Genomic DNA, 57671 nt, shown 5'->3' on the forward strand with positions numbered 1-57671 from the left:
GAAGATGCGCTAAACCATATTTAAGTACAAGAAAGAAAAACGAACCGCATTCGCGCAGCATCTCGTAAGAGTTGGACGCAAAGGACACAAAGAAAGAAAGAAGAAGTTAAGAGGGTTTGGCGCAGCCTCACAAAGAAATGGTATTACCATTAAGACCGCAGAGGGGCAGAGTTTTTGGCCTTTCCGCATAGATTCGGTAATTATAACTAATTAGCGGGATACTATATTACATATAACGTCTCTACATTTATTCTCAGGCGTAAGAATGGCATTGTCAGCCGAAACAATGGCATTGTCAGGCGTAACAATCGTATTGTCAGCCGAAACAATCGTATTGTCAGTCAAAACACTCGTGTGTACACCGTAAGCAAACTCTGAAGGGGTGACAAAGCGTCTTTGGGGTTCTACGGGTTTAATACAGCAGTATTACTAGATAATCAGCGGCTCAAGTTCACGATTATGCCATTGCCGCTGATGCCATTCGGCAACTAAAGGACGGACAATAAACTTGGGCTGTCCATCGCCTTTAACGTCAATGCGTAAACCTGAATAAGGTCGTCGCTTCTGAAAACCTTGACCGTTGCGACCGATGAACAGATGCGATCGCGCCACTAATCTATTTTCATTCCCAAAAGTTTCCATCAAATTTGCTCCCTCAATCCGCTGGCGTCGCAAACTAAACCCGCTACCGCCACAAACAATCCAGTGGATATGAGAGTCAGCGTGTCCCGTATCCATTGTTTCTAGATGTTCCAAGCAGTGTGCGTGACCGTTTAATACCAAATCCACCAAAGGACGACCCTGAGTTAAAGAACCGATTTCTTTAGCTACCGCATCCAGCACGCCACGCAGGCGATCGCGAACGATTAGAGTTTGTGCTTGTTGCCACTTCGTCGCCTCAGTTACATAAGGTGGATGATGGAAATAAATTATCCTTCCCCGAACTTCAGGATTATTCCAAGATTCAATTAATCTTTGCTTGAGCCAATCGAGTTGTTCAGTGTCAGTCAGCGTTGTTTTATTAGTAGCTAGTTGCTTATCGATATCAACAATAATTTCTTCAATTTGTGACAGCTTGGCATGGAAGTCGTCTAATTGATCGGCTTCATTAGGGTTTTCGGGACGAAGTTTGGCTGAAGTTTCAATAATTTGCTGCTTTTCTTGCTCGAAATCTTCACGGCGTTTTTCTAAGAGTTTGCGATCGGCATCACCTTTTCTTGTTTTCGGTAGCGGTGGTGGATCGTTAAATGTATTAGAATCCAAAGCAAAGAAATCAATACCGCCATAACGAAAAGTGTAATAGCGATTGGGAAGGCGGGTAAAGTGCCCAGGTTGATATGAAAGACAACGACCTGTATCTGTCTTGGCTGTGTAGTACCGATCTAAGTGACTCGCTAACTCTCCTGGAAGCTGAAACGCCTGAAGATAGTCGAGAAATGCCTTTGCGTAAGCGTCACCGCATCCTGAGCCATGCAAGCCTACATCTAGGTCTAACCGCGATCGCAACAGGTGACGAATGGGTAATGTTGTTAGAGATGCCAAGCTTAATAAAATCGGCAAGTTATAGTAATCGTGATTTCCCGGCACAGGTAAAATGGGCAGCTTAAAAACCATCTGGTCATAGGCAATCCGTTTGCGATGCTCTGTGCCCAAGAGAAACTCTCGGTAAGGCTGAATGAAGTTTTGCTGGTAGTATTCACTCGATCCCACTAAATAGATCACATCCCCCGTATGCAGCATAAAACGGGATTCGTTGTGATGGGGCAGCATAAGTTCAGCCACCTGTCGCTGGGGATTGTGTCCCCGGTGACTGCCGGAACCACTATCACCGACAACTAAAAATGAGAACTCAGAATTGTCTATTTGACCATCTTCCAAAACCAGCCGAGTTTGGTCGATATTCCGTTCCATAATTAACGGATCTTGCCACCGTACCCGCTGATTCATTTTACGAATTTTGTTAGCGATCGTTGGATCAGATACAAGTTTCAATACAACCTACTCCTGAATCTTTAATTGAAGGAAGCAGGGGAGCATGAGAGCAGGGGAAATTGCAGTAAATTTTTCCGCTCTGCCCAATGCCCAATGCCCCATGCCCCATGCCCCATACCCTCATTCTCCTGCTGTATCTTTCATCTCAATAGTCAGATTAGGAAGTCCCTCTAGTTTTTCGGTAGGCTCAACTTCTTCTACTAATGGCACAAAAATTCTTAAGCCTGCTGGTACACACTTAATTTCTACAGGTGTTGTGCCTACTATTTCACCATCTAGAACAACTTTTTGTGGTGGGTTAGTCGTAATTTTAAATTGTTTAGCTCGCACAAAGCCAATATCATCCCGGTCTACGGCGTTACCTGTAGAAGCCGTTTGAAATAGATGAAACGTGGCAGCGATCGCTCCTGCCTTGTTCGCTGGAGCTACAATCGTTAAATCTAGTAACCCATCATCATAAATCAAACCTGCTGGTCCTTGAGCCAAAACTGAAGTGGGAGGCGCGGCATTTGCTACCGTTACTGCACAGGCACTAGTTCTAATTATCCTATCTTCCGTTTCAATTTCAACATCAAAGTTATGTAAGCTTCTTAATTGCTGGATTCCTGCCAAAACGTAGGCCATCATCCCAAAGCGATTCTTGGCGTCTCGGTCTGCCAATTCTACAGTTTCAGCTTCAAAGCCAATACCTGCCAAGAGTACCATTGGCCGATCGTTGCAATAGGCTACGTCTACATGGGTGGTTGCTCCCTGCAAAATTGCCTGACACGCACCTGCGATCGTGTCAGGAATTCCTAAAGCTGTGGCAAAAGCGTTTGCTGTTCCTCTGGAAATGATCCCAAATGGGATATCAGTTCCGACTACAGCCGCCGCCGCTATTGAGAGAGTACCATCCCCCCCGGAAGCAATGATTGCATCTACTCCTCGCTCTACAGCTTGATATGCCAGTTGGTCAGCATCGATTTCTTCAGTTGTAAAATAAATATCTAGATCGATATCTGGCTCTAATATTGCCCGAATTTCTGCTAGCTCTGTATCTGGGTCGCCCTGACCCGCAACAGGATTGAAGATCAGACAGGCGGAACGATTCATAAGGTAAATAACTAGGCTTGGATAACTAATGAAGATAGCAAATTATTCTTAGCATTCCTGTAAATTTTCAACTTCCCTTTTGGGGCTGAGTTTTTTAGAGATATTGACCAAGTTCACTGCGATGTGCGATCGCATCATACACCAAGAAAAGGCAAGAACCTTTATAGCAGTTCTCGTTTACGTGAGGTACACCCGTAGGGGCACGGCACTGCCCATTGGTGTAAACTTAAGCCAAAACCCTTTTAAAAATCTCGTTTTCAGGAGCTGGTATGTTTCGCGATCGCCTGTGGTCTGGGTTTCCCACTCTTGGATTTCCCATCGTTTTTTTCCTTGATGCACCTGTTGACAAGCTTACATGAATCTTAAGTTGTCACTAATGGTCAGAGCAGGGGAACGAGATACACCCTACACTCGTGAATGTTGTACCGCATCTGAATGGGAACCGCTATAAAGGTATCCATCATCAGAATTGTATATACACAGGTTTTAAGAAATTCCTATATTATGGAAAGTGAGCAAATTACTGTTCTTGAGTCGTAGTTTCAGCAAAGTGAAATCAGCGATCGCAAGTTTATCCGTTTAGTAGCGAAGTTTGAGTTGAGCAACCTAGAATTTATACAGCCGAATATCTGCAATCATTACTAGAAATGGATGCCTTGATTAAGGCAGCCTATCGCCAGATTTTCCACGAACAACAGATGCTAGATAGCAATCGCCAAACTTGTCTAGAATCCCAACTGAGAATCGGTCAAATTACAGTCAGGGATTTCATTCGAGGGTTAGCAATATCTGATGCATTTCGGCGACTCAATTACGAAAGCAACAACAATTACCGCTTTGTGCAGATATGCGTACAGCGCTTGTTGGGTTGCAAGGTTTACAATGAACGCGAAAAACTAGCCTGGTCGATTGTGCTAGCTACTAAAGGACTGCACAGGTTTATCGACGATTTGGTGGATAGTGAGGAGTACATGAGTAATACCAATTCAAAATTCAAAATTCAAAATTCAAAATTAAGAAAGCCTGACAGAACAAAGGTTTGGGAGTATGTATCTGTCGCATTTTTTTTTTAAATTGGTATAACTTTGGTTACAATACAGTTCCCTCTCAACGGCGACGGATTTTACAAGGACGCTCTTTACGGGAATTACCATTTGCCAGAATTGCTCGTTATGGCGAAGATTATCCTGATAAATTGCCGCTTTCCATGACGAGAAAGCAGGTTGAGCCTTTTAATTTACAGACCTTCTTACGCAGTTCTGACAGAGATGTGGTGTCATTGTTGTTAGCTTCGATGCTGACACTGATTGTCTTGTTTACTTTGCTGACTACATTTGGTTATTCCCAAAATTTGGTGGGTACTAGCTGAAACTTGAGATGTTGCGATCGCTCACAATGGCGATCGCAACATCTTCAGTGCATAAAAATTCTATTATTTGAGATTCCTCAAACAAGCTTTTGGTAAAGAATTGTAATCCCAAATCCCAAATCCAAAACCCAAAATTCGTATCAGTCCCTGATTACGGTAGTCTAGATGAGAGTGAATTTATCGCCTCCTTTGATATATTGTTTTATGACTTCAGTTGTTTCTAGTCCCCCACGCACTATTCGGATTGGTTCACGTAAAAGCCAACTTGCTCTGGTTCAGACCTACTGGGTACAAGAGCAACTTCAGAAAAGCTTTCCTGACATCACTTTTGAAGTCCACACCATGTCTACCCAAGGCGATAAAATCTTGGATGTAGCATTAGCTAAGATTGGCGATAAAGGACTTTTTACTAAAGAACTTGAACTCGGAATGCTCAATCAAGAGATTGACTTTGCGGTTCATTCTCTTAAGGATCTGCCGACTCACTTACCAGAAGGGTTAACGTTAGCAGCAATTACTGAACGAGAAAACCCAGCAGACGCATTAGTGGTGCATGAAAAGCACAAAGATAAACAAATCGATACATTGCCAGAAGGCGCGGTAATTGGTACATCTTCTCTACGGCGGTTAGCACAGTTACGCCATCATTTCCCTCACTTTACCTTTAAGGATGTGCGGGGAAACTTAATTACACGGTTGGCAAAACTGGATGCAGGCGAATACGATGCTTTGATTTTGGCAGCAGCAGGGTTAGAGAGATTGGGAATGGGCGATCGCGTTCATCAAGTTCTACCTAAAGAAATCTCCCTGCACGCCGTTGGACAAGGTGCTTTAGGGATAGAATGCCGTGCTGATGATAGTGAAGTGCTATCTCTACTCAAAGCGATCGAACATACCGAAACACGCGATCGCTGTCTCGCCGAACGATCTTTTCTCCGTTCTCTAGAGGGTGGATGTCAAGTACCCATCGGTGTAAATACAGAAATATCTGGTGAGAATTTGACCTTAACTGGGATAGTCGCCAGTGTAGATGGTCAAAAGTTCGTCAAAGATACCGTAACCGGACTTGCCAATAACGCCGAAGCACTAGGCACAGAACTAGCAGAACTGTTGCGACAACAGGGAGCGCAAGAAATTTTATCAGAAATTTTTGCGGTGATTCAGCGCGGTTCCTAAGCAATTGGGCAAGCCGATGTGATTAGATAATAATTGATCGCCGTTGCACTAAAGATGTGCCAGACGCGACAAGTCGCGTTGGTCGGGATTTCAGAAAGTTAATTTGACAATATAGACTCAGGGAAGCAAAAATTACCATGCGGATTCTATTTGTTGCAGCAGAAGCAGCACCCGTTGCGAAAGTAGGAGGAATGGGTGATGTTGTCGGGGCATTACCCAAAGTCCTGAGAGAAATGGGGCATGATGTGCGGATATTCTTGCCTTACTACGGCTTCCTGCCAGACAAAATGGAAATTCCCCAAGAACCGATCTGGTGGGGAGATGCCATGTTCCAGCACTTTGCAGTATACGAAAGTATTCTGCCTGGTACTGATGTTCCCTTGTACTTATTTGGACATCCGTCCTTTATGCCGCGCCGCATCTATTCTGGAGATGATGAAGATTGGCGGTTCACATTGTTTGCTAATGGTGCAGCCGAGTTTGCCTGGAATTACTGGAAGCCAGATGTTATCCATTGTCACGATTGGCATACAGGGATGATTCCCGTGTGGATGCACCAAGATCCTGATATCACCACAGTGTTTACCATCCATAACCTGGCTTATCAAGGACCGTGGCGTTGGTATTTAGAGAAAATTACTTGGTGTCCCTGGTACATGCAAGGACACAACGTTATGGCGGCGGCAGTACAATTTGCCAATAAGGTAAATACAGTTTCCCCTACCTATGCCGAGCAAATCAAGACACCTACTTACGGTGAAACATTAGAAGGTTTGCTGTCTTTTATTAGCGGTAAATTATCTGGAATTATCAACGGTATTGATACTGAGGTATATAACCCAGAAAATGACAAATACATTGAGCAAACCTTTACTGCTGATACTTTAGAAAAACGCAAAGCCAATAAAATTGCTTTGCAACAAGAATTAGGACTAGAAGTCAACTCCAAAACCTTTTTTATTGGGATTGTTACCCGATTAGTGGAACAAAAAGGCATTGATTTGATATTGCAAATCCTTGATCGCTTCCTATCTTATACAGATGCCCAGTTTGTACTGTTAGGGACAGGCGATCGCTACTATGAAACTCAGATGTGGCAATTAGCATCCCGCTTTCCGGGACGCATGGCAACTTACTTACTGTATAACGATGCCCTGTCTCGCCGGATCTACGCTGGTACTGATGCCTTCTTGATGCCCAGCCGTTTTGAACCATGCGGTATTAGCCAAATGATGGCTTTGCGCTACGGTTCTGTACCCATTGTCCGCCGCACAGGTGGGTTAGTTGACACTGTAACCCATCACGATCCTGAAAATGCTGCCGGTACTGGTTATTGCTTCGATCGCTATGAACCGCTAGACCTTTTCACTTGTATGATCCGAGCTTGGGAAGGCTTCCGTTTCAAACCGCAATGGCAAGAACTACAAAAACGCGGCATGAGTCAAGATTTTAGTTGGTATCAATCTGCCAAGCAGTACGTGAAGTTGTACAGGTCAATTTTCAGTTTGCCAGAAGAGGAAGAGGAGACACCAGAACCAAAGTTAGTTTTAAACGAAGCAGTCACAACTAGCAAGTAAAAGGGCGGTTATAAACCGCGTCTACACAGGCAAAACCCACCTTTGTGGGTTTCAAGCCTCAATTTTTCCTTGCCCAACGGGTTCGTTGAAAGCGTTCTCGTAAGAGTAGCCACGCCACGACTCCCAGTCACTAAGGCTAGAGTTGACTATTGATTACTCGTCGCTTTCGCCCTAATTAACCAATCACGATCGCCAGTGCAAATTTCCCGACCAGAGGAGTCTCCTAAGCGGTCTAGCGCTAATAAACAAGTGTATTTCAAATCCCAAATCGGCGTATTTAGGCAAATTTTGATTTCAGGAATTGCTCGTGAATCACCCAATTCACCAAGAGCGATCGCACAGGCTGCACGAGATTTCTGAAACTGGGGTTCGCGGTTTTGCAGGTTTTCTATTAATAAATCGTAGGCGGGTGCATATTTTAGCCAGCCGAAAAGTTTCATGACATGATAATGAGCGCCATAATCGTTATATGCCTTGTCCGAATAAGTTGCTAAAAGCGCTGCTGGTGCTTCTTGTGGATAAATATCTAGTAAGGTTTTTGTTGCTAAATAACACCGTCCAAAATCGGTTTCGTAGAGTTCGTTAATCACAAAATCTAGAACAGGAGGAGCATCATATTCATGTACTAGATCGAGGTCGTTGGGATGATCGTAGAGTACTTGCTCTAAGTAAGGTTGAATTTCTGTAAAGCTAATTTCACCACTGGGAACACCTATATCCAACAGCATCCGCAATCCTCGCAACCGAAACACCAGAGATACAGGACAACGGGCAATTTCTGGGATGGCTTTGTAGTAGCGGGAATCAATCAGGTCTTGAATGCAACCGCGCCGTGCATTGACACTAGAACTTTGTAGTAGCGCTATCACTTCACTAATTTGGGAATAGTTACCCGTGAAGCGACAAACTGTAGCGATCGCAGCACTACGGGTAGGTTCATCTTCAACTTGGGTAAACTTCCGTACACGTTCTAGGGACGGCTGATAGTCAGCGTTAGCTAAAGTGTGAATAATGACTCGATAGATTTGACCTGGTTTATCCAGCAGTTGCGCTACCTCTTCGAGAATTTCTGGATCTTTAGTCCCAATTTCTCCAATTGCCCACACGGTATTCTCAACAGTATAAATATCATCATCTTTAAGGCACTGCCGAATTACAGGTAAAGCTGATTCGGCTTGCAATCGCCCCAGACTTTCCACAGCTTTGCGTCGAACAATCCGGTGGTCTAACTCATCAGGGTTACTGGTTTCAATCGCCCGTACCAAAGCTGCGATCGATTGCTCAGTCTGGAAGTTAATTAAATGGGAAACAGCAATATACTTATCAGAAGCGTCTTCGAGTTGTTCTAATGGTGTATCAATAATTGCGATCGCTTCTTCTTCTGTTAGCCCAAACATTTTAAAAAAACGTTTATCCATTGATCTATAAATGGCTCTTGGATAATTGCTTAGAGATCACTTTTACTATCGTACTAGGGACTGGGTACAGAGGATTGGGGATTGGGAAATAGCGGTAAATTCTATTTCGGGATTGATTGAAGCATCAAAAGCGTCTACGTAGCTATTTGAGGATAATAGGAACAAATATGAGTGATTATTTAGATGACTACGAATTTAACAACCTCGATTTTTACAGAAAAAATCATGGGTTACAGCTTTATTACAACTGGTCTGGAGAAATTTGGTGGCAAGAAACACCAGAAAAATCAAAAGAAAAATTATTCTCTATTATTGGGATGAATGCTACCAAAGTATTTATCAAGCCTGATTCTGAGTACAGCGAAGTCGGATATCGCATCAATAGAGAGTTGGGTTTATTTTGTGACCCAGACACGCAAGAGATTCTGCACTTTTGGAAGTCACCAACAGCGAGTCAACCAGTACCAGTAGTACATATTGCTAATCGTATTGTCCAAGGTTCAGTCAAACCAAAGAAATTTATCATACCTAAAGGCAGTGGATATATTACCTCTGTCATGGAAATTCCTTTAGAATACCCGCATCCCTTAGCAGGAGATAGCAAATATTCAGACTATTGCCCTGGAGAAAAGTTTAAGGGAGTTGAGTACTTTATCTCAAATACTTGCCGACCTGATACAACTGAAGTCCCTCCTGCTAAATGGGCGCGGGACTGTCCTTGGTTGCCCTGGATGAAGTTAGGATATGCTCATCCAGCTAAATTAAGATTTGAAACCACAATATTTAGAGTAGATTCTTTTGAGCAACTTCATCCTAGCTTGGTCAAGCTGGTAAGGGAAAAAGTGCCAATTTATGAATTCACGCCAACAGAAAGCGATGAGCCGAATGTGACAAGCATTCAATACTTTAAGAAAAACTTTGAATCCTACTTGCGGGGAGATATTTTTCCACTGGAAGAAATCTCTTAAAGTAATTCGTAATGACGCTCCTACGCCGCTACTGCTGCGCTAACGTAATTTGTAATTGAATTCTTAGTGCGAATATAACTCTTAAGAAGGATGACAAAGTAATATCGTATGATTTGTAATTACAAGGAGTTATTTGCTTGATTGCGATTGCTTCTTCTTCTGTTAGCCCAAACATTTTAAAAAAAGGTTTATCCATTGATCTATAAATGGCTCTTGGATAATTGCTTGCAGGTCACTTTTACTATCGTACTAGGGACTGGGTACTAGTGATTGGGGACTGGGAAGAAGAAGCCTAAACGTGGAGAGTACAAAATAACAACGTTTGGCCGAGGTAGAGCCAAAGAAACTAAAAAACGGCATCATTGCCCTCAAAAAAACTGTACAAAAAAGCTATTCATCCTCATCTCCTGATGGTCGTTCGCTGTCACTTTGTTGGGTGTTCCACTCTAAAACAATACGCTCTAGCATTTCCGCCTGCGTACAGTTATTTACAGCAGCGTATTGCTTAATTAGCTCTCTTACTGTGGGACTAATATGACGTATATCTAGTGGGTTGTTTCTTGTCGTTTCCACGATCTTTTTCCAGAATGTAGTTGGATTAAACTTTTGAAGATTTACGTCAAAAAGCTTTACCAGTGGTAACGCGATCTGAGAAGATCATAATATATGCATTTGTCAGCTATTAGTTCAGTTGCCTCTTGCTAATTGTTCAGTTTTATGTAACAGCTAAACGTTGGTCTTTAGCGAGTAACCAAATACAAACATTTTTGGGAACACCGATCGCACATCATTCATATAAACACATATTTAGGAAACCAAACTTATGGATGAAACCTCTGAACTCACAACAGCCAATAACATAACCGCTCAAGATGTAGCAGAAGTAATTGCAGAACTTGAGCAATATCGGGAACGTCTAGTTCAAGAAACTACGGAAACGGCAAAACGGGCAAAGTTGATGAGAGTAAGCGTTATGGCAAAACTGGAGCCTGAGCTTGCCAAGATTGATTCTGCCCTCCAGGAACTCCGTAATCAACAGGCTGCACTGAGTGGCAGCAACTAGTCATTTGTCTTGATAATTTAGCTAGAAGTTAATATGCTCAACTCCGAAACTCAATCCGGGGCAGATTCGTTAAACTTGTCCCATGCAGAAACTGATGCTTTATTTGCAGTAGTGAGGGAGCAATTAAGCTTAAACACCTTCAACTCGGATGACCAAGAGCTACTAAAGCGGATGGTTGAGAGTATGGGGGACTCACGGGGCATGGTTAGGTTGAGTTTTGCAGAGGCTTTGGGTAAAATCGGCAAACCAGCTACCCCTTTATTGATGGAAGCTGTGGCAAGTCATCCAAACCCAGTTGTGCGGAGAGCCAGCGCTAAAACTCTGACACTGATCGCTGACCCGATCGCAATTCCCACTTTGGTCAATGCCCTCTTAAATGATGAAGATATGGTGGTCAAAACCTCGTCGGTGGGGGGGCTTGCCAAAATAGGTGAAGCAGCTGTACCAGCATTGCTGAAAATCTTAGCGTCAACCGAGTATCCAGAAAGTGCCAAAGGTCATGCGGTATGGGCGTTGGGATTTATTGGGGCAGAAGCGAAGGAGCATTTATATCGAGAGATTAACTCAGAATCAGCTGAAGTTCGGGCTGCGGTGGTAGGTGCGATCGCTAAAATTGCTCAAGAAGGCACTGAAGAAGGAGCGTTTAATATTTTAATTAACGCCCTCAACGATCCATCTGAAATTGTGAGATGTGAAGCAGCAGCAGCTTTGGGTAGCCTGACCTATCGTTCGGCAATTCCTAGCCTCGTTGAGTTACTGCATCATCCCGATTGGGAAACTCGAAAAGCAGCGGCTTTGGCATTGATGAAGATTGGCGATGGTGCTGCTTTAGAACCCCTGCAAGCCGCATTAACTCAGGAAGAAAAAGCGGGGGTTCAGGCAGTTATTAAGTTGGCGATTTCTCAAATTGAGAGGCAGTTAGAGGAAGAAGCTTGGGAATAAGGCGATGGACATTTACACTACCAAGGTGATTGAGACGGAAGAGGAGTGCGATCGCGCCCTAGCTGTAGCAGAGCGCCTAACATTTTGCAAAAACCGGACTCTAGAAGAGCAAGCTCTGCATAAGCTGATAGTAACCCTGATTGAAGCGTATGAGGCACAGAACTATTCAATGGAAGTCAGTGACACCCGTCAAGCGGACTTGGTGGGCATCATCGGGCCGAGCGGCGTGGTGTCTGAGGTTGTGAACGGTAAGCGGTCGATTAGTAAGGCACAAGCTAAGGTGCTCGGAGGTTCCTTTCAGGTGAAACCCAGTCTGTTCATCTAATCTATCTGCCCTATTGGGATTGATAAAAGTAGTTGTAAGAGCGATCGCTACTCTCTCTTATATTTAATCACTTGATCTAATCGCGGCAAAGCACTCACCGCTGACTCCCGAACATACGGATCGACAGATTCATCATTTGTCAATGCCGTCAGCACTTCCACCCCTCGGATATCACCCATCGAACCGAGTGCATTGATGATCGCCACAGCCACCGCCACATTATCTATTGTTTTCAGAGCTTCAGTCAAAATCTCAAAGGCAGGAGAACCAATCTCACCCAGAGCCATCACTGATGCAATATAAACAACGGCATTTTGGTCATTGAGCGCTGTTTTTAATCCCTGTAAGCCCTCAGATGGGAAGGGAACATCGGGATGATTAGCAGCAACCTGTGCTAAAGCCTTAGCACAACTACCCCGAATGGTCGCATTATCACTATTTACTAATGACTCTACCAGTAGCGGTACAGCATCTGTACCAATAGCACCCAGTGCTTTTACCGCAGCTCGACGATAGGTGACATCTTCTTCATCTAAAATACCCATCAGCCGAGGAATGGTATTTTCATCTCGGACATCAGCCAGTTCCCACATGGCTCGTTCCCGCAAATTGGGGTTAGGGTGTTTTAACTGTGCAAATAGAGAATCTATTGTCATAAAAGAAAATTTTCCTGTTTAAATCCCCCAAGTTCAATCATTAATTACGAACTGGTACTGAGCGTTCGCGTAGCGTCTCGTAGAGAAGTCGAAGTATTACGAATTAATAACAACTTAGGGACTCTTGGTCAATCACTCAACCTGATACAGGCAAAGCAACGGACTGAGAGTCCCTGAGTTTTAGAGTATGACGATCGCTCGTCTACGTCTAGTCAATCCCTATGACTATGAAAGGGAGTTGATTACGTAGTCAAGAAGAGAGCGGAACTCAACCAACGCTTGAGGAGACAAGTCGCGAGGAGAGCAAGCGCGATCGCGAGTATAAGTCAACGCGGTAACGTAAGGAGCGGTGGGCAGATTCAAAGAGCGATAAACTTCGCGAGCACCTGCAATTCCCCACTCATCCAGAGGACCAGTACCGCCCACAACTAAGCTGTAGTTGATCAAGCGTAAGTAGTGCTTGATGTCGCGGAGGCACTTATCTTTCTTAACTTGAGTGTCGCCAGCTTCACCTTCTTGGCTCAGGTAAGGATATTTCTTGAAGGCAGCATCATAACCTTCCTTAGCTACGTTATCGATACCAGAAGCTAGCTTTTCAGCAGCTTCTAGACGAGCATTAGCACGCTGAATGCTACCTTGAACGGATTCTAGATCGGAACTGCTGGGAAAACGACCTGCTGCATCAGCAGATCCAATAACTGTAGTGATAACTGATTTCATTGCTTTTTATACTCCAGATTAGATTTGATCGAGTTTTAATTTCAGTTTGCTTGGCTAAACAGCCTTTAGCCGTGAGCGATTAGCTCAAAGCAGAAATTACGCGATCGAAGTAGCTAGCAGCTTCAGCAGCTAGAGCAGAGCAGTCGCCTTGAACAACTTCTTGTTTACGGAATTTTTTACCAGCGTTAGCTTCAGTGTTGGTGTTGGTGATGTGAGCGACGCTGATAGCCTTCAGGATTTGGAAAGCCCGTACAGAAGAGCCAGTGGGTACGCCCAAAGCTGTGTAGGTTTCTTTCAAACCGTTCAAAGCACGATCGTCCAATACGGAAGAATCACCAGCCAATAGCGCGTATGTTACATAGCGCAGAACGATTTCGGCATCACGTAGACAAGCAGCAGTCCGACGAGTGGGGTACAAGTTACCACCAGCTTGTAGCAAACCAGTGTTTTCACAGGCAATCCCAGCGATCGCATCAGAAACTGCACAGCTAGCATTGCTGGCGATCGCATTCACTGCATCAAGGCGCTTGTTGCCTTCAGCGATGAAAGACTTAAGGGCTGCCAAGTCAGCACCACCGATAGGAGCGGTTTTGGCATCAGCCGTAATTACAGCTCTGGAAAAAGCATCAAGAACCATGAGTTCTCCTTAATATTCACAAATGGCGGATATTATTTTTGGCGTGTTCTCGATCAGGTTAACTGTGAGTAGCCAAACAAAAACATAGGGGATTAATAGTACCCTAGTCTTTACTATGAGAGACAAAGTAATAATCTGTAATATTTACCTATAATTTGGCTGTCCCGCTCAAAAAATCAAAATTTAGCCAAAATTGGGCAAAAAATTTAAGACTTACGCATTTTTGTGGAACTTTGCCATTGCGTAAGTCTTAAGGAAAAATCTTATTTTTTACTCGATCAAGCTTGTTTGAGTAGATGTTTGACCAAATTATCTTTTACCATCATCTGCCGTAAAACTTCTAGTAAAAATTCTTGAGCCTCTTGTTGACTCAAACTTTTTACCTGGTCTTTCAAATTTTGTAAGCGAAACTGTTGTTCTAAAGTTAATTCAACTGGAAAGTCCATCATTCACTCCTGTGATTGACTGAATCGAAGGGTATTTGTTGTTAGTGGAAAACGATCGCTTTCTACTAGTTTAGCACTTGGATAGGAAAATGTCTACATTGTCAAGCCATAAAGAATCAAGCTCATAAAAGTTTACAATTAGATAACAGTCATGTCTGTTTCTTCCTTTTTAGGGTATTTATTGAAGCTGGGCGCTAATCGCTGTAATGTTTAGAATATTTATATACCAACTACTCTAAAAAGAAAGAACTCGTAAAACATCATCCGCAGGAGCAATAAGTAGGAGTCAGAAGATTGATAGACGCAATGGAATTTTTTCAGCTAAGTGCTGGTAAGTGGCGATCGCAACGTGCAACTCATCATCTAGCCTTCAAGCGCTCAGAGACGGGAGAATCGGATATACAGGTAGAAACTCTCGATGCCGATCATCCAGAAATCATTGAACTATGTCGGTATCATGAGATTGACCCCAGCCTTTCAGTCGGTGGTTCGCGTGTGCGTTGGCTAGGGACAATGGCTTGGGATCGAGAGGATGAGGAGAATCATCAGGGGAAAACCATATTTGCGATCGTGCCTGATAGCGATAACCCAAGGCAAGGCAAATTACTCCGCGAAAGAGGCTACGCCGAAATAGTGCCTGTAGTCGGTCTTTTTCATATGGATGATGAAGATGGACTGGTGTTGACAACCGAATATGAAACAATGAGTTCCATTGAGCGATTCTGGTTCGCCAGCCCAAATATGCGACTACGAACCAGTACAGTCAAACGGTTTGGTGGCTTTAGCACCGCATCCTTTTGTACTGAAAGCCGTATTGATGCTTCCGTTGAGGTTTCCAGCGCAGAAGAAGTAACAGAAAGACTTGGGCCGGATGTTTTGGAAAAAAGACAGTTTTATTCAGTTTTGGGCTGGTGAATTATCTCAAGCAGAGCGATGCTTTTACTCGTGGGCAAGATTATCTGCGTCTGGTACAGGGACTTGCCCTAGAACCGGGTATGGTGGATGTGTTGGATAACCTGCGCGATCGCATCCCCATTTGCACTTGGATCGGCGATAATATTAACGCCGTAAACGCTCAGATCAACGCCTATCTGGAAGTTTGTCATCAGTGCTTTCATCCCCAAGAACGTCGCCAAATCCAAATTTTTGCAGTTCCCATAGCTCAATCCTTCGGGATAGATGGGCTGTGCAATATTCTTACAAACCCAATCACTATTCTGGTAGATGTTGGTCGAGTTGCACCTAGAGATTGGTTTGGTGTAGTCGTCCATGAATATGCCCATGCCCATCTAGGAGAGTTTGGTCACAATGAGCAGTTTGCTAGCATCCTATCTCATCTATGCTTAGGACTGGGATTGGAACCACCCTACTGGCAAGCAGGAATGGAAGCAACTTTGCGTAGCTGGCCTCACTGTAAATCAACCATAGATCCCCTGGAATTTTGGATAGGTCGCTGAGTCGCCGAGGGCGCAGGGGAGCAGGGGAGCAGGGGAGCCAAAGGGACTTTAGTGAGAACTTGCAACAAGTCTTTCCGCTTGTCCCCAATTCTCCTTGTCCTCTTCACCATGCCCAATGCCCAATGCCCCATTAATTTCTTTTGCTAAATGTTAAAAATTATTGCTTCAGTTCAAATAGGTGAAACTGAATCTCCTAATCTAAAATATGTGAATAAAATTTTTTAGTCATTTACGTAGCCATTAAACTGGAAGCCTGACTCCCTATTTATTGATTAGCTATGGGTTGAATCCACCAGGCTAATCATTTATCCTACGAATACTTAAATTCCCTTAGTTAAGTTTCGTGAAATTTTATCAGAATCTGAAGTTCTGATACAACTACTCCCTTAATATGTGATTAAAAGTTGTTAACTTTAATTAAGAACATGGAGGCTTTAGAGTGGCAATTCCTCTGTTAGAATATGACCCTTCAAGTCAAAATCAGCGTGTAGCTTCATACGAAATACCGGGTGATGAACAGCCCAGGATTTTTACTACCGACAATATACTTTCTCCGTCAGATTTAGGTGATTTGATCGAAGCAGCATATCGTCAAATTTTCTTTTATGCTTTTGCTGCCGATCGCGAAACATATTTAGAGTCTCAACTCCGTAATGGACAAATTACAGTACGGGACTTCATTCGTGGGTTGGTGCTTTCCAATACCTTTAAGAAAAGCTTCTACAACCTCAACAATAATTATCGCTTTGTTGAGCAAGTAATTCAGCGGGTTCTAGGACGCGATCCATACAACGAACGGGAAAAAATCGCCTGGTCAATTGTAGTCGCTACCAAGGGTATTGTCGGCTTTATTGATGAAGTGCTCAACACTGAAGAGTACCTGAGCAATTTTGGATACTCCACAGTGCCTTATCAGCGCCGTCGGATACTGCCATCCCAATCTCAGGGTGAGTTGCCATTCAACATCAAATCTCCACGATACGAAGATTATCACCGTGCCAAATTGGGTTTCCCCCAAATCATTTGGCAGGTCGAAGTACGCAGATTCCTCCCACAAGAGCAAAAGCCCAAGGCTGGCGATCCAGCTTTATTCTTGGCTTTGGCACAAAGTATCAATGCAACTGGCAATGCTCCACAACGGATCTCGCCATACAACATCGATATCGAAAAGTCTGTACCTTATCGGCAACTGTCAGGAATTAAATAACGATTTTTAGTCGGTGGCTGGCTAGGACATCCATTTAATCGTTTTATAGCGTGCATAAGTCTTGGGTTATGTAGGAGTTTTATTTAGATATAACTAAGTGAAACAGACTCTATCCCATGTCTAATGCACGCTAGTTGTTAATGGGCATTGGGCATTGGGCATTGGGCATGGTTTTTTTATCAATGCTCGATGTGTTTAAAATGGGGATATTTTTAGGCGTGGATGAGGTTAAAGTGTAGCTCGTCTTTTTAGCATCTCTAAAAGTTTTGTAAAGTGGGCGGGAGGAGTCGCTGTCACCTCAATCAACTCCTCAGATAGGGGATGCTGCAATTTGAGTCGCCAAGCGTGTAGTGCTTGACCAGGTAAATTTACACCCACTGAATGGCCAGAACTATAAACTGGGTCGCCGACAATGGGATGACCAATTTTGCTGCTGTGGACGCGAATTTGATGGGTGCGTCCAGTTTCTAATTGAAAGTGAATTAAGGTGAAGTTACCAAGGCGTTCTAATACTTTCCAGTGAGTGACGGCGACTCGCCCACCTTGTTCAACAGGCATAACAGCCATTTTTTTACGGTCTTGGGGATGGCGACCAATTGGCAAGTCTATAGTGCCACTTTCAGTTTTTGGCGCACCGTAAACTACGCCCAAGTATTCTCGTCTTGCAGTTTTTGCTTTGAGTTGTGCTTGTAGATGATGATGGGCAATATCTGTTTTAGCGATCGCGATCGCTCCTGTTGTATCCTTATCCAATCGATGGACGATTCCCGGACGTTGGACTCCGCCAATTCCTGGTAAATTAGGACAGTGAGCCAGCAGGGCATTTACCAAAGTACCATCTGGATGACCGGGCGCAGGATGGACAACTAAGCCTGCGGGTTTGTTGAGAATAAGTAACTGGTCGTCTTCATAAAGGATATCTAAGGGGATATCTTCTGCTTGCAGTTCTAAAGGTTGAACTTCTGGTATTTCGAGAGTGATGCGATCGCCTACCTTGACATTGATCTTTTTGGATGTACAAACTTGATCGTTAAGTTGGACGTTACCCTGTTCGATTAACTGTTGGATGCGGGAACGGGATAAGTCTGGTAATTCTTGGGAAAGGTAACGGTCGAGGCGATCGCCTTTGGTGTTGACGCAGTGTATCGTACTCTTAAGGGGAAGCAAGCTAGGTGTAGCATCCTCATGTGGAGTTGACAAGCGTTCGCCCTTGGCGTTGGCGAAGCCATCGCTATTTTCTTGGATTTGTAAATTAAATTCGGTCACAATTGCTCTAGATTAATTCCCGTTCTTTAAGTAAAGCGCGGAATGCCTTTAATTTGGCGGTTAGAAATCGCGTATACCCAGGCAAAACCTTGATTTGACCTTAGTCCACGGAGGCGGACGAGAGTTTGTGTACCCGCGAATTCTATTCGCCTTGGCTGTCTTGTATTTGTTTTCTTACCGATTGTCGAAATACTCTAAGTGCTGAACTCATTCCTGTAGTTCGTGCCATTTCTACAAACCGGGGAATGAGTTCCATGATAGAAAAAGTAGGAAATGTGGGGCTGATGAGAGACTTCACATATTGTTTACCTTGCAGCAAGCTAATTTCTAGGTTTTTGTTTTCATATCGCCAAATTTCAGGTACTTTTAACGCCTCGTAGGCACTAATTTGGGTTTTAGAGGTGACATCAATTTCAATCGCCAAATCAGGAGGAGGATCAACAGTTAGGTCGATCCTGTCTTTGCCAATCATTAACTCATAGTTTTGAATATAAAAACAATCATCAGGTTCAATACCTGCACTTATATCTTTTCGTTTAAAGGTAGTTGAACCTAAAGACTCCCAATTGAGATCGAGTTCATCTAACAAAGCTTTCACCAAGTCTCCGATGATTACCTTAGCTCGCTCATGTTCTGGTAATGGAGCCATAATTTCTAACGTTCCTTGGCTGTATGCTATTCGACTTCCGCGATGTTCCCCTAACTCATTGAGAATTGCTTCAAATACTTGCCAACTCACATCTTCCAGTATTATTCTTTGCCCTGGCGGAACTCGAATTTGGCTGAGTTGAAGAGTAACCATAGAATGTTAGTTGTTAAATAATTTCATTTTTACTCAAATTTGACATGAGCGAAAAGGGAATTTCCCGGATTGGATGTAGAAAAGGCCCTGTAAAAAGCGATCGCTTAAATTCAATACGCTTGAGTTAAGGGCTAATTGTACAAAATTGTGGGTTTTCGATACGCGATAAATCGCCGTCTCTACAAGTGTTTTGGTTTTATCTGAACTGTATTGTGCTTAAATGATCTCCATCTCTCCTCCTCCGTATCCTCCGCGCCTCTGCGGTAGCCTGCGGCAAGCCGAAGCGTCTACGTTATTCTAAATCTATAACTTCTTGCGGTAACTCAAATAAACCATCTTTCCCAGCTTCAAAATCAATCACCTGATACACAGCATCAATATTTAACGCACCATAAATATGAGGAAATAATTCCCCTATTTCAGCAGGTTCATAGCGAATTTCAGCTTGGACTTTTTCAGAATCAATAAAAAGTAGTACCAATTCTTTTTGATTATCAAAAAATCTCTTTGCAACCTTGAGTATTTGCGTTGATTTTGAACAATGTATAAAACCTTCACTGTCTAACGAATCAGCGCGATATCTACCAAGATTTTTTGCTTGTTCCCATTGTTGGCGTTTGGTAATATGGAGAATGGTGTTCATAGAAAATCTAGGAATTTCTGCGTCTTGTAATATTTTCAGGAAATCTTCTAAATTTGTAAAGTCTTTAATTACTTTTGTAGCGCCTACATTTTTTAATTTATTATCACCTATTCCAATAAAAGTAATATTCAACCGATAGGCTGCTTTTACATCCCAAACACCATCACCTACAAAAACAACTTTCTTAAATTTTTCAACTTGATAAATATTTTCTGCTTTGATAATAGCTGTCTTAATAATATCTTCTCGTGAATATGCATCATTAGCTGAAGCCAACGGAATACCTTCTATTTGTAAATTAGCTTTTTGAAGTTTTAATTTAGCAGACTCATGCCAAGCACCAGTTGCGATCGCAACACACCAATCAGGGTTTAGCTGTAATTTAGCTAATACGTTTGCAGAACCAGGAATTTCGCTGAATAAATCTTGCTTGTTAATAGATGCTTCCTGGAGTAGGCTAACAAAACGTGCTTTAAGTCTGAATAACTCTTCATCTGAAGGAAGACGTTTTAATTTTTCTTTGAAAATTTGCTGGGTGATGCCAGAATCTGTTGTGTATGTGTATTTAGTCCAATTCGTATTTATACCAAAAAGACCAAATTCCAATGCAAAAGCTTGTACAAAACAATTTTCATCAATTTTTTTGGTATTTGTTAGTGTACCATCAATATCAAAAACGACTAATTTCATACAAGCGATCGCTAAATAATATTATTCTTGAAAATTTCATAACCAGACGACTAAATCCAAAGTTCTGATTTGCACCTTTAAGGAAGGTGATTATTCTATAAATTCGGTGGAATACAAACATCTGGCGCACATAAACCAGGAAATTGAAGCGTTATTACTTCAAAAGTATTCAAATCTACGCGGCGGATAGCGTGGTTATTAGTATCACTAATATATAGATATGAATCCATAGCACTCAATCCTGAAGGTTCAAAAAAACGAGTGTTCTTACCCTGCCCATTTTGTAAACCAGCAGAACCATCTCCCAAAACTGTTTGACAATTCCCACTGGGATTTACTAATTTAATTTTATGGTTATAAGTATCTGCCACCCACAAAAAATTCTGAGCGTATTCCACTCCTAAACAGTGTTGTAAACGGACATCTTCACCTTGTCCATCTACATCGCCAAAACCAAATAAACCGCCACTACCGCAAACAGTTCTTACTTGGTACGGTTCGACAATTCCAACACCACGAATTGAACTAACTTCACTGTCCGCAATATATAATTCATGCCCATTATTAGTAATACCGCTAGGTTGGGCAAAGGCAGATTCGGTAAGTGAACCATCAATACACGCTTCTGCACCAGTACCAGCATAAGTTTTGATGATGCCAGTTTCTAAATTCATTTGCCAAATTTGATGCGCCCCAGCCATTGCAATAAATAGGGTATTTTCTACTTTCACTAAATCCCAAGGGGAATTCAGTGCGGTTTCTAACCCAGCACCGCCATGAGGATGGATATTGCGGCTTTGTTCGCCAGTTCCCGCAATAGTTTCGACTATTTGGCGCTTTAAATAAACTCGCCGCAGCGCATGATTTTCTGTATCAGCAACGTAAAGAATGTGATTTTCGGCATCAAATGCCATTCCTTGCGGTGCAAAAAATTGCGCTTCGTTAAAAGCACCATCGGTTAAGCCAGATTTTCCAGTACCAATTAAATGTAGAATTTCTCCGTCAAAACTACTTATAACTAGGCGGTGATGTCCAGAGTCAGCGATAAACAAACCTGCTTGAGTAGCCAGAACTTTACCAGGAAAAGCTAAAGGTGTGATTAATGGTTGGCGCTGTTTTTCTAAAGTCAAGCTGATTTCTTGGAAATTAATTGTGCCTTTGTTTTGGTGTTGCTGAATTAACTTTTGAATCAACTCGTCTAAAGCGTCACGATTTCCTTCACCAGAAATCTGGCCAATCACATAACCTTCTGGATCAATAATTATTAACGTAGGCCAAGCACGCACAGTATACTCTTCCCAAATCCGAAAACCGCTGTCAACTACAACAGGATGTTCAATGTCGTAGCGGAGGATGGCTTGGCGAATATTTTCTGTTTCTTTTTCGTTATCAAATTTGGCGGAGTGAACGCCGATAATAGTAAGACTATCTTTATATTTTTGTTCTAAATATTTCAGGTTTGGTAGAATATGCAGACAATTGATACAGCAGTATGTCCAAAAGTCTAAAATTACGACTCTACCTTTGATTTGTTTAAGAGACAATGGTTTATCGGTATTGAGCCAAGAGTAATTTGGTGGTAATTCTGGCGCTCTTACACGAGAAATCATAAGTATCCTTTGCTAAAGTTAGCTCATCAGTTTAACTTTAAATTTAGAGCAATTTTCCTCAGAATTTGCTGCCTTGATACACAGTTATTACACAATAAGTAAATAAGGTTAGATGAGGTAATGCTGGCATGCTGGCTTCAGTGCTATTAACACACTCAACAGCCGATCAAGTGATCGTTTTTGACTATCTGCGTTGCTTTTGAACAGTGAATAAAGCCTTCAGTATCGAGTGAATCATTCATTTCTGAATTGAGCTTCTTTTTCCCAATCTTGTTCGTGTTTTTTGGGACTGATATCGGAGGAACATTGTGCTTCCCAAGCTTGTAGTAAAGGATGCCATTTGGATAAAAGCGGACGCAATCCTCGGTTGAGGACAGCGATCGCAATTCCTCCCACTGACTCACGAGATCCACCGATATCGGGCCCTGCGTCTTTGAGGATTTGTCGGTAGTGTTAAACAGGCTGTGTAAGGATGAAAGTACTTCTCGTAACAATCCTTGGTCTTGTTCGGAATCAAGAGGTTGAATGGCAATGCGGGTAACAAGTTCTACATATAGCGAGTCGCCTTACGTTCTGTGGAGTCGGGTTCTCATTCTGTCCCACCAATATCAAAGGGGAAGTTAACAGATACTTTCTTTAATTTTGCTGGATTTGGTTTGGGCATCGGTAGATTTCTGGGTTGATGGTGGGGTTGATTATTAGCAATTGAGTGAATTGATATCTATAATTACTTGTATTAGCTTTTCTAAAGGTTCCTTCTCATAAACATTCTCAACAAAACGTACCCAATTTAATTCCTTGAGAAATAGTAGCCTTGGATGATTTGGGATCTCAGTAACACCGGGTAACAAAACTGGAATTAAAGGCAGACCTTCGTTAACCCGTCGGTTGGTCAATAATAACAATTCTTCTTGTTGCCATTTTCCCAAACCATTAAGACTAATAAAGAAAGCACCAGATTTAACTTGCTGGATTCCTTTCTGTATAGCATCTTGAAAGCTCTTTCCGGCAGGAATCGCCTTTTTATCCAGCCAGGGATTCAAACCCCGCTGTCGCAGTTGGTTAGCGATTGCTTCTATTAGAAGTTCGTCTTTACTATTGTGAGATAAAAAGACATCAAAATCATTGGTGGCAACTTTGCCTTGAATGATAGAAGTAGCTGTGTCAATCTCACGCTGCTTATCAGCCGCTTTATCCATCTGCGGAGTCATCACAGTCTGATCTGCTGTCAGGCGTTCCTCACCATCTAGTAGGGAAATACGAGTGTCGCAGACGCTACAATTAATCCAGTTATTGCGCTCTCGCCTGCGTATCGCTTGTAATTCACTAACTGGTGTTTTGCAGTCCGAACAAACAAAAATGCGGCGGCGACGGATACTTTCTGGCAAAGCTCGCCGCTTCAGGTGGGTATGCACGTACTCTTCAAAGTGCAGCCTTGTCTCCTCACTCGCTTTTGGCTTAAAGAACAGAGTTAACTCCGCTTTTCCTTCCTCAATATGGCGCAGCCAGATGCCACACTCTCCGACCTTGGCTGTGAACATAGCAGCATTTTTCCACATTTCTTTGCGTTTAAAAATTTCGCTGCGAGACAAACGTACTGCCAAAGTGGTATACACATTTAATACAGCCCCCTCAAACTCAAAAATCACCGCTTTCCCTTCAGGATCGGGAGCTTCTGGCCATTCGCGGGTGAACTGGGAGGGGAAAACCAGCTCAGTCTGCTCTCGCAAAGCAATTTCACGAGTTAATAATTCTTTTACCGTGGCAATTAACAGCAATTTCTCCTGTTCTTTATCGGCGATGCGTTCATCTTGTGGCATCCGAAACTGCCCCGCGAGTACCTTTTCTTCGACAATACAACCCATACCCTCTGGTTCATCTTTGGCGGCGTTTACAATTGCTGAGGCGTAAGCATCCAATAGTTCCGGTTGCAAAAGAATTAGATTGCCAAAGCTGAGTCTACGGATTAAATCCCGCGACTCCACTAGCCGAATGCAAGTTTCAAACTTGTCTCGCACTTCTTTGGAATCAGCAAGAGCATTGTTGCTTTGCAAGAAGGCACGGCACAGGTCATCTACTTGAGATAACAGCCTTTTTGATTTTTTTTCTTGAATTAAAAAAACTTTGATTTTCTGAAATAGTTCTGTAGAAATTACCTTTGGTAAATCCTCCCAGTCAATAGCGTTGCAAATGACTGTAGCTAGTTCCTTGATTCCCAATCCTTCCTTGGCGCTAGTCTCAAAGTAACCATCAAAACCAAGTTCGCTAACTAAAGTATTGATGCGTGCCTTAGAAACACCGATGCTACCCCGATCTACACGGGCGGATACTAAAAATTTTTTCAAAGCGATCGCGGAATTACCTGGCAAATTTTGTGCTTGCCGTAAGGCACGGTTCCAGTAATAGACTCCTGCAAAAGGATCAGTTTCACTGCGCGCATCAAATACAATCAAGGCGATCACTACTTCATTCAAATGTAATTGGTGAATCAAACGATAACCAGGCTGTCCTGCTAAGTCCCATAACAGTATTTCCCGCAATTCTTTGCGATCGTCACCTAGCTGCAACTCCTGTGTGTCGAAAGTCCAAACATGACGACCGTGAGTTGATTCTGTAGGGACAAACTTTTGATTAGTCAGCACTAAACTCAATCCCGACTTACCTACACCACTCTCACCCACAAGTACTACCTTGGCGTTTCTGTATAGATCAGAGGGATTAGTAGGAGACGTATTCAACATAACTTTCGCGTCGATTTTCCAAATACGGATAACGGTGTCCGCTTCCCCCAGAGTCGCCAAGATGGGTTTTGTTGGGTGAAAAGCTAACCCAAAAGGCAGTGATTTAGAAGTTGCTTCCTTCAGCACTGTCAAAGTTTCCCAAGGATCGAAGTGCCAGAGACGAACAGTACCATCAGAAGATTTAGAAGCCAGAAATTTACCATCATGAGAGAATTCCACACAATTTACCGATCCTGTATGTCCTTCCAATACAAATAATGTCTGTACTGTCTGGGGATTCCATAGCCGAATTGTGTTGTCAAGAGAAGCTGATGCTAGTAGGGTTCCATCTGGTGACCATGCAACACTGTAAACATCACCAGAATGTCCTTTCAGAGTTTTTTTCAGTTGTTTTGTCTCTTTGTCCCAAAGACGAATCGTGCTGTCGTGAGAAGCAGATGCCAAGACTTTTCCATCTGGCGACCATACCAAACTATTTACTTGTCCTGAATGTCCTTCAATGGTTTCACTTTTTCTGGTTTTAATATCCATCAAATTAATCGACCAATCATCACCTGTACCACCAGCAGCAACTATCGTCTCATTCGGTGACCATGCCATACACAAGCACACACCTGTATGCATGGAAGATTTTCGTATCAATTTGCCAGTATCCGTTCTCCAAACTCGAATGGTATTATCAGCCGAACCGGAGGCAATATATTGACTATCCGGTGACCAGACAATTGTCCAAACCCGTCCATTGTGTCCTTTAAGATTATGAATGCATTGACCAGTTTCTAAATTCCAAAGTTTAATTGTGCGATCAAATGATGCCGATGCCAATGTCTTGCCATCTGGTGACCATTCCACCCGACTAATTAACCCATCATGTCCGTAAAGCTTATATTTTAGTTCCCAACCAAAAGGTATTTCGCTGTCGCTGCCTTGATTTGTCATTTGAATTTTTTATACCGCCAATTAAGTAGTAAAATTTGCATTCAAAAACATATCCAAAGTGTGCTATGCACATATCTAGCTGATTGACTGGATTTCCGAGAATATATATTAGCTATGCAGTATTCTTTTGTCCTCGGTTCAAGGATTTATAGATGAAATAGTTGTTATTAGTATCAGAGAAGACTTCTATTTTATCTGATTATATAATTTTTAACGGATGACAATGGTTTGTATTATGTGATTTTTCTTAATAAGATGCTTAATCATTTTTATAAATTTTTATAAATGCTTTTTTGGGAAACAAAAGGTAATTAGCGGCAATTAGCGGCAATTTATTATAGATATTCTTTTTTCAGACTAAGATTAGAAATAGTGCAATTGAAAAGTAATCAAAATCATGTTTGTTAATTAATTTGTAATTTTGCGGAAAAATAAAATTATAATTGGAAGTTGTAATAGGGCGTTGATTCTTGCATAATCCAGAACCAGGGGAATTCTATAATGGACAAACTAAGCTCAATGTATCACAAAGAGCAGTCTTTATCTTTATCCAAACTTAAAATCAGCCAAAAGGAGGAAGAGATGGCAGCAATTCAAGTGGAACAAGAGATTTTTCAATTATTGAGACAAGCATACTCTGAAAAATTTGGAAGTTCACCAAGTTCTTTAATTAATAGGTTAAACCATCTCTTTAGAGAAGAATTAATAGATGAAAGCGAGAATCTAATTGCAGATCGAACAATTCGTGCTTTTTTTAATTCTTCTGTGCCTCCAAAAATGCAAGAGAAAAATCTTAATTACTTATGTAGTGTACTTTTAGACCAAACAAGCTATAGAGAAGCGTTAAGGCAACATATTAATATTAAGTCCGATCTGGAAGGAGATTGGCTAGATCCTTACTGGAAGCATCTCGATAGAAAGTGCAAAACGATGCGGGTATTGGATATGAATGAACCAATACTTATAGATAGCATTTATGTGAGATTTAATATTCTTAAAAATATTCAAGGACGTAGGCAGCAAACTATTCAGTATTTACTAAATAGTAGTTTAGAAAATGAGCCTAATAATAAAACTGTTAAACGCTTCCCTTTTTCGGGGAATGAAGAGCATGTGCCAGCATTAGAAGCTGCAATTCAACACCGGAAACTCATGATATTAGGAAAACCAGGAGCAGGTAAGACAACATTCTTAAAATATTTAGCTATTCATTTTCCAGCCGAAAAATCCAAGGAGAATATTATACCAATTTTTATTGCTTTGCGAGATATATCAGATAATGAAAGAAAAATTAGTTTAGTAGATGCATTAATTCAAGAATTTACTAATTATATTCCTAACTCAGAAAATACTGTTAGGAAGTTATTAGAACGTGGACAGTGCTTAATTTTATTAGATGGCTTGGATGAAATAAAAGCGGACAATAATAATATTTGTCGCCAAATTGATCAACTTACCGAACAATTTCCAGATAATCGATTCATAATTACTTGCCGAAGTGCAGCTTGTGATTATGTTTTTAATAATTTTACAGAAGTAGAAATTGCAGATTTTGAACGTGAAGAGATCGAGATATTTGTAAGAAATTGGTTTCAAGCTCGTGGAGAGCAAAATATTTGCGATCGCTTTCTAGAAAAATTAGAAGAAAATCAACAAGTTAAAGAATTAGCAACAAATCCTTTATTGTTGACAATTTTATGTTTGACCTTTGAAGATAACTACGATTTTTCCAGCAATCGCTATGGATTATATGCAGATGCAGTAGATACTCTTTTGAGAAGATGGGATGCTAGTCGTCGCATAGAACGTCAACCTAATTTTCATCTATCACGGCAGCGAAAAATTAATATGTTTAGTGAAATAGCTTATGAAGGATTAAGTCATAAACCTCCAAAATTTTTATGGACACAGTGGGAATTACAAGACCAAATTGCTAAATTTTTGAAAAATGTTAATTTCGAGATAGACACTCAGCAAATTCTCAAGCTCATTGAAGCTAACTATGGATTACTAATTCAGCAAGCTAAAGGTATTTATTCTTTTTCTCATTTAACTTTTCAAGAATATTTTGCTGCTGAATATATAGTAGAGAACCGCCAACCGGAATTTTTTAAAGCTTTTGTTGAACAAAACCTCTTAGAACAACAATGGCGAGAAGTATTCATTTTAATTACTGAAAGATTGAGAAATGCGGATGAATTTTTAAAATTGATGTTTAGATGTATCAATGACATTGTAAAAAACAGTCAAGAATTACAATCTATGCTCAAGTGGCTACATAAGATGACTGTTGATGCTGATATTTCATCTAGTGGGTGGAGAGCTTATTACTTAGCTATTGATTTAGACGTAGAACTTTATATTAGTCAAGACATTCAAATTGAACGCCCTCTTTTTGGTAAATTGGCAACAGAGTTGAGAAATTATAATAAAAAAAATAAAAAATTAACTCGTCCGCAACCAAAGGCTTTACTCATTTCTCGATTAGTAGCTATTCATGCTTTAGCTATAGATCGCGCTAATGGTAAACATGTTCAAAAAACTGATTTTACCCGTCAACGCTTAGAATTTAGTGACGATTTGGATATAGATATTAATAAAAAACTAAGTTTCGCAATTGAGAAAGCAAAAGAAGTAAAGATAACTGATTTAGTTAGCGAATTGATAGATTTACAAGGTCGTTATCCTGCTATTGATGCTTCTAGCTCAGAATGGAAAACATGGGCAGAATATCTGCAACAACTTATGGTTACTCATCTTGATGTTGGTTACAGCATTGATCTGCCAGCAGATGATGTTAAAGCTTTAGAGGAATATATTTATGCAAATTATTTACTACTAGAGTGTATTTCTGGAGAGAATAATTCCTCGAGAAGCCTGAGAGATGCAATTATTGATAATTTGCTACTACCTCAAGATGAAATTCCAACTCATTTATTAAGTATTTGAGCTTTTATTAAGCATATTTTAGACAGAACCTTACCTGATATCTTGCACCATTCTCAATAAGCTCCGAGTGGACACTGCACATAAGGTAAATATAAGGGTTTGACCGAAAATTAGGCAGTGTCCACCCTACGAAAATCGTGATAACTTTATAAATAACCTTTCAATAGAGTTAATTTATGTGTATAATTAAATACAATTTAACTGTTATTTGAGGAAAATGCCGCTTATTACCGCTTGTTGCCGCATATTGCCATAAGAGTTTATACTTAAGTAAGCATTCTGATACGCGTCTGCAAGTAAGGTAAGGCTTAGTTATGTCGAAGAAAGACAATAACACTAAACAACCTGTAAAATTCTGCAACCACAAACCTGGCGACCCCTGGGAAGAAGAAGGTTGTTGTGGAGAGTTAGAAGCAATTAATCAGCTTCAAGGAAATCAGATAGTTAATGAAGAAACTGGAAAACTAACTCAACAAGCTGAAGAAGATAATTTTAGTCAGATACTAATTTAGTAAGGTAACGCCGTGTGCGACTTTATCTCAAGCCTAACCCCCAACCTCTTCCCTACGAGGGAGGGGGAGCAAGAATCGAAGCCTCTCCCCGAAACAGAGAGAGTAATGGAAGCGGGATTCCAAGAATAAGTCGCACATCGCGTAAGGTACTTCTTGTATCTTGTTAAAAAAACCTCTGCATCTTGCATCACTGTTGAAAAGACTTACAAGATTAACTAATACTGAATTATTAGCTTGCATACAGCAAACCACATCCCAGGCTGACCAAGGAAAAGTAAGCGATCGCATTCCGCAACTAGCTTTAGCCGATCCTGGTTGGTTTGCAATTCATATCTGCTGTAAATCGGGGAAAAATATCAGCTTTGGCGATACAGCTTGTGTCTTCCCGCTAATGAGCGTGATTAAGACATTTTCTCTACTTTATCTGCTAGAACATCTAGGAGCAGAAAAGGTTTTCGGGTGGGTTGGGGTTGAACCATCGGATGCACCCTTCAATTGTTTAGAACAATTAATTAGCGATCGCGGCTATCCCCGCAACCCCATGATTAATAGTGGGGCAATTACTTTGTCTGATAAGTTACCAGGAAAGGACGCGAACGAACGCACTCTTTTATTTTGTCAATGGCTCAACCAATTAGCAGGTTGCCAACTAGATTTAGATGAGGTAATGCTGGCTTCAGTGAGATTAACCCGCTCAAAAGCCAATGAAGCGATCGCTAATTATCTCGCCCAAGCTGGTCATCTAGAAAATATTGAAATAGCACTTGACACTTATGAGCAAATATGCTGTCTATCTGGGCGAGTTGAAGATTTAGCTCTGTTAGGAAAACTCTTAGCTTTTGACAATGGCTGTATATCACCACAAAACCGCCGAATTGTCAACGCTGTAATGTCAACTTGTGGACTGTACGAAGCTTCTGCCGAGTTTGCCGTCAAAATTGGTCTACCGATGAAATCTGGGATTGGTGGTGGACTTTTGGCAATAGTACCAGGAGAGGGAGCGATCGCTTGTTATAGTCCAGCTTTAGATAGGGTAGGAAATCCGGTAGCAGGACTTGTTTTTGTTGAGGCTCTAGCACAAGAGTTACAGTTGAGTATCTTTGGGTAAATATTGCTTTTGGACGGGGAGAGAAATGGTAAATTCTGTACCACTACCCACCTCAGATTTACAAATTAGTCGTCCTCCATGTTTTTCGACGACAATCTGATGACTAATTGAAAGTCCCATACCAGTGCCAACACCTGTTGGTTTAGTGGTAAAGAACATCTCAAAAATTTTCTCTTGAGTCTCTGGGGCAATACCAGAACCGTTATCAGCAATACGGACAACTACCCAGTTTTTGTCTTGAAGTTCGGTAGCGATCGTAATTCGTGGGTAGTCCTGAGTATTGTGCTGTTCCTCCAAAGCATCAAGCGCATTGTTGATAATGTTCATAAACACTTGATAAAGCGAGCTAGAAAAACCTTCAATGTTAGGAATATCACCGTAGCAGCGCTCAATCGTAATCCCTTTTTTGATCCGGTTATTGAGAATGAGTAGTGTACTCTCAATACATTCATGCAAATTGACTGCATGAGCTTCTGCTTCATCTAAACGAGAGAAGTTTTTCAAACTCAAGACAATTTGGCGGACGCGATCGGCGCCGAACTTCATTGACTGCAAAACTTTAGGTAAATCTTCTTCCACAAATTCTGCATCAATTTCGGTGGCGTGGTCTTGTACCGCTAGAGGTGGACTAGGTACTTCTTGGCGATAGGTTTGTAACAATGCTAATAAATCGTCTACATGCTCAATAGCAGGATCTAAATTGCCGTAGATAAAATTTACCGGATTATTAATTTCATGGGCAATGCCAGCTACCATTCGTCCTAAACTAGACATTTTCTCACTTTGAAGCAATTGCGCTTCTTGCATTTGCTGCTGACGAAAGGCAGCTGCTTGCTGTTCTTCCAGTAAGCATTTAACCCTGTGCAAAACTTGGTTAAATGCAGTAGCAAGTATGCCAATTTCATCTGTGGTTATGACGGGTGCTTGCAGATCAAAGTTAGATTCTTTGGTGACTCGCTGCGCTACATTCGTCAGCACTTCGACGGGATGGGTAATGGTTCGACTCGTCAAAAAAGCTAAAAGAGTAGCAATTACTGCTGACAACAGAATGCTAACAACAATAATTTGAATCCGTATTTGTGCTACTGTCTTGAACGTCGTCGTTGCTGCTTGTAATTCCTCATAAGAGGTATTAATGACAGTAACCAGTTCATCGGAGATACCATCAAACTTAAGTGCTAACTCACTATTGGTAAACTTCAACAGTCGTCGTTGAGCGATCGCAATTTTATCGTCAGTTACAGAGTATAAATCGAGTTGCTGAAATAGTTCCTCAAGTTGCTGGATATAAGTTTGTGTTATACCTTCATAAGTTTTTAGAAGCAGGGGAATATTTTCAGTGTGTTTTTGGTTCGCATAATCGACAGTTTTTATATACGTTTGGAGTTCCAACCAAACCTGCTTAATTTCAGGTGCATGTGTATTAGTTATGTGGGCATATTCCTCTTTGTACAGCTTTAGATTTGCCACTAAGGGAATGAGTTGCTGCTGGTGCGTCCGGGTTTGCAGGATACTTGTCTGAAGGCGATAGAGCAAATTGATTTCCTTAAAGGCATTTTGTTGCTGCTGCAACGCCTGTTGCTGATAGCGATCTCCTAAAATTAACCCAATTGTGGTTCCGACAATTCCCACACCGAGGGCAAGACTGTAGCCAAATTTAATTTTGTTGCCAATACTCAGACCGTTGGTAATTTTTGAGAACCACCCTTTTCGGCTCGATTGGACGACGGCGATATCACCGGAAACTGATGGAAAATCTGAATCTGGAGTCTGGAAAGCCATATTAATCCTAAGTAAGCAATAAGAGTCAATCCTTACTTAGAATTCCCTAGTTATTCAGCAAAAGCAAAATTTTTGAAACCAAGATTTGCTCGTTTCCTCCGTGTCCTCTTCTCCAATGAGAGCTTACGCTCAATATCCGTCAGAGAACTGTCGTCAACTCACGCGCAATTCATCTCATCACCTTCCAACGGCAACGGTGAGAGGCTTCTTGCTGTTTTAGCTAAATCCTGTTTTTTATGGCTGTTGCACTTGTTTTTCGGGTAATTCAGCAGACGGAGGTGTTGGCGTTACTGTTGGCTGTGGTTCTAGTGTTGGCGTAATAATTTCTGGTGCTGGAGACTCAATAATCTCTGGCAGCGTTGGTGGCAAACTAGGAGATGGCGCAACTGTTACCTGGGGAGTAGGTGTCTTGGCCGTTCGACGATTAAAAAACCCACCAAATCTAGAAGATTTTTTTGGCTGAGGCGTTACTTTTTCGGGTAACGGCGTTGATTCAGGAGTTGGCGTTACCGTTGGTTGTGGTTCTAGTGTTGGCGTAATAATTTCTGGTGTCGGAGACTCAATAATCTCTGGCAGTGTGGGTGGCAAACTAGGAGATGGTGCAACTGGTGCTTCTGGGGTGGGAACTTTACCAGCCCCACGGTTAAAAAATCCACCAAATCTAGGTTTTGTTGGCTGAGGCGCAACTTTTTCGGGTAACGGCGTTGATTCAGGAGTTGGTGTTACTTCCGGCTGTGGTTCTGGTGCTGGAGACTCAATAATTTCTGGTGGCGTTGGGGACAAGCTGGGAGATGGTGCAGCCGTTGGAACTTCTAATTTTGGTTTTTCTGGCCGTGTTTTGGATTGTTCTGGAATTTCAGTTTCAGGAATAGGCTGTATTTGGGGTGTTTTTTCAACAGAAGGTGTGGGTGTGGGTTTAGGTGCAAGTTTATAATTCGGGTCTACAATAGGGCGCACCTCAGCTGCTGTGAGTTCTCCTCTGACAATTCTCGACAGAGTGTCTTTACCTTTTGGCTGGTAGTCAATCAATCTAACTGTAGTATTAAAAGCATTTTTGACAGCATTTCCCTGATTATCGAGAAATTCTAGCTTTACCCAGTTTTTCCCTGGATGGAAGCCTTTAAGGTAGACTGCTTGCCAGCGATCAAAAATAAAACTTTCACCATTAATAGTGGAGCGAATGCGCCAATCACTGAACTTGTCGTTGGGGTTTTCCTTAGCAACGAGGTGGAGAGGAGCATTAGTTAGGTAAAAGTCCAGTAAAATTGGTTCTGCTCCGTAGCTACTTTGAGGACGACTGTAAGTTAGCAGGGGTAATTTAGGATCTGGGGTGTTGTCGTCGGTTTTGGTGAAGACGTGAAATGTTGTTTGGGCATAAGCACCCTCATTCTTAAAGCTTTCATGCCAAGGACGAGAAGCAAAAACACGCAGGGTATGACTACCTGGAGACAAGTCTGGCAAAACCAAGGGCTGATTCAGGTCGTAAATAGGTATATAAGGTTGATTATCCAGAATTACGTGTAGATGTGGACCCAGTTGTAATTGTGGGTCTTTAAATATTGGTAGATCCTTAACCTGAAAACTGGCTGTGACTTTGTTATCTTGAAGAACTTCATCAATTTTTGGAGTAACAATTGTCACTTGTGGCTGATAAACTTCCAAAATTGTCCGCAGTTCTTGAATAACAGATGGAGGGGAAACTTCCGAAAATTGCTTTGAAATTTGAGAAATCTGTGGGGAGTTTTCTTTATAGCCAGTAGATACTTCCTGGCTGTCGGCTTTCTCGCCGCAACTGGTCAAGTGTAATACCAGCACCAATGTCATTACCCACCTGAGAATCGGGAACCTCTGAGGGAGGAGCTTCTCTAACACCCTTTTCTGCCACGAGTTCATGCGTTACACCCAGTGATAGTCTTCGACAATTGACAGATTATTTTGGCTCAAACTGTCCATCTGGAACTATAGCCCAAAAGGTGAAATCTACCTCATATCCCATAGGTTTTCCTTTGTATCTCATAAAATTTTAAAATAAGTCATATTCTTTACAGCGTTTTACTTGCAAAATTGAAATATGACATAAATGTTCATGAGTAATAGCAGTAAAAGTTGGGACATCGGCTACATACAGCCAAACCATAAATTTTACGAATTGTTATTGTTTGTAAATTAAATAGATAAACTATTGACTTTTGGACAAAAAGTTTGAAGTTAAAAGCCAGTTAAGGCATGAATTCCAGCAATATTCGAGCAAGTTTGAATTATTGTTAAAATATCTCTAACAATGTACAAGTGAAGACTTTATAATTCAACGAGAAACAACTCTCCACATAGGGTCTTCATCGCGGCTTCAGTAAAATTCTGGAGTATGCGACTAAGCTTTACATTGTGGGATTCATGATTCCTCATTCCTGATCAAGAGAGGAGGTCGAATGACAATAAGTCCTCCGGAGCGAGAGGAAAAACAGGCAAGAATAATCGTCGATAACGACCCGGTTCCTACCTCTTTCGAGAGATGGGCACAACCTGGGCACTTTGACAGATCCTTAGCCAGAGGTCCAAAAACCACCACATGGATTTGGAACCTGCACGCACTCGCCCATGATTTTGATACACATACAAGCGATTTAGAAGACATCTCCCGCAAGATATTCTCAGCCCACTTCGGCCACCTGGCTGTAGTGACCATCTGGTTGAGCGGGATGATTTTCCACGGCGCGAAGTTTTCTAACTACGAAGCTTGGTTAAGCGACCCGTTAAACGTTAAGCCAAGTGCTCAAGTTGTTTGGCCCATTGTCGGGCAAGACATTTTAAACGGTGATGTTGGCGGTGGTTTCCACGGTATTCAAATCACCTCCGGTTTGTTCCAAGTATGGCGTGGCTGGGGGATTACAAACTCCTTCCAGCTTTACGTAACTGCGATCGGTGGATTGGTATTAGCAGGCTTGTTCCTATTTGCCGGCTGGTTCCACTACCACAAGCGCGCTCCCAAACTGGAATGGTTCCAGAATGTGGAGTCGATGCTGAATCACCACTTGCAAGTACTGCTAGGTTGTGGTTCCTTGGGATGGGCAGGTCACTTAATCCACGTGTCCGCACCGACCAACAAGCTTTTGGATGCAGGCGTTGCTCTCAAAGACATACCCCTGCCCCACGAGTTCATCTTGAACAAAGACTTGTTGACCGAACTGTACCCTGGCTTTGCAGCTGGTTTAGCACCTTTCTTCACCTTGAACTGGGGTCAGTATGCTGACTTCCTTACCTTCAAGGGCGGTCTGAACCCGGTAACAGGCGGCTTGTGGTTGACTGATATTTCTCATCACCACTTAGCGATCGCAGTTCTCTTTATCGTTGCTGGTCATCAGTACCGTACCAACTGGGGTATTGGTCACAGCATTAAAGAGATCCTAGAAAACCACAAAGGTCCTTTCACCGGTGAAGGTCACAAAGGTCTCTACGAAAACCTGACCACATCCTGGCACGCTCAGTTGGCTACTAACTTGGCCTTCTTGGGTTCGCTGACCATCATCATCGCGCATCACATGTACGCGATGCCCCCCTATCCATATTTGGCAACTGACTACGCTACGCAGTTGTGCATATTCACTCACCATATTTGGATCGGTGGCTTCTTGATTGTTGGTGGAGCGGCTCACGCTGCTATCTTCATGGTGCGGGATTACGATCCAGTTGTGAATCAAAACAACTTGCTGGATCGGGTGATTCGTCACCGTGACGCGATTATTTCTCACCTGAACTGGGTGTCTATTTTCCTCGGCTTCCATAGCTTTGGACTTTACATCCACAACGACACAATGCGTGCATTGGGTCGTCCTCAAGACTTGTTCTCTGATACAGGGATTCAATTGCAGCCAGTATTTGCCCAGTGGATACAAAATATTCACGCCTTGGCTCCTGGTACAACTGCACCCAATGCCCTAGAACCAGTTAGCTATGTCTTTGGCGGCGGTATATTGGCTGTTGGCGGTAAAGTGGCAGCTGCACCCATTGTTTTGGGCACAGCGGACTTCCTAATTCACCACATTCACGCTTTCACCATTCACGTCACCGTCCTAATTTTGCTTAAAGGTGTGCTGTACGCCCGTAGCTCTCGTCTGATTCCAGACAAGGCAAACTTGGGCTTCCGCTTCCCTTGCGACGGCCCCGGTCGTGGCGGTACCTGTCAAGTATCTGGTTGGGATCACGTATTCCTCGGACTCTTCTGGATGTACAACTCCATATCGATTGTAATTTTCCACTTCAGCTGGAAGATGCAATCAGATGTATGGGGAACCGTAGATGCAGATGGTACTGTAACTCATATCACTGGTGGTAACTTCGCCCAAAGTGCAATTACCATCAACGGTTGGTTGCGAGACTTCTTGTGGGCACAAGCTACACAAGTCATCAATTCCTATGGCAGCGCGCTATCTGCCTATGGTCTACTCTTCTTAGGCGCTCACTTTGTCTGGGCATTCAGTTTGATGTTCCTGTTCAGTGGTCGCGGCTACTGGCAAGAACTGATTGAGTCCATTGTTTGGGCGCATAACAAACTGAAGGTAGCACCAGCAATTCAGCCTCGCGCTCTGAGCATTATTCAGGGTCGGGCTGTAGGGGTAGCTCACTACCTCTTGGGAGGAATTGCCACAACTTGGGCATTCTTCCATGCACACATCCTTTCAGTAGGGTAGCAATCAGCTGCATTGAGTTATGAGTTATGAGTGCTGAGTGCTGAGTTTAAGAAATAGTTTTTAGATTTAAAACTCCTAACTCCTAACTCCTAACTCGTGTAAAGCTGGTATTTGATGGCTAAAGGTCAGAGGATTTATTAAACCTATGGCGACAAAATTTCCGAAATTTAGCCAGGATCTCGCACAGGACCCGACGACTCGTCGGATATGGTATGCGATCGCTACAGGCAACGATTTTGAAACCCATGATGGCATCACAGAGGAAAATCTTTACCAAAAGATTTTCGCAACTCACTTCGGTCACTTGGCAATCATCTTCCTGTGGGCATCCAGCCTCCTGTTCCACGTAGCCTGGCAAGGTAACTTTGAACAGTGGATTAAAGATCCCCTTCACATCCGTCCCATCGCCCACGCGATTTGGGACCCCCACTTCGGTAAACCAGCGATCGAAGCTTTTACCCAAGCTGGCGCTAGCAATCCGGTAAACATTACCTACTCTGGTCTCTACCACTGGTGGTATACCATCGGAATGCGGAATAACGGCGAACTGTACAACGGTTCAGTGTTCTTGTTGTTATTCGCAGCTGTATTCTTGTTTGCTGGTTGGCTGCACTTGCAACCCAAGTTCCGTCCTAGCTTGGCATGGTTTAAGAGCGCTGAACATCGTCTAAACCACCACTTAGCAGGTTTGTTTGGTGTTAGTTCTTTGGCGTGGGCTGGTCACTTAATTCACGTTGCTGTCCCCGAAGCTCGCGGTCAGCACGTAGGTTGGGATAACTTCCTGAATACCCCACCCCACCCAGCAGGTTTGACACCATTCTTTACAGGCAACTGGGGTGTTTACTCTCAAAACCCTGACACTCCTGGACATATCTTCGGGACATCGCAAGGTGCAGGAACTGCAATTCTGAGTTTCTTGGGTGGTTTCCATCCCCAGACAGAAGCTTTGTGGCTGACTGACATAGCTCATCACCACTTAGCGATCGCAGTTCTATTCATCATTGCTGGTCACATGTACCGGACAAACTTTGGGATTGGTCACAGTCTCAAGGAAGCCTTGAATGCCAAGAATTTCTTTGGTATTCCTGTTGAAGGCCCGTTTAACCTACCTCACCAAGGTATCTACGACACCTACAACAACTCCCTGCACTTCCAATTGGGATGGCACTTAGCAGCGTTAGGTGTTGTCACTTCCTGGGTAGCGCAGCACATGTACTCCATGCCTTCCTACGCATTTATTGCGAAGGACTACACAACCCAGGCAGCGTTGTACACGCATCACCAGTATATTGCTGGATTCTTGATGCTTGGTGCTTTTGCCCACGGAGCAATATTCTGGGTGCGTGATTACGATCCAGAGCAAAATAAGGGCAACGTTCTTGAGCGCGTGCTGAAGCACAAAGAAGCGATTATTTCCCACCTCAGCTGGGTATCCCTTTTCTTGGGCTTCCACACCCTTGGTCTTTACGTCCACAACGACGTAGTAGTTGCTTTCGGTACTCCTGAAAAGCAAATCCTGATTGAGCCAGTGTTTGCCCAGTTCGTCCAAGCTGCTAACGGTAAAGTACTGTACGGTTTAGATACCTTGCTATCTAACCCAGATAGTATTGCTTACACAGCATGGCCCAACTACGCTAACGTCTGGTTACCAGGCTGGTTAGATGCCATCAATGCTGGTACTAACTCCCTGTTCTTGACAATTGGCCCTGGCGACTTCTTGGTACACCATGCGATCGCCTTAGGTCTGCACACCACCACCTTGATCTTGGTCAAAGGTGCTTTGGATGCCCGTGGTTCTAAGCTGATGCCCGATAAAAAGGACTTCGGCTATGCCTTCCCTTGCGACGGACCCGGTCGTGGCGGTACTTGCGACATCTCAGCATGGGATTCCTTCTACCTCGCTACATTCTGGATGCTCAACACCCTTGGTTGGGTTACGTTCTACTGGCATTGGAAACATCTAGGTATTTGGCAAGGCAACGTAGCTCAGTTCAATGAGAACTCTACATATCTCATGGGCTGGTTCCGCGATTACCTCTGGGCTAACTCTGCTCAGTTGATTAACGGTTACAACCCCTACGGCGTGAATAACCTATCTGTCTGGGCTTGGATGTTCCTGTTTGGACACCTAGTTTGGGCTACTGGCTTCATGTTCTTAATCTCCTGGAGAGGTTACTGGCAAGAGTTGATTGAAACCCTTGTTTGGGCACACGAACGCACTCCTCTAGCTAACCTAGTTCGCTGGAAAGACAAGCCCGTGGCTCTGTCTATTGTTCAAGCTCGTGTAGTTGGTCTAGCTCACTTCACTGTTGGCTATGTCGTAACTTACGCCGCGTTTTTGATTGCTTCTACTGCTGGTAAGTTCGGTTAATTCGGCTGCTAGTTTTGTAGGTAAGTAATAAAAATCCCCTGCCGCAAGGTGGGGGATTTTTTCATTAGTCTACGAAGTATAAAAATGTTAATTTATCAATAATGAACATTCAACTCGTAGAATCTTTCATAGAAGTTATCCTGTCTTTCTCTGATGAGGAGCAATCGCTATTGTTAGAAAAATTAATTTTAAATTCATCGACAAATATCAATAAAAAGCTTATCCCATACTGAAATCTTTTAAATTGTAATTTCATTACTACTCATGAAACATTTTAAAAAATGGAGAGCCTATCTAACAAGAAAGCGATTTCTACGACGGTCTAGGTCTACGCCTAACCATGACAAACTAGCAAAAGCGCATTACAGAAACCCCAAATATATGTCACCGTAAACCGTGCATCAGGGTATCCAAAGTTAATATACTCCTCTGTGTTACTTTGCGCTTACCTCTGCGTCCCTCTGCGTTAAAAAAATAACTTTTAAAATTAAATCCTTAAACAATACTAAAACAAGTTATAACTATAAAAAACTAGATAATTTTATAACTCTTGCAAGAAGAATCAATAACGCCACAAAAAGAAATAATTTTTAATCCCTCTTATACTCAGCAAAACGGAGCCGCATATTTAGGCGATAGCCTTAAACTTATTAAATTCATTGATGATAATAGTATTAATTTAATTATCACCTCACCTCCATTCGCACTCACCCGAAAAAAAGAATACGGTAACGAAACTGCTGAAAAATATATTGAGTGGTTCCTACCTTTTGCATCCGAATTTAAAAGAGTACTGGCAGATAATGGCTCATTCGTACTAGATTTAGGTGGCGCTTACCTACCTGGTAATCCCGTGCGGAGTATCTACCAATACGAACTTTTAGTAAGATTATGCAAAGAAGTTGGTTTCTTTCTTGCTCAAGAATTCTATCACTATAATCCGGCTCGACTGCCAAGCCCTGCTGAGTGGGTGACAATCAGGCGGATTCGTGTGAAAGATTCTGTAAATACAGTTTGGTGGTTGTCTAAAACACCGCATCCTAAAGCAGATAACAGAAAAGTATTAAAGCCCTATAGCCAAAGTATGAAACAGTTATTAAAAAATGGTTATAAAGCAAAAATACGTCCTAGTGGACATGATATTTCTGATAAATTTCAAAAAGATAACCAAGGTGCAATTCCGCCGAATTTGCTAGAAATTGCTAATACTGAATCGAATAGTGCTTATTTACGACGCTGCAAAACAGCAGAAATTAGACCCCATCCAGCACGTTTTCCTCAAGGGTTCGCCGAGTTCTTCATCAAATTTTTAACTGATGAAGGTGATATGGTATTAGATCCATTTGCAGGTTCTAATACGACCGGCTTTGTTGCTGAAACTCTGCAACGCCGATGGATATCTTTTGAAATTAATGAAAGTTATGTAATTGGAAGTCGTTATCGATTTAGCCAATAACCAAATTAAGTAAAGAGTTAGGAGTGAGACGTTAAAATTTATAACTCATAACTCTTAACTCATAACTACTGAATTAAATTTCTCCATTCACCTGCATTTGATGAACTTGATCTGCTAGCTCTTGACGACCTCGATCATCTAGTTTATCAATAGCTAACATCCCCATGAGAATAACTTCTTTCAGGGTCAAACGTGTGGAATGTGCCTGTTTTTGCACAATCTCCTTAATAATGGGACTGACACCAATCGCTGTACTAGCTCTTGCCACAGAAGAAAAGGAAAACACTAATGATTCAGCCTAAATCTTAGCACTTTCAATGAGGTTATTCTCTAGATTTAAAACTTAATTTAAATGTGTTTCAACTCATACTTCAATTAGTAAACATAAATTTTAAATTACGTATAGTGAGTTCTGAAATTCTCAGTATGGCAAACGTCATACTTGCTCATTGAGTACATATCATCGTATGATATCAATATTCTCAAAAGTTATAATTTTGCCTATTTATCCAAAATTTCCACCAAGTCCTCAATCGTCAGATTAAAGGCACAAGCTAATTTGTATATAGTAGGAAAGTCAACTGTTGTCATTTCGTGACGACGCGCATAACTTATAACTGTGCTGGAAATTATCCCAGAACGTGCAGAAACTTCTTTTAGTGACCATACTTTCACTTGTGCTAGTTATCGAATGTTTAATCTGAACTAGTCACATCTTTAATAACTGGTGCATTTGCACTGCTTAATTTAACATGACAAAGTGAAAAGTGTAGAAGTGTACTCCTGCAAACAAGCAAGCTATGCGTAGCGTCTCGTACAGAAACTGCTTGTCGTCAGAGATAGCCTCTGGACCTAGCAAACTCTCATGCAATCGCAACAATTGACTGAAATCTAGAAACCTAAAATCTGATGGTTATTTCACATACTAGCAACATCAAAAGCAAAAACCTCTGTCTTGATCTCCTCAAAAATCACTCACTAATTGCCGAGTTTGCAAACACTAGTAATATTTGTGATAACTAAGTTAGAAAAAGTGGTCGGCTGATGAAAACAGTGCTTTCAGTAGAAGTATTCTCACAAATAAGACTTGTATACCACCGGAAAAACCGTACTTTAAAGAGATCGTAAATTGTCAAATATAATCTCATGAACACGCTTTACAGAACTATACAGCGTAAATAAGAATAATAACTTAACCGAAGTAAAATTTTCCTGAATACAGGCAATTAATGCCGTCATAAGGAAAAGCAGTGAGTAGAGGAGAGAGAAAGCGATGAGGGACCCTTATCTGTTGGCAGCAGGCTTGTTAACAGGATTAGCAATACCAGCATCGGCTCTTCCACATCTGTCAATTGTCCTGCCAGAAAGTTCTAGATTCCTGTGGGATTTAAAACAGGGTTCGCAGACAATAGTCAGTACAAAAATTATCAAGAGCGTTGATCTCTCCTTACCCGAACTCAGCGGCCAAGCGTTCCAACCCCTAAAAAGTTCGCAGCCAATAGTAAGTGAGAAAAACGTCCCTAGCGTACCAGAATTCAGCAGTCAGGGATTACCAGTATCAACAGAGTCATCACTCAACCCCAGCACCCAAGCAACTAGCCTTTTATTGACATCTGGAAATCAACTTTACTACCAAAGATTGGCGGCTCTGAAAACAGGTCAGATTTATACACGCGTAGATAGTGATAATTTGCAATCATTGTGGGAGTCGATCAAGAAACGTCAGCTAACTTATGACGACTGGAAAAGTTTACTAGCTTTAGAAGCTAGAGCGATCGCTCAAGGTCAAGGTGCCAATCATCTAAGTATTTTAGTTGGTGATTCTTTGAGTATGTGGTTTCCGAGAGAAAAACTGCCTGCTGGTAAATTGTGGCTAAATCAAGGCATATCTGGAGATACTTCTAGTGGCGTTTTAAAAAGATTGGGGGCATTTTCGGCAACGCGGCCAGATGTTATTTACATCATGGCTGGGATTAACGACTTACGAAAAGGCGCTAGTGATGAAACAATTTTGCATAATTATCGCCGGATTGTCCGGCGTTTACGCCAGACTCACCCCAAAGCTCAAATCATTGTCCAATCAATTTTGCCTACTCGTCTACCAAAAATTTCCAATAGCCGTATTCGTCATCTCAACATCCAACTAACCGTGATTGCCAAACAAGAAGGCGCTAATTATCTCAATATTTATAGCTGGTTTACAGATATGGAAGGCAATTTGCGCCCAGAGTTGACCACAGATGGGTTGCACCTGTCTCAAGAGGGATATGATGTGTGGCGAACGGCACTACAGCAGATAGAATACACACTCACTCAGCGTGAGAATTGAGCGATCGCTTTGCCGACACTTGGAGCGATGTCTACGACGGGCTGCGCCTACGCAATTTTTAAATTTATGGAAGTTATTGATACCGATTTTATCAACATACGTTCTGTAATTGAATACCAATTGGCAGCCTTTAAAAAAGATGATGCCCAAGGCGCTTTTGCCTTTGCTAGTCCGGCGATTCAGGCGCAATTCGGAACACCAGAAAATTTTATGCAGATGGTAAAGACAAGCTACCCAGCAGTATACCGTCCTCGTTCTGTATTTTTTGAGAAGATAAGAACCATCCAGGGAAACATAACTCAACCAGTACTGCTACTTGCTCCTGATGGAGTACCCTTGAAGGCTTTATATTTTATGGAAAAACAGCCCAATAATATCTGGAGGATTAACGGTTGCTTTCTAGTTTCTCTAGAGGGTAAATAAACTCTATATTTATAGAACTAAAATCCTATACTTTAACGCCCAAGGCTTCCCTATTTAAAACCTGATTTAACTTACCACTACGATAACCTTCTAAATCTAAGGTTACGTAGATAAATCCAAAATCTTGAAATGCCGAAACTAATGTTTGTAAATCGTTAGTCAACACAAACTCTTTGATTTGTTCTGGTGGTAATTCAATACGGGCTGTATCGCCTTGCGATCGCACACGTAAATTTTGCCAACCTAGTTTTCGCAGATAAATTTCTCCTCTACCAACTCGTTGCAACTTAGCGACAGTAATCTCTTCACCGTAAGGAAACCGGGAACTGAGACAAGGTTGAGCAGGTTTATCCCACCAAGGTAAACCGAGTTGTTGCGAAAGTTGGCGAACTTCAACTTTGGTGACACCCACTTCTGCTAAAGGCGATCGCGCCCCTCTTTCCTTAGCCGCCTGAATTCCTGGGCGATAATCATGCAAATCATCAGCATTCACCCCATCCACTACATAAGGATAACCCAGTTCTAAAGCTAAAGGTTTGAGAGTGTCGTGCAACTCACTTTTGCAAAAATAACAGCGATTAACAGGGTTAGAGGTGTAATTGGGATTTTCCATCTCGTGAGTCTGGACGATTTTATGAGGAATCCCAATAGTTGCAGCTTGAATTTTGGCATCTTCTAACTCTTCTGGCAAAAGCGAAGGAGAAACAGCCGTGACAGCCAAAGCGCGATCGCCCAACACATCATAAGCAATTTTGGCAACCAAAGTGCTATCAACACCACCAGAGTAGGCAATCAACGCCTGCTCCATTTCTCTAAATAAGACTCTTAATTGCTCAAATTTTTCTGTCAGCATCATTTCCCAATCCTGCCAAAACCCTACAGCACCCAATCATTTATATTGTAGTCATTAGTTATGGAGCATTGGGCACAAAAGGCAGAGGGACTTACTGTAACTTCCCCTCTGCTCCTCTGCTCCCCTGCTCCTCTGCTCCCCTGCTCCTCTGCTCCCCATCAACCAACGTTGGTGCTTGACTGTACTTGGCCACCAGACTGGCTAAAAGCGGTAAATCAATTGGTTTAGAAATATAGTCATTTACTCCAGCTGCTAGACAGGTTTCGCGATCGCCTTTCATCGCCATTGCTGTTTGAACAATTACCGGAATCGTCCGATATTGCTGATGTTCTCGCAGTTGTTGTACCAAGTTAAGACCATTTCCATCTGCCAGAAAAACATCCATTAAAATTACCGCTGGATCTAACTGTGTTAGGGCTTCCCACATCTTGTCAGCATTCTTAACCCAAGTCACTTGATATCCCAATTTACGTAGATAAATTTGCATCAAATTAGCATTGGGTAAATCATTTTCTACCAGTAAAATTTCTACAGAAGAACTAGGTGTCAAAGGCACAGGAAATAAGGAAAATTTTGCTTCCCCTGCTTCCTCATCTTCCCCTGTACCCTCATCTTCCCCCACTCCCAGTTCTTGCTTAAGGGGAAGTACAAGAGTAAAACGGGAGCCACGATCTATTTCAGATTCAACTTTCACCAAACCACCGTGAATTTGGGCAAGTTTCTGAGTCACTGCTAAACCCAAACCAGTACCTTCAATACCATCTGCTACGGCCTTGGCAATTTGGAAGTATGGTTGAAACAGTTGAACCTGGTCTTCTTGGGAAATGCCAGTGCCAGTATCCCAAACTGTAAAATGCATAAATCCACCTTTGGGAGCAACTTGTAAGCCAACACTTCCGTTATTGGTAAACTTTAGGGCGTTGAAGAGTAAATTCAACAACATTTGCTTGAGTCGTAAGGGGTCAGCTACTAAGGTTGTAATATCGGGTTCAAGTTCTAGACACAGTTTCAAACCTTTATTAGCAGCTTTCTCTTTCACCAATGCCAAAACATTGTTACACAGTATTGGCACATCTACTCTTTCCCACTGTACCTCTAGCTGATTTGCTTCAATTTTAGAGAGATCCAAAATATCATTAATCAGATCTAGTAAGTGTTTGCCGCTAGACTTGATGATATTTAAATACTCTTGCTGACGTTCTTTAGTTGGTTCGTACCCTGGGGCTAAAAGCAGATCGGTAAACCCAATAATGGAACTAAGCGGTGTGCGAATTTCGTGGCTGGTGTTTGCCAGAAACTGATTTTTCAGTTGATTAGTGCGCTCCAATTCTTGATTAGAGTTACTTAACTGTTGACACCGTTGCGGCCAAGATAAGATGTGTCTAAGTTGTACCAAAGCTGTAGTACAGTATTTAGCAGACCTTGCCATCAATTGCGATCTGAGTTGAGCTTGCGATTCTATGAGCGACTCATGATGAGAGCTTAGGGGCGCTGTGGCGATAATTAGCCAACCCATAATGCCAGAATCATCAGCTAACCGCCAAGCGCTCGGTAGCTGTTGATTCTCAAGCTGTTGCAAATCTTCAAATTCTATCACCTCTTGCAATCTCAGCAGCAGCTTTTTTTCTGCTGTCAGCACTTCTAGAAATAAAGGTGGTGAATTTGGGGATGGAGAACGAGAAACATAGCAAACTGTGGCAACAGTTTCTTGTGGTTGACACATAGCGATGCCTACGGCACATTCTGTAAGTGCCAGATTACTGCTGTGAACAGCACTGTTAATCTCGTTAACCACGGTTTGGAAAATTTCCGCTTGTGCGGCTTCTGCCTGTGGGACAGTGTTACAAGCAGAAAGCAAGCAATCATTAAGGCGACTTTGCAACTGGTTTAAGCTGTTCTCTAGCCACAGCTGCGCGCGAAGTTGCTCAATTGTTGTCAAAAGTTTTGGCGTTGCATCTATCAGTGAGTTCTGGTCTGGTAAGCTTGAATACTGCTGCATGGTCAACTAGACCGCTGAACAAGTTTAGCTTCACATAAAAATCCCAAAAGGATTTTATGTATATTAGCGGACAATTCTTTTTTATTTATAAACGATAACTTATGTTGTTATAAACCATAACTTATGATGTCGAGTTTAGCAGCTAGTCCAAAAAAAATTATTGTATGAACCACTAACCTAAAATTTTCTAAACACAACTTAAGACTTATGGATGCACAATTCGCCCAACTAATCGTTAATGGGATTGCGGTGGGGAGCATTATTGCTCTAGCCGCAGTTGGACTGACTCTTACTTATGGAATTTTACGGCTATCTAACTTTGCTCATGGTGACTTTCTCACTTTAGGAGCCTATCTCACCTGGTTGATAAACACCATTGGAGTCAATATTTGGCTGTCGATGATCCTAGCGGCGGCGGGAACAGTAGCAGCAATGCTGTTATCGGAAAAGTTACTGTGGTCAAAGATGCGCTCTATCCGTGCTACTTCCACTACGCTGATTATTATTTCTATCGGACTTGCCTTATTTCTTCGCAATGGGATTATTTTTATCTGGGGTGGCAAGAACCAAAATTATAATTTACCTGTTACTCCGGCTTTAGATATTTTGGGTTTAAAGATACCGCAAAATCAATTATTGGTATTAGGGTTGGCGGTGCTAGCAATTTTGGCGCTGCATTACCTGCTGCAAAATACCAAAATTGGTAAGGCGATGCGAGCAGTTGCTGACGATCTGGACTTAGCCAGGGTTTCAGGTATCAATGTTGACCGAGTAATTTTCTGGACTTGGCTAATAGCTGGCACTCTTACGTCATTGGGCGGCAGTATGTATGGGTTAATTACAGCCGTGCGCCCGAATATGGGTTGGTTTTTAATATTACCATTGTTTGCCTCGGTAATTCTTGGTGGGATTGGCAATCCCTACGGTGCGATCGCAGCAGCTTTTATCATTGGCATCGTCCAGGAAATCAGCACTCCTTGGCTGGGTTCACAGTATAAACAAGGTGTCGCGCTGTTCATCATGATTTTGGTGCTGCTCATTCGTCCCAAAGGTTTATTCAAAGGAACGATTTGAGCAGCACCATTCCACTTCTAATTATTCAATAATGTGGAAATAGTAGGCTGCTACCAGGAAATTGATCGCTAATAAGAACAGTGCCCAGCCTGTGCGATAGGCGTAGGGAGGTTTAGCTCCGCTGTCGGCAACTGGCGAATTGTTAGGTTTAGAAGTCATAATGCGATTCTCCTTATGTCATGACTTTTTAAGAAATACCAAACTGGCGTACCAAATACCCAAATTCTTTAAGAATATTTGTGTGAAGTTAGGAATTGGGGATTGGGCATGGGGCATTGGGCATTGGGTATTGGGCATCGGGCATTGGGTGTTTTCTTTCCCTGCTCCTGTGCTCCTGTGCTCCTGTGCTCCTGTGCTCCCTACTCCCCACTCCTTACTCCTTCCTCTCCAGCATGATAGGAACTGCGAACCAGAGGCCCAGAACGAACATGATTGAATCCCATTTTCCATGCTAATCTGCCAAGCCGATCGAATTCCTCTGGAGTCCAATATTTTTGGACTGGCAAATGTTCTAGAGAAGGACGCATATACTGCCCGATAGTCAAGCGATCGCACCCCACAGTCCTTAAATCAGTCATTGCTTCAATGACTTCATCAAGTGTTTCTCCGTGTCCCAGCATCAAACCTGATTTGGTGGGAATTGTCGAATCGATTTCTTTAACCGTAGCCAGCACCAAGAGCGAGCGATCGTACTTGGCTCCCCGGCGCACTGGGCCAGTTAATCGTTGCACTGTCTCGATATTGTGATTAAAACAAGCTGGTTTGGCTTTGACAATCATCCCTATCCGCTGGCGTTGACCTGACTCTCGAACACCAGCACCACCCCAAAAATCTGGGGTCAGCACTTCAATTTGAGTCTCTGGGTTCAATTGGCGGATAGTCGCGATCGTCTCTACAAAGTGCCCTGCACCCTGATCGGGCAAGTCATCACGGGCTACAGAAGTCAGCACCACATAACGCAATCCCAAAAGCTGCACCGCCTGGGCAACCTTTTCAGGTTCCTCTAAATCAAGAGGCATTGGTGCATGACCTTTATCTACTTGACAGAAAGCACAAGAGCGTGTACAAGTAGGCCCCATTAGCAAAAAAGTTGCAGTTTTTTGGGCATAGCACTCTCCGCGGTTAGGGCAGCGTCCTTCTTCGCAAATCGTGTGAATTTGGCGCTGCTTAATAATGCGTTGTACGGTAGAGATTTCACTGGCTTTACCAATTGGGCGACGTAACCAGCTAGGCATTGCCATAATTTCAGACTTTAGTTCGGCTTGTTGTGACGAAATCATAGACATCCAAGCAAGATGCGGATATAGATGTAGTGGTCTGTTGATTAAATATCACAATGACACAAATTTAAAAGAGCACAAGCAAAAGTTTTGCAAAACACCTCTAACAATGTCATTTATACCGAAATATACTATCCCCCAATTGCTAGAAATTATGTATATAGTGGGAGGATTCTCAAGGACAATCGGCAAAGCCGCTATTTACACTTATAGTTTCTGTTAGAGCAAACAGTCGTGGCAAGCAACAAGATTTTAGTTATCGATGACACTACAGTTGTCAGGGTAAAAGTACGAGAAATGTTGCCTCCGGGCAATTTTGAGGTACTAGAAGCAAAAGACGGTGTGGAAGGACTAAATTTCATCCTTCAGGAAAAACTCAGCCTGATTATGCTGGATTTCCTGTTACCTAAAATGAGTGGCTGGGAAGTTTTTCAGCAAGTTCAAGCCCACCCAGAATTAAGGAAAATTCCTTTAGTGATCATGTCTGGTCGCAAGGAAGAAGTGACGGAGAAAATCACAGAACCATTTGAATATTTTGAATTTCTGGGCAAGCCTTTTGATCAGAAACAACTAATTGGCGCGATTAAGTTAGCTATGGCTAAGGCGAAACAGCCACGCCCAGAACTAGTTTCAGTAGGAGCAGGAGTTTCCGTAAAAAACGGCACATCATCAACCTCTGATGTCGCCAATAGTACGGTAGTAGCCCCTAGCGTTGCAATTCCTAGTGTCGCAACCCCTAGTACTGGAGGAGTCTCCGAGGCAGAGATTAATGCATTGAATGAGAAAATTGTCAAAATGCAAACAGAAATTGATGGTTTGAAGAAACAGCTAACTCAGGTTGTGACTTTTATTAAACAAAAAATCAAGTAGTATTTGTGCTCGTTATTATTATCGCAGCCAAAAATACACCATCTATACTGGTGTCCGATTAAAAGCGGATAAAATAGTTAGTTCAAAAACACTTATATTGACAAATCATCATTATTTAGTGAGGTACAGCTTTACCTTAGCCCGGTAAAGCTGTACTTTATCTTCCCTCTTCGTCAGTTCGGAGAGGGGTTGTGGTTGAGGTTTTGATATGTACTTAACTTGATGAGGAAACGCTACAGTTTAAGATTCAGATATTTAGTAAAAAAAATATATTAAAAGTCATATTTTCTAATACAAATTAGACAAAAAAATCCTATTTCATGATGAGGATAGTCTTTGCGCGGGAATAATAAGCCATAGAAACAATAACTATGAGCCTAGTCTGCAATGTTAGTAGTATTGGATACATTAACCCTCTTTTGTCACTCTAGGAAAACAATAATCTCAGCCAAATTCTGAGACTTTGATTTAATCTAGGTTTGAAGTTCTATTTTCTAACAGAAACTAAAATTTATAGGCAAAAAGTGGAAACTAAAGCCCCGTAAGGGTTTGGGTGATTGGATTCTCCCAAAGTGACAAAAGAGGGTTATATTCGTTTCCTGGCTATCGCATTACTGAACAAATCTACTCAGGCAGTAAAACCCTGGTTTATCGGGGTATTAGAGAAGAAGACCAAAAATCAGTCGTTCTCAAATTGATGCGGAATGAATATCCTAGCTTTGCGGAAATAGCTCAGTTCCGAAATCAATATATCATCACCAAAAACCTCAATCTTCCTGGGATAGTCAAAACCTATAGCTTAGAAAAGCAGATTCAACTGCTCCAGAACCAATAGAACACAGTATAGAGATTTTCTTTATCGTTGATACCAATCTAAGATTTCCCAACGCTCAAAAGGCTCTGTTTTACCAAACTCTTTGACTAAATTCCACACACCATCATGACCATCTCCCAAGCATAGAAGCGGGTTAACTAGACACTGGCTATTGACATAATCAACTAATGATTGGCTGTCATCAAAAAATGCGCCATAGTAAATTCCTTGTAGACGAACGGTTTTATAGTCTCGCCAGTGACAACCTACTTGCGATTTGCTCCGCAGTCTTACTTTTCCACCATCTACACTCACTTCTGACACGGCTTGTTTTGCTTGTGGCAGTTGAAAATCTTGTTCGAGAACTAGTTTTTGTTGCGTCGTGTGACCAACTTTCACTCCTGTTAATGCTTCAATCTCGATTTCTGCTTTTTGGTATGATTCATTGGCTGATAGTCGCAAACAGCATTTTTGAAGTAATGGACTTAAACGACTTCTTGGCTTCAAACCCAGTCTCTGTAACTGTTTGGCTTTTACTTTTAGTTTCCCTACTAGGCTTTTGACTTTCCTAGTTTTGCCTACTTTTGTTTTGGTTGTTTGTTCGATAAAAAAAGGGCTATTTCTGGACTTACCAGTTCTAATATTTGACTCCGTACTGTTTTTTCTTTGCCTTCAAGGTCTATCACCTGACTTTTGTCAGCTTCTTCATACAACAATGTTGCCAATTCTTCTAAGCAGGCTTTGAGCCGTTCTTGTTTATCCTGGTTCATGCTTGCTGATTCACACTTGTTTATCTCTGTTATATTCTCCTAAAACTTGTATATCTTCCAAAACTGGATGCTCCCGAAAATATTAACTTATGGCATCAAGAATATTGTTCTTAGTTAGCGCTAATTTTCTAATAAAACAAGGGTAAAAATAACTAATTTCAGACCGTTCGCCTTTATAAAAAAGGATTTTAAACTTTGGTGAAAATTAAAATTGGTGATTGATGTCCATTAGCGATCGCTTCAGCAAAAAGCTGTAGGCAATTTAGTGTGAAAATGTTGCTGTTATCACAGTTTTTGGGAACTATAGGGTTGTCAGACGAGAAATTTGCAGTCAGTCTGCCAATAAAATAGAGGTGACTTAGCTGCGATCGCAGGGCAAATAGGAAATAACTAACAATGAATAAAATTAATTTAAATATATGAATGAAAAACCAGATATGAAAATGCTTTATACCCCAAAAGAGAGTTTGATATTAGTAGTAGATGATACTACTACTAATTTAGAAATTGTCTTTAATACATTAACTAATGTAGGCTTTAAAGTTATCACAGAAAATGATGGAGAAAGAGCACTTAAGCAGGTTGAGTTCCAACTTCCCGATTTAATTTTATTAGATGTGATGATGCCAGGAATAGATGGATTTGAAACTTGTAAAAAACTCAAAGAAAATTCAGCTACTTGTGATATACCCGTAATTTTTATGACAGCCAATTCTGATACTCATAGTAAGGTAAAGGGTCTAAACATCGGAGCAGTTGATTACATCACAAAACCCTTTCATGAAGAAGAATTATTAGCTAGAATTAAAACCCATCTTCAATTACGAAATCTCACAAAAACTTTAGAAAAACGAGTTTTAGAAAGGACATCAGCATTATCTAGGGCATTAAAAGACCTACAAGAGTCTCAACTTCAGCTTGTACAGACAGAAAAAATGTCAGCCCTTGGTCAATTAGTAGCAGGAGTTGCTCATGAAATTAATAATCCAGTTGGTTTCATTCATGGCAATCTTGGACACGCTTCAGTATATTTCCAAGACATGATTAACATTATTGACCTCTATCATCAGCACTATCCTAATCCAGTTCCAGAAATTCAAGAGGAAATTGCAGCGATAGATTTGAAGTATATACTTGCCGATCTACCTAATTTAATTTCCTCAATGAAAGAGGGAGTTCAGCGCATTCGCAACATTAGTACCAGCTTGAGAACCTTTTCTCGAGCAGATAGCGATCGCAAAGTTTATTGCAATATTCATGATGGCATAGACAGTACAATTATGATTCTCAAACACCGTTTAAAAGCATCCGAAGTTCGACCCGATATTCAAGTAATTAGAGATTACGATATATTGCCAGAATTAGAATGTTTTATCGGACAACTCAATCAGGTATTTATGAATTTATTAGCTAATGCTATTGATGCTTTAGAGGAGTCTAATGTAGGACTTACCTATATGGAGATTGAAGCAAATCCTAATCAAATTTTAATTCAAACTACTCTCACTGAAGAGAAAAATTATATCTTGATTAGGATTAAAGATAATGGCGTGGGAATGTCGGCTGATGTCCAAGAAAAAATCTTTGACTATTTATTCACCACCAAGCCTGTGGGTCAAGGTACAGGATTAGGATTATCAATTGCCCGTCAAATTGTTGTCGAAAAACATGGAGGAACTCTAGAGGTAAATTCATCAATAGGGCAAGGTTCAGAGTTTATCATTAAACTTCCCATTTAATAATTATAGTAAGTTCCGTTTATAAACATAATAAATAAATTTATGTTCAAGGCAGTAGTAGGTCACAGTAACGATCCAGATTCTCTCTCAGCAGTTGAAGAAGTTCTTCAGCAATGTGCCAGTTCTCTTGCAGGAGATATACCAAAAGCTGGGATTATTTTTGCTGCAATTGACTTTGATCATTCTCTCATTTTGCAGCAAATTCATCAAGCTTTTCCGGGAATTGAGTTGATTGGTGGAACAACAGACGGAGAAATTTCTTCAGTCTTAGAATTTCAGCAGGACTCAATCACCTTGATGTTGTTTTGCTCAGACGAAGTTGAAATTCATGCAGGAGTTGGACGCAAAGTTTCAGCCGATCCAATTACTGCAACTAAACAAGCTGTGGAGCAAGCCAAAGCAAAAAGTACCGCACCTCCAAAGCTATGCTTAACTCATCCAGAGAGCCTCACAACTAGTGGTGTCTCTATATTGAATGGCTTAAAGCTAGCTCTTGGTCAATATGTGCCAATATTCGGTGGTTTGGCAGGCGATCAGTCAAGATATCAAAATACATATCAATTTTTTCAAACACAAGTATTAAGTGATTCTGTACCAATTCTGCTTTTTTCCGGCACAATCTTGTTTTCCCACGCTGTTGCAAGTGGTTGGCATCCCATCGGTCAAACAAGCAAAGTGACTAAGGTAGATAAAAACATAGTCTATGAAATAGATGGTAAGCCAGCTTTAGATTTTTATCATCATTATCTAGGTTTGCTTCCTCCTTCAATGGAATATCCACTAGCAGTGTTTGATCAGAAAGGAGAAAATTTTTATATAAGAGCACCTATTGCTTACAATCAGGAATCTGGTAGCATAACTTTTTTTGGAGATATTCCCGATCAAGCAGTTATTCAAATTTCAGAAGCAGCTTATGAAGATATTCTGGCAGCTTCAAAAGCATCATTCATGAATGCCTTAGATAATTATTCAGGTACAGAACCAAGTGCTGTTTTATTTTTTTCATGTGTAGCTCGTCGGCAAATACTTGGTACGAGGGCACAAGAAGAGTATCAGAATACAAAACTTTGTCTAACTGACTATTTACCTAGCTGTGGATTTTATTCTTATGGAGAAATTGCTCCTATAGATGGAATTAGCCAGACGCAATTCCACAATGAAACTTTTGTAACTTTAATTTTGGGAAATCAGTAAAAATTAATGGAAATATTAGATTATCAACAAGAAATTAAGGAATTAAAAAAAGCCAATAGAATTCTCCATAAAAAATTAGAGCGCTCTGAATCAGACCGGATAAAACTTGAAGAAACAAATCGAAAAAAAGAATGTTTACTCAGGAGAGTAATTGATGAATTAAAGGAATATCAAAATAAGTTAGAAGAAAGAAGCCATGAGCTAGAAATAATGCTTCTTAATCTTCAGATAATGGAGAATAAGATGTCTACTTTGGGAAGCATGGTAGCAGATGTAGCTCATGAAATTAACAACCCAGTTGGCTTTATTGCAGGTAATCTGACTCCGGCTAAAGAGTATATTGATAATTTATTACATCTAATTGACCTCTATCAGCAGACCTATCCCAAAACATCTCAGCAAATTCAAGAAACAATCAAAATGATTGACCTAGAATACGTGCGCGAGGATCTACCTAAACTCATTTCCTCAATGAAAGAAGGTACAGATCGTATTTCCAATATTAGCAACAGCCTGCGAACTTTCTCTAGAGCAGATACAGAACAAAAAATTCTGTTTAATATTCATGAAGGTATTAACAGTACTCTCCTCATTCTCAAGCACCGTTTACAAGCTAATAAGATTCGTCCTGCTATTCAAGTAGTTCAATATTACGAAGAACTTCCGCTAGTAGAATGCTTTCCAGGACAATTGAATCAGGTATTTATGAATCTCTTGGCAAATGCCATTGATGCTTTAGATGAGTCTAATGCTGGACTGAGTTTTAATGATATTAAGCTAAATCCCAATCAAATTACAATTCAGACTGCCCTCACTGAAGATAAGAATCACGTCTCGATTCGGATTCAAGATAATGGGGTGGGAATATCGGCTGATGTTCAGCAAAAAATGTTTGATCATTTATTCACAACAAAACCTGTGGGAAAAGGAACAGGATTAGGATTATCAATTGCTTATCAAATAATTGTCCAAAAACATAAAGGAACTCTAGAAGTAAATTCTGTGTTAGAAAAAGGTTCTGAGTTTATAATCACTATTCCAATTTCTTAAAGTGATAAATATAAAAATTATTCAAATTAATATTAGGAAAAATAAATGTTCAATGTGGTAGCAGGTCATACTGCTGGAAGATCCTCCCAACCCACGCCACTTGCTCCACTTGGGGAGATCCCAAGACCCTTCGGGTTCGGCAGTCCCCCAGACGCTCGTTCCTCTCTACGAGACGCTGCGCGAACGCTACCGCTAGCGCTAACGACAGAAACCGCCAAGACGGGGGCTGCCTCACCGCGCTGGCTCCTCTTAAAAAGTGGGGCTTAATTTCCTCCTTTTTAAGGAGGGTTAGGGAGGATCAAGCCTTAAAAGTAGCGTATGGGGTGATAATGAGGACGTAAGGTAGAAGGGACTTTGCAAAATCAGGAACTGTCGCAATAACAAGGTTCAGAAGTTACTTTAAAGGCATTTTAGGGAACTCTATAACTGTAGTTTCAATATTGTGTCCTCAAAATTTATGACCAATCCACTTAACCATTCAATAGCTACACTTAATCTTTCTTTAGAACGCGATATATTTTTACGTACATTAATCAGAGAATTATCTGGCACTTTGCAAGATGTAGTTGGCTTAGAAGAAGTTTCGGGATTTATTAGCGTCGTTGGTGAAAGGATGGGTAGGCAGATTAACCAAGATTATAAATCTGCCCTGGAAATCTCTAACCTTTCTCGTAAGCAGGTAGCTGATATCTTGATTGATTTAAAAAGACGAATCCAGGGCGATTTTTATGTTATTGAGCAAAATGATGAAAAAATTGTCTTTGGCAACCGTGTTTGCCCATTTGGCGACAAAGTACTTAATCGCCCTGCCATGTGTATGATGACTTCAAACGTTTTTGGAACGATCGCAGCTAATAATCTGGGGTATGCGAAAGTAGAATTGCAAGAGACTATAGCAGAGGGTGCTTCTGGATGTAGAGTTATTATTTACTTAAAATTTACTGAAGAGGCAGAAGATGCAAAAGGTCGAGAATACTTTAGGGGACTAGAATCTGTGTAAACTTGTCAGCACCAAAATAACTACGCGATACAAGCTTAGTGCACATATGTGAAGTATAGTCGAACTCTGAAATTGGAAGCTTCATGACTCCTGAACAATTTCTTGAACTTGCCAGAGTTTTACCAGAACCTTTACTCCTGGTGAGTGGAGAGGGTCAGTTGTTAGCTACCAATCAACCAGTAACAGATATGCTGGGGTTACGCCGTCAGGAACTGCGGGGGAAAATGATCTTTGAACTTGTAACTGAGCCTGCCAACGATGTTGTAAAGTACTTGCAAGCTTGTTCAAGTAGCAGGGCAATGGTTATTGGCTCCTTAACTTTACGAAAGAATGATGGACAAACGTTAATATGTCGTAGTCAAGGAGCCGTTATTCAACCTTGGTCTCCTGAATGTTCAGCTTTAATTCTCTTACGCTTGGAAAATAGAACTTTAGCCAGCAGTAATTTCGTTCTCTTGAACGAGAAAATCGATGAGTTAGCAAAGGAAGTGCAGAGACGAAAACAAGCGGAGGAAGCGCTTTGGAAAGCAAATCAAGAGCTAGAAATTCGGGTTGAAGAACGTACAACTGCTTTACAAGAAACACTAAACGAACTACAACTTACCCAAACTCAGCTTATCCAAGCTGAGAAAATGTCTAGTTTAGGTCAGATGGTTGCTGGTATTGCCCATGAAATTAACAATCCTGTAAGTTTTATTTATGGGAATCTTCACCACGCTTATAAATACACTCAGGATTTACTGAAATTGGTGCAAATTTATCAACAATTTTGTCCAAGTAGTCCTCCAGAAATCCAAGATAAAGTAGAAGAAATAGACTTAGATTTTCTGATTAAAGATATAACTAAACTTTTCCAATCAATGACAGTGGGAACAGAGCGCATTCAGGAAATTGTTAAATCACTACGTAATTTTTCCAGACTTGATGAAGCAGAACTTAAGCAAGTCAATATCCATGAAGGAATTAATAGTACTTTAATGATTTTGGAGCATCGCCTGCAAGCTACACATGAGTACCCAGAAATCAAAATCATCAAAAAATATAGTAAACTGCCGAATGTAATTTGCTACCCTGGTCAACTTAATCAAGTGTTTATGAATATTCTTGCTAATGCGATCGATGCACTGGAGGTATCGGCGCTCAACAGTCAGTATTCAGCAGTAAATACACAAACAACTGACAATCAAAAACTGATAAATAATAATCCTCAAATTCAAATTAAAACTGAGCTAATCGATGAAAAATGGATAGCGGTTAGTATTGCTGATAATGGTTTGGGGATAAATGAACAAGTTCGCTCAAAAGTATTTGATCCGTTTTTTACCACTAAAACTGTGGGCAAAGGTACTGGACTAGGGCTATATATAAGCTATCAGATTATAGTCGAAAAACATAAAGGGCAACTTAACTGTTTTTCTGTTCCAGGAAAAGGTGCAGAATTTGTAATTAAAATACCTATTCAATCAGCCTCATAAAATTTCAGTTAAAAGATATGACAATGCCTGTCTGCTAATTAGCAAACAGGCGTGTCTTTGAGTACAAAGTTTGGTTGAGACTCGGTTAAATCTTAGCAGTAGAATCAACTGAGGGTTGAGACTTACTAACCGAATCTAACTTTGGTAAAAGCGAAAGGTTTTTTGCTTTTACACTACTGTTGATTGTTGCTTGCAAAAA

49 protein-coding genes and 4 pseudogenes (1 of these 53 running past the window's edge) are annotated in these 57671 nt (G+C 41.5%); 28 read left to right on the forward strand and 25 right to left on the reverse strand.

Annotated features, from left to right (window positions below; genetic code table 11):
- Positions 1 to 429: 429 nt before the first annotated feature.
- Positions 430 to 1992 carry a metallophosphoesterase gene (locus HWQ40_RS06820; RefSeq protein ID WP_292775919.1) on the reverse strand — a complete coding sequence of 521 codons (1563 nt, stop codon included), beginning with the start codon at positions 1990 to 1992 and terminating at the stop codon, positions 430 to 432.
- 120 nt (positions 1993 to 2112) lie between these two features.
- Positions 2113 to 3084 carry a YegS/Rv2252/BmrU family lipid kinase gene (locus HWQ40_RS06825; protein WP_292775921.1) on the reverse strand — a complete coding sequence of 324 codons (972 nt, stop codon included), beginning with the start codon at positions 3082 to 3084 and terminating at the stop codon, positions 2113 to 2115.
- A gap of 599 nt (positions 3085 to 3683) precedes the next feature.
- On the opposite strand from HWQ40_RS06825, the pseudogene HWQ40_RS06830 reads away from it, so the two are divergent.
- The 4 genes and pseudogenes from HWQ40_RS06830 to glgA all read left to right on the forward strand — a co-directional run.
- Positions 3684 to 4064: pseudogene (locus tag HWQ40_RS06830) on the forward strand (phycobilisome rod-core linker polypeptide); the annotation flags it as partial.
- Between the two features lie 59 nt (positions 4065 to 4123).
- A complete protein-coding gene (locus HWQ40_RS06835; protein WP_292775923.1) occupies positions 4124 to 4453 on the forward strand; it encodes a hypothetical protein in 330 nt (109 codons plus the stop codon).
- Positions 4454 to 4657: 204 nt separating this feature from the next.
- Positions 4658 to 5629 (forward strand): hydroxymethylbilane synthase, encoded by a 972-nt coding sequence (gene hemC / locus HWQ40_RS06840; RefSeq protein ID WP_292775925.1) that lies wholly within the window; start codon positions 4658 to 4660, stop codon positions 5627 to 5629.
- Between the two features lie 137 nt (positions 5630 to 5766).
- A complete protein-coding gene (gene glgA, locus HWQ40_RS06845) occupies positions 5767 to 7206 on the forward strand; it encodes a glycogen synthase GlgA (protein ID WP_292775927.1) in 1440 nt (479 codons plus the stop codon).
- Between the two features lie 146 nt (positions 7207 to 7352).
- On the opposite strand, the gene HWQ40_RS06850 is transcribed toward glgA, so the two are convergent.
- Positions 7353 to 8624, reverse strand: coding sequence for a HEAT repeat domain-containing protein (locus HWQ40_RS06850; protein ID WP_292775929.1), 1272 nt, complete (start codon positions 8622 to 8624; stop codon positions 7353 to 7355).
- Between the two features lie 167 nt (positions 8625 to 8791).
- Between HWQ40_RS06850 and HWQ40_RS06855 the strand changes: the two genes are divergently transcribed.
- Positions 8792 to 9592, forward strand: a complete 801-nt coding sequence (locus HWQ40_RS06855) for a DUF1838 family protein (protein WP_292775931.1) — start codon at positions 8792 to 8794, stop codon at positions 9590 to 9592.
- A gap of 390 nt (positions 9593 to 9982) precedes the next feature.
- Here HWQ40_RS06855 and HWQ40_RS06860 read toward each other — a convergent pair whose 3' ends face one another.
- Entirely contained in the window at positions 9983 to 10165 is a 183-nt protein-coding gene (locus HWQ40_RS06860; protein WP_094350501.1) for a hypothetical protein, read from the reverse strand.
- A gap of 250 nt (positions 10166 to 10415) precedes the next feature.
- Here HWQ40_RS06860 and HWQ40_RS06865 point away from each other — a divergent pair, with 250 nt between their 5' ends.
- Genes HWQ40_RS06865 through HWQ40_RS06875 form a run of 3 tightly spaced genes read left to right on the forward strand, consistent with a single transcriptional unit; the run spans position 10416 to position 11922 of the window.
- Positions 10416 to 10655, forward strand: coding sequence for a hypothetical protein (locus tag HWQ40_RS06865; protein WP_289795387.1), 240 nt, complete (start codon positions 10416 to 10418; stop codon positions 10653 to 10655).
- A 33-nt stretch (positions 10656 to 10688) separates the two neighbouring features.
- Positions 10689 to 11597 carry a HEAT repeat domain-containing protein gene (locus HWQ40_RS06870; RefSeq protein WP_292775934.1) on the forward strand — a complete coding sequence of 303 codons (909 nt, stop codon included), beginning with the start codon at positions 10689 to 10691 and terminating at the stop codon, positions 11595 to 11597.
- Between the two features lie 4 nt (positions 11598 to 11601).
- Complete coding sequence (locus tag HWQ40_RS06875) at positions 11602 to 11922, forward strand: transcriptional regulator (protein WP_292775937.1); 321 nt, start codon at positions 11602 to 11604, stop codon at positions 11920 to 11922.
- 47 nt (positions 11923 to 11969) lie between these two features.
- Here the strand turns inward: HWQ40_RS06875 and HWQ40_RS06880 are convergent, their stop codons facing one another.
- From HWQ40_RS06880 to HWQ40_RS06895, 4 genes are all read right to left on the reverse strand, one after another.
- On the reverse strand, positions 11970 to 12578 hold the full coding sequence (locus HWQ40_RS06880) for a HEAT repeat domain-containing protein (protein WP_292775939.1): 609 nt from the start codon (positions 12576 to 12578) through the stop codon (positions 11970 to 11972).
- A gap of 225 nt (positions 12579 to 12803) precedes the next feature.
- Positions 12804 to 13298, reverse strand: coding sequence for a bleomycin hydrolase (locus HWQ40_RS06885; RefSeq protein ID WP_292775942.1), 495 nt, complete (start codon positions 13296 to 13298; stop codon positions 12804 to 12806).
- 79 nt (positions 13299 to 13377) lie between these two features.
- Positions 13378 to 13935 carry a bleomycin hydrolase gene (locus HWQ40_RS06890; protein ID WP_292775944.1) on the reverse strand — a complete coding sequence of 186 codons (558 nt, stop codon included), beginning with the start codon at positions 13933 to 13935 and terminating at the stop codon, positions 13378 to 13380.
- A gap of 278 nt (positions 13936 to 14213) precedes the next feature.
- Positions 14214 to 14384, reverse strand: coding sequence for an NblA/ycf18 family protein (locus HWQ40_RS06895; protein ID WP_012410163.1), 171 nt, complete (start codon positions 14382 to 14384; stop codon positions 14214 to 14216).
- Between the two features lie 294 nt (positions 14385 to 14678).
- Between HWQ40_RS06895 and HWQ40_RS06900 the strand changes: the two genes are divergently transcribed.
- The 3 genes from HWQ40_RS06900 (at position 14679) to HWQ40_RS06910 (ending at position 17045) form a co-directional block, all read left to right on the forward strand.
- The gene (locus tag HWQ40_RS06900; protein WP_292776364.1) at positions 14679 to 15296 is read left to right on the forward strand and encodes a phycobiliprotein lyase; all 618 of its coding nucleotides are present in this window, start codon (positions 14679 to 14681) and stop codon (positions 15294 to 15296) included.
- Positions 15293 to 15838, forward strand: a complete 546-nt coding sequence (locus HWQ40_RS06905; RefSeq protein ID WP_292775947.1) for a hypothetical protein — start codon at positions 15293 to 15295, stop codon at positions 15836 to 15838. Before HWQ40_RS06900 ends, HWQ40_RS06905 begins: the two co-directional genes overlap by 4 nt.
- 439 nt (positions 15839 to 16277) lie before the next feature.
- Positions 16278 to 17045: a phycobilisome rod-core linker polypeptide gene (locus tag HWQ40_RS06910; RefSeq protein ID WP_292775948.1), complete on the forward strand. Its 768-nt coding sequence runs from the start codon at positions 16278 to 16280 to the stop codon at positions 17043 to 17045.
- 228 nt (positions 17046 to 17273) lie between these two features.
- Here HWQ40_RS06910 and HWQ40_RS06915 read toward each other — a convergent pair whose 3' ends face one another.
- The 7 genes and pseudogenes from HWQ40_RS06915 to HWQ40_RS06945 form a co-directional block, all read right to left on the reverse strand.
- Positions 17274 to 18191, reverse strand: coding sequence for an RluA family pseudouridine synthase (locus tag HWQ40_RS06915; protein ID WP_292776366.1), 918 nt, complete (start codon positions 18189 to 18191; stop codon positions 17274 to 17276).
- Positions 18192 to 18453: 262 nt separating this feature from the next.
- On the reverse strand, positions 18454 to 19113 hold the full coding sequence (locus tag HWQ40_RS06920; protein WP_292775950.1) for a Uma2 family endonuclease: 660 nt from the start codon (positions 19111 to 19113) through the stop codon (positions 18454 to 18456).
- A gap of 292 nt (positions 19114 to 19405) precedes the next feature.
- Positions 19406 to 19756, reverse strand: a complete 351-nt coding sequence (locus HWQ40_RS06925) for a DUF952 domain-containing protein (protein WP_292776369.1) — start codon at positions 19754 to 19756, stop codon at positions 19406 to 19408.
- A 120-nt stretch (positions 19757 to 19876) separates the two neighbouring features.
- Positions 19877 to 20446: pseudogene (locus HWQ40_RS06930) on the reverse strand (HAD family hydrolase); the annotation flags it as partial.
- Between the two features lie 95 nt (positions 20447 to 20541).
- Complete coding sequence (locus HWQ40_RS06935) at positions 20542 to 22056, reverse strand: thioredoxin-like domain-containing protein (RefSeq protein WP_292775952.1); 1515 nt, start codon at positions 22054 to 22056, stop codon at positions 20542 to 20544.
- Positions 22057 to 22293: 237 nt separating this feature from the next.
- Positions 22294 to 22720, reverse strand: a pseudogene (locus tag HWQ40_RS06940) (hypothetical protein); the annotation flags it as partial.
- A gap of 34 nt (positions 22721 to 22754) precedes the next feature.
- Positions 22755 to 25736 (reverse strand): TIR domain-containing protein, encoded by a 2982-nt coding sequence (locus HWQ40_RS06945; RefSeq protein ID WP_292775955.1) that lies wholly within the window; start codon positions 25734 to 25736, stop codon positions 22755 to 22757.
- A gap of 501 nt (positions 25737 to 26237) precedes the next feature.
- Between HWQ40_RS06945 and HWQ40_RS06950 the strand changes: the two genes are divergently transcribed.
- The 3 genes from HWQ40_RS06950 (at position 26238) to glsA (ending at position 30305) form a co-directional block, all read left to right on the forward strand.
- The gene (locus HWQ40_RS06950) at positions 26238 to 28685 is read left to right on the forward strand and encodes an NACHT domain-containing protein (protein ID WP_292775957.1); all 2448 of its coding nucleotides are present in this window, start codon (positions 26238 to 26240) and stop codon (positions 28683 to 28685) included.
- A 314-nt stretch (positions 28686 to 28999) separates the two neighbouring features.
- On the forward strand, positions 29000 to 29197 hold the full coding sequence (locus HWQ40_RS06955) for a hypothetical protein (protein WP_292775959.1): 198 nt from the start codon (positions 29000 to 29002) through the stop codon (positions 29195 to 29197).
- Positions 29198 to 29390: 193 nt separating this feature from the next.
- A complete protein-coding gene (gene glsA, locus HWQ40_RS06960; RefSeq protein WP_292776372.1) occupies positions 29391 to 30305 on the forward strand; it encodes a glutaminase A in 915 nt (304 codons plus the stop codon).
- On the opposite strand, the gene HWQ40_RS06965 is transcribed toward glsA, so the two are convergent.
- Together HWQ40_RS06965 and HWQ40_RS06970 are read right to left on the reverse strand one after the other, a co-directional pair.
- The gene (locus HWQ40_RS06965) at positions 30282 to 32087 is read right to left on the reverse strand and encodes an ATP-binding protein (protein ID WP_292775961.1); all 1806 of its coding nucleotides are present in this window, start codon (positions 32085 to 32087) and stop codon (positions 30282 to 30284) included. The genes glsA and HWQ40_RS06965 overlap by 24 nt on opposite strands.
- Positions 32088 to 32321: 234 nt before the next feature.
- Positions 32322 to 33980, reverse strand: a complete 1659-nt coding sequence (locus HWQ40_RS06970; protein ID WP_292775965.1) for a hypothetical protein — start codon at positions 33978 to 33980, stop codon at positions 32322 to 32324.
- 536 nt (positions 33981 to 34516) lie between these two features.
- Here HWQ40_RS06970 and psaA point away from each other — a divergent pair.
- From psaA to HWQ40_RS06985, 3 genes are all read left to right on the forward strand, one after another.
- Positions 34517 to 36775 (forward strand): photosystem I core protein PsaA, encoded by a 2259-nt coding sequence (psaA, locus tag HWQ40_RS06975; protein ID WP_292775968.1) that lies wholly within the window; start codon positions 34517 to 34519, stop codon positions 36773 to 36775.
- Between the two features lie 145 nt (positions 36776 to 36920).
- Positions 36921 to 39146: a photosystem I core protein PsaB gene (psaB, locus tag HWQ40_RS06980; protein ID WP_292775971.1), complete on the forward strand. Its 2226-nt coding sequence runs from the start codon at positions 36921 to 36923 to the stop codon at positions 39144 to 39146.
- 550 nt (positions 39147 to 39696) lie between these two features.
- Positions 39697 to 40602: a site-specific DNA-methyltransferase gene (locus tag HWQ40_RS06985; protein ID WP_292775974.1), complete on the forward strand. Its 906-nt coding sequence runs from the start codon at positions 39697 to 39699 to the stop codon at positions 40600 to 40602.
- A gap of 73 nt (positions 40603 to 40675) precedes the next feature.
- Here HWQ40_RS06985 and HWQ40_RS06990 read toward each other — a convergent pair whose 3' ends face one another.
- Positions 40676 to 40888: a hypothetical protein gene (locus tag HWQ40_RS06990; RefSeq protein WP_099099566.1), complete on the reverse strand. Its 213-nt coding sequence runs from the start codon at positions 40886 to 40888 to the stop codon at positions 40676 to 40678.
- A gap of 215 nt (positions 40889 to 41103) precedes the next feature.
- Positions 41104 to 41277, reverse strand: a complete 174-nt coding sequence (locus HWQ40_RS06995) for a helix-turn-helix transcriptional regulator (protein WP_292775977.1) — start codon at positions 41275 to 41277, stop codon at positions 41104 to 41106.
- Between the two features lie 598 nt (positions 41278 to 41875).
- On the opposite strand from HWQ40_RS06995, the gene HWQ40_RS07000 reads away from it, so the two are divergent.
- Both HWQ40_RS07000 and HWQ40_RS07005 read left to right on the forward strand, forming a co-directional pair.
- Positions 41876 to 42931: an SGNH/GDSL hydrolase family protein gene (locus HWQ40_RS07000; RefSeq protein ID WP_292775980.1), complete on the forward strand. Its 1056-nt coding sequence runs from the start codon at positions 41876 to 41878 to the stop codon at positions 42929 to 42931.
- A gap of 66 nt (positions 42932 to 42997) precedes the next feature.
- Entirely contained in the window at positions 42998 to 43354 is a 357-nt protein-coding gene (locus HWQ40_RS07005) for a DUF4864 domain-containing protein (protein WP_292776375.1), read from the forward strand.
- A gap of 25 nt (positions 43355 to 43379) precedes the next feature.
- Here HWQ40_RS07005 and larE read toward each other — a convergent pair whose 3' ends face one another.
- Both larE and hrmK read right to left on the reverse strand, forming a co-directional pair.
- Positions 43380 to 44207 (reverse strand): ATP-dependent sacrificial sulfur transferase LarE, encoded by an 828-nt coding sequence (gene larE, locus HWQ40_RS07010; protein WP_292776378.1) that lies wholly within the window; start codon positions 44205 to 44207, stop codon positions 43380 to 43382.
- Between the two features lie 91 nt (positions 44208 to 44298).
- The gene (hrmK, locus tag HWQ40_RS07015) at positions 44299 to 46206 is read right to left on the reverse strand and encodes a hybrid histidine kinase/response regulator HrmK (RefSeq protein ID WP_292775983.1); all 1908 of its coding nucleotides are present in this window, start codon (positions 46204 to 46206) and stop codon (positions 44299 to 44301) included.
- A 207-nt stretch (positions 46207 to 46413) separates the two neighbouring features.
- Between hrmK and HWQ40_RS07020 the strand changes: the two genes are divergently transcribed.
- A complete protein-coding gene (locus HWQ40_RS07020) occupies positions 46414 to 47280 on the forward strand; it encodes a branched-chain amino acid ABC transporter permease (protein ID WP_292775986.1) in 867 nt (288 codons plus the stop codon).
- Between the two features lie 21 nt (positions 47281 to 47301).
- On the opposite strand, the gene HWQ40_RS07025 is transcribed toward HWQ40_RS07020, so the two are convergent.
- Both HWQ40_RS07025 and lipA read right to left on the reverse strand, forming a co-directional pair.
- Positions 47302 to 47439, reverse strand: coding sequence for a photosystem I protein PsaX (locus HWQ40_RS07025; RefSeq protein WP_292775988.1), 138 nt, complete (start codon positions 47437 to 47439; stop codon positions 47302 to 47304).
- A 200-nt stretch (positions 47440 to 47639) separates the two neighbouring features.
- Positions 47640 to 48560: a lipoyl synthase gene (gene lipA / locus HWQ40_RS07030; protein WP_292776380.1), complete on the reverse strand. Its 921-nt coding sequence runs from the start codon at positions 48558 to 48560 to the stop codon at positions 47640 to 47642.
- Positions 48561 to 48794: 234 nt separating this feature from the next.
- Here lipA and HWQ40_RS07035 point away from each other — a divergent pair, with 234 nt between their 5' ends.
- Together HWQ40_RS07035 and HWQ40_RS07040 are read left to right on the forward strand one after the other, a co-directional pair.
- A complete protein-coding gene (locus HWQ40_RS07035) occupies positions 48795 to 49430 on the forward strand; it encodes a response regulator (RefSeq protein ID WP_292775990.1) in 636 nt (211 codons plus the stop codon).
- A gap of 553 nt (positions 49431 to 49983) precedes the next feature.
- On the forward strand, positions 49984 to 50265 hold the full coding sequence (locus HWQ40_RS07040) for a hypothetical protein (protein WP_292775992.1): 282 nt from the start codon (positions 49984 to 49986) through the stop codon (positions 50263 to 50265).
- 24 nt (positions 50266 to 50289) lie between these two features.
- Here HWQ40_RS07040 and HWQ40_RS07045 read toward each other — a convergent pair.
- A pseudogene (locus tag HWQ40_RS07045) lies at positions 50290 to 51014 on the reverse strand (ISKra4 family transposase); the annotation flags it as partial.
- A 419-nt stretch (positions 51015 to 51433) separates the two neighbouring features.
- Between HWQ40_RS07045 and HWQ40_RS07050 the strand changes: the two are divergent.
- The 6 genes from HWQ40_RS07050 (at position 51434) to HWQ40_RS07075 (ending at position 57472) form a co-directional block, all read left to right on the forward strand.
- Positions 51434 to 52753, forward strand: coding sequence for a response regulator (locus HWQ40_RS07050; protein ID WP_292775993.1), 1320 nt, complete (start codon positions 51434 to 51436; stop codon positions 52751 to 52753).
- 42 nt (positions 52754 to 52795) lie between these two features.
- Positions 52796 to 53947 (forward strand): FIST N-terminal domain-containing protein, encoded by a 1152-nt coding sequence (locus tag HWQ40_RS07055; protein ID WP_292775995.1) that lies wholly within the window; start codon positions 52796 to 52798, stop codon positions 53945 to 53947.
- A gap of 6 nt (positions 53948 to 53953) precedes the next feature.
- On the forward strand, positions 53954 to 54997 hold the full coding sequence (locus HWQ40_RS07060) for an ATP-binding protein (protein ID WP_292775997.1): 1044 nt from the start codon (positions 53954 to 53956) through the stop codon (positions 54995 to 54997).
- Positions 54998 to 55042: 45 nt separating this feature from the next.
- Positions 55043 to 55264 carry a hypothetical protein gene (locus tag HWQ40_RS07065; RefSeq protein ID WP_292776000.1) on the forward strand — a complete coding sequence of 74 codons (222 nt, stop codon included), beginning with the start codon at positions 55043 to 55045 and terminating at the stop codon, positions 55262 to 55264.
- Between the two features lie 190 nt (positions 55265 to 55454).
- Positions 55455 to 55997 carry a methanogen output domain 1-containing protein gene (locus HWQ40_RS07070; protein ID WP_292776002.1) on the forward strand — a complete coding sequence of 181 codons (543 nt, stop codon included), beginning with the start codon at positions 55455 to 55457 and terminating at the stop codon, positions 55995 to 55997.
- 83 nt (positions 55998 to 56080) lie between these two features.
- Entirely contained in the window at positions 56081 to 57472 is a 1392-nt protein-coding gene (locus HWQ40_RS07075) for an ATP-binding protein (RefSeq protein WP_292776004.1), read from the forward strand.
- Between the two features lie 85 nt (positions 57473 to 57557).
- On the opposite strand, the gene HWQ40_RS07080 is transcribed toward HWQ40_RS07075, so the two are convergent.
- Positions 57558 to 57671 carry the end of an NAD(P)H-quinone oxidoreductase subunit N gene (locus tag HWQ40_RS07080; protein ID WP_292776006.1) on the reverse strand. Its footprint extends 1491 nt past the window's final position, so 114 of the gene's 1605 nt are visible here — the last part of the coding sequence; its start codon lies off the right edge, out of view — the gene reads right to left on this strand; it ends in the stop codon at positions 57558 to 57560.

The sequence above is a fragment of the Nostoc sp. NMS9 genome (assembly GCF_017114995.1).
In the GTDB taxonomy this organism is placed as follows: Bacteria; Cyanobacteriota; Cyanobacteriia; order Cyanobacteriales; family Nostocaceae; genus Nostoc.

Bases quoted from the DNA above. Each gene is read 5' to 3' on its own strand.
- HWQ40_RS06880 (WP_292775939.1), bottom strand. From the start codon at position 12,578: ATGACAATAGATTCTCTATTTGCACAGTTAAAACACCCTAACCCCAAT.
- HWQ40_RS06870 (WP_292775934.1), top strand. From the start codon at position 10,689: ATGCTCAACTCCGAAACTCAATCCGGGGCAGATTCGTTAAACTTGTCC.
- HWQ40_RS07070 (WP_292776002.1), top strand. From the start codon at position 55,455: ATGACCAATCCACTTAACCATTCAATAGCTACACTTAATCTTTCTTTA.
- HWQ40_RS06920 (WP_292775950.1), bottom strand. From the start codon at position 19,113: ATGGTTACTCTTCAACTCAGCCAAATTCGAGTTCCGCCAGGGCAAAGA.
- HWQ40_RS06945 (WP_292775955.1), bottom strand. From the start codon at position 25,736: ATGACAAATCAAGGCAGCGACAGCGAAATACCTTTTGGTTGGGAACTA.
- HWQ40_RS06895 (WP_012410163.1), bottom strand. From the start codon at position 14,384: ATGATGGACTTTCCAGTTGAATTAACTTTAGAACAACAGTTTCGCTTA.
- HWQ40_RS06875 (WP_292775937.1), top strand. From the start codon at position 11,602: ATGGACATTTACACTACCAAGGTGATTGAGACGGAAGAGGAGTGCGAT.
- hemC (WP_292775925.1), top strand. From the start codon at position 4,658: ATGACTTCAGTTGTTTCTAGTCCCCCACGCACTATTCGGATTGGTTCA.
- HWQ40_RS06855 (WP_292775931.1), top strand. From the start codon at position 8,792: ATGAGTGATTATTTAGATGACTACGAATTTAACAACCTCGATTTTTAC.
- HWQ40_RS06925 (WP_292776369.1), bottom strand. From the start codon at position 19,756: ATGAACACCATTCTCCATATTACCAAACGCCAACAATGGGAACAAGCA.
- HWQ40_RS06955 (WP_292775959.1), top strand. From the start codon at position 29,000: ATGTCGAAGAAAGACAATAACACTAAACAACCTGTAAAATTCTGCAAC.
- HWQ40_RS06965 (WP_292775961.1), bottom strand. From the start codon at position 32,087: ATGGCTTTCCAGACTCCAGATTCAGATTTTCCATCAGTTTCCGGTGAT.
- HWQ40_RS06825 (WP_292775921.1), bottom strand. From the start codon at position 3,084: ATGAATCGTTCCGCCTGTCTGATCTTCAATCCTGTTGCGGGTCAGGGC.
- HWQ40_RS07075 (WP_292776004.1), top strand. From the start codon at position 56,081: ATGACTCCTGAACAATTTCTTGAACTTGCCAGAGTTTTACCAGAACCT.
- HWQ40_RS06865 (WP_289795387.1), top strand. From the start codon at position 10,416: ATGGATGAAACCTCTGAACTCACAACAGCCAATAACATAACCGCTCAA.
- hrmK (WP_292775983.1), bottom strand. From the start codon at position 46,206: ATGCAGCAGTATTCAAGCTTACCAGACCAGAACTCACTGATAGATGCA.
- glgA (WP_292775927.1), top strand. From the start codon at position 5,767: ATGCGGATTCTATTTGTTGCAGCAGAAGCAGCACCCGTTGCGAAAGTA.
- HWQ40_RS07055 (WP_292775995.1), top strand. From the start codon at position 52,796: ATGTTCAAGGCAGTAGTAGGTCACAGTAACGATCCAGATTCTCTCTCA.
- larE (WP_292776378.1), bottom strand. From the start codon at position 44,207: ATGCTGACAGAAAAATTTGAGCAATTAAGAGTCTTATTTAGAGAAATG.
- HWQ40_RS07060 (WP_292775997.1), top strand. From the start codon at position 53,954: ATGGAAATATTAGATTATCAACAAGAAATTAAGGAATTAAAAAAAGCC.
- HWQ40_RS06935 (WP_292775952.1), bottom strand. From the start codon at position 22,056: ATGATTTCTCGTGTAAGAGCGCCAGAATTACCACCAAATTACTCTTGG.
- HWQ40_RS06890 (WP_292775944.1), bottom strand. From the start codon at position 13,935: ATGGTTCTTGATGCTTTTTCCAGAGCTGTAATTACGGCTGATGCCAAA.
- psaA (WP_292775968.1), top strand. From the start codon at position 34,517: ATGACAATAAGTCCTCCGGAGCGAGAGGAAAAACAGGCAAGAATAATC.
- psaB (WP_292775971.1), top strand. From the start codon at position 36,921: ATGGCGACAAAATTTCCGAAATTTAGCCAGGATCTCGCACAGGACCCG.
- HWQ40_RS06970 (WP_292775965.1), bottom strand. From the start codon at position 33,980: ATGAACTCGTGGCAGAAAAGGGTGTTAGAGAAGCTCCTCCCTCAGAGG.
- HWQ40_RS06850 (WP_292775929.1), bottom strand. From the start codon at position 8,624: ATGGATAAACGTTTTTTTAAAATGTTTGGGCTAACAGAAGAAGAAGCG.
- HWQ40_RS07005 (WP_292776375.1), top strand. From the start codon at position 42,998: ATGGAAGTTATTGATACCGATTTTATCAACATACGTTCTGTAATTGAA.
- HWQ40_RS06950 (WP_292775957.1), top strand. From the start codon at position 26,238: ATGGACAAACTAAGCTCAATGTATCACAAAGAGCAGTCTTTATCTTTA.
- HWQ40_RS07050 (WP_292775993.1), top strand. From the start codon at position 51,434: ATGAATGAAAAACCAGATATGAAAATGCTTTATACCCCAAAAGAGAGT.
- HWQ40_RS07025 (WP_292775988.1), bottom strand. From the start codon at position 47,439: ATGACTTCTAAACCTAACAATTCGCCAGTTGCCGACAGCGGAGCTAAA.
- HWQ40_RS07020 (WP_292775986.1), top strand. From the start codon at position 46,414: ATGGATGCACAATTCGCCCAACTAATCGTTAATGGGATTGCGGTGGGG.
- HWQ40_RS07065 (WP_292776000.1), top strand. From the start codon at position 55,043: ATGTTCAATGTGGTAGCAGGTCATACTGCTGGAAGATCCTCCCAACCC.
- HWQ40_RS07000 (WP_292775980.1), top strand. From the start codon at position 41,876: ATGAGGGACCCTTATCTGTTGGCAGCAGGCTTGTTAACAGGATTAGCA.
- HWQ40_RS06885 (WP_292775942.1), bottom strand. From the start codon at position 13,298: ATGAAATCAGTTATCACTACAGTTATTGGATCTGCTGATGCAGCAGGT.
- lipA (WP_292776380.1), bottom strand. From the start codon at position 48,560: ATGATTTCGTCACAACAAGCCGAACTAAAGTCTGAAATTATGGCAATG.